The sequence below is a fragment of the Bacteroidales bacterium genome (assembly GCA_031275285.1).
Lineage (GTDB): Bacteria > Bacteroidota > Bacteroidia > Bacteroidales > UBA4181 > JAIRLS01.
In genome coordinates, this window is record JAISOY010000225.1 from 1 (window position 1) to 57671 (window position 57671).

General features: G+C 39.5%; 59 protein-coding genes and 1 riboswitch (1 of these 60 running past the window's edge). Of the genes, 34 read left to right on the plus strand and 25 right to left on the minus strand.

Features of this window, described 5'->3' with window-relative positions; translation table 11 throughout:
• A partial coding sequence (locus tag LBQ60_22150; GenBank protein MDR2040627.1) for a DoxX family protein occupies window positions 1–636 on the minus strand: 636 nt, incomplete at its 3' end.
• 136 nt (window positions 637–772) lie between these two features.
• Between LBQ60_22150 and LBQ60_22155 the strand changes: the two genes are divergently transcribed.
• Both LBQ60_22155 and LBQ60_22160 read left to right on the plus strand, forming a co-directional pair.
• The gene (locus LBQ60_22155) at window positions 773–1786 is read left to right on the plus strand and encodes a branched-chain amino acid aminotransferase (protein MDR2040628.1); all 1014 of its coding nucleotides are present in this window, start codon (window positions 773–775) and stop codon (window positions 1784–1786) included.
• A gap of 20 nt (window positions 1787–1806) precedes the next feature.
• Window positions 1807–3366, plus strand: a complete 1560-nt coding sequence (locus LBQ60_22160; protein ID MDR2040629.1) for a sulfatase — start codon at window positions 1807–1809, stop codon at window positions 3364–3366.
• 61 nt (window positions 3367–3427) lie between these two features.
• Here LBQ60_22160 and LBQ60_22165 read toward each other — a convergent pair whose 3' ends face one another.
• The 5 genes from LBQ60_22165 to LBQ60_22185 form a co-directional block, all read right to left on the minus strand.
• Window positions 3428–3973 (minus strand): 2-oxoacid:acceptor oxidoreductase family protein, encoded by a 546-nt coding sequence (locus LBQ60_22165; GenBank protein MDR2040630.1) that lies wholly within the window; start codon window positions 3971–3973, stop codon window positions 3428–3430.
• A 22-nt stretch (window positions 3974–3995) separates the two neighbouring features.
• Window positions 3996–4775 carry a 2-oxoglutarate oxidoreductase gene (locus LBQ60_22170; protein MDR2040631.1) on the minus strand — a complete coding sequence of 260 codons (780 nt, stop codon included), beginning with the start codon at window positions 4773–4775 and terminating at the stop codon, window positions 3996–3998.
• An 11-nt stretch (window positions 4776–4786) separates the two neighbouring features.
• Window positions 4787–5854: a 3-methyl-2-oxobutanoate dehydrogenase subunit VorB gene (locus LBQ60_22175; protein MDR2040632.1), complete on the minus strand. Its 1068-nt coding sequence runs from the start codon at window positions 5852–5854 to the stop codon at window positions 4787–4789.
• Between the two features lie 62 nt (window positions 5855–5916).
• Window positions 5917–6141 carry a ferredoxin family protein gene (locus LBQ60_22180; GenBank protein MDR2040633.1) on the minus strand — a complete coding sequence of 75 codons (225 nt, stop codon included), beginning with the start codon at window positions 6139–6141 and terminating at the stop codon, window positions 5917–5919.
• 107 nt (window positions 6142–6248) lie between these two features.
• On the minus strand, window positions 6249–6992 hold the full coding sequence (locus tag LBQ60_22185; GenBank protein ID MDR2040634.1) for a hypothetical protein: 744 nt from the start codon (window positions 6990–6992) through the stop codon (window positions 6249–6251).
• Window positions 6993–7180: 188 nt separating this feature from the next.
• Between LBQ60_22185 and LBQ60_22190 the strand changes: the two genes are divergently transcribed.
• Both LBQ60_22190 and ispE read left to right on the plus strand, forming a co-directional pair.
• On the plus strand, window positions 7181–8401 hold the full coding sequence (locus tag LBQ60_22190) for a GDSL-type esterase/lipase family protein (GenBank protein ID MDR2040635.1): 1221 nt from the start codon (window positions 7181–7183) through the stop codon (window positions 8399–8401).
• Window positions 8398–9213: a 4-(cytidine 5'-diphospho)-2-C-methyl-D-erythritol kinase gene (ispE, locus tag LBQ60_22195; GenBank protein ID MDR2040636.1), complete on the plus strand. Its 816-nt coding sequence runs from the start codon at window positions 8398–8400 to the stop codon at window positions 9211–9213. The genes LBQ60_22190 and ispE overlap by 4 nt, the downstream gene beginning before the upstream one ends.
• Window positions 9214–9538: 325 nt before the next feature.
• Here the strand turns inward: ispE and LBQ60_22200 are convergent, their stop codons facing one another.
• Window positions 9539–10792 (minus strand): PepSY-like domain-containing protein, encoded by a 1254-nt coding sequence (locus tag LBQ60_22200; protein ID MDR2040637.1) that lies wholly within the window; start codon window positions 10790–10792, stop codon window positions 9539–9541.
• Between the two features lie 361 nt (window positions 10793–11153).
• On the opposite strand from LBQ60_22200, the gene meaB reads away from it, so the two are divergent.
• Both meaB and LBQ60_22210 read left to right on the plus strand, forming a co-directional pair.
• Window positions 11154–12275 carry a methylmalonyl Co-A mutase-associated GTPase MeaB gene (meaB, locus tag LBQ60_22205; protein ID MDR2040638.1) on the plus strand — a complete coding sequence of 374 codons (1122 nt, stop codon included), beginning with the start codon at window positions 11154–11156 and terminating at the stop codon, window positions 12273–12275.
• A 136-nt stretch (window positions 12276–12411) separates the two neighbouring features.
• Window positions 12412–14253: a sulfatase-like hydrolase/transferase gene (locus LBQ60_22210; GenBank protein ID MDR2040639.1), complete on the plus strand. Its 1842-nt coding sequence runs from the start codon at window positions 12412–12414 to the stop codon at window positions 14251–14253.
• 9 nt (window positions 14254–14262) lie between these two features.
• Here LBQ60_22210 and LBQ60_22215 read toward each other — a convergent pair whose 3' ends face one another.
• The 3 genes from LBQ60_22215 to LBQ60_22225 all read right to left on the minus strand — a co-directional run bounded on the left by LBQ60_22215 (window position 14263) and on the right by LBQ60_22225 (window position 16002).
• Window positions 14263–14748: a histidine phosphatase family protein gene (locus tag LBQ60_22215; protein MDR2040640.1), complete on the minus strand. Its 486-nt coding sequence runs from the start codon at window positions 14746–14748 to the stop codon at window positions 14263–14265.
• A gap of 9 nt (window positions 14749–14757) precedes the next feature.
• Window positions 14758–15483 carry a DUF2807 domain-containing protein gene (locus tag LBQ60_22220; GenBank protein MDR2040641.1) on the minus strand — a complete coding sequence of 242 codons (726 nt, stop codon included), beginning with the start codon at window positions 15481–15483 and terminating at the stop codon, window positions 14758–14760.
• Window positions 15484–15585: 102 nt separating this feature from the next.
• Window positions 15586–16002 carry a nucleoside deaminase gene (locus tag LBQ60_22225; GenBank protein MDR2040642.1) on the minus strand — a complete coding sequence of 139 codons (417 nt, stop codon included), beginning with the start codon at window positions 16000–16002 and terminating at the stop codon, window positions 15586–15588.
• 247 nt (window positions 16003–16249) lie between these two features.
• Between LBQ60_22225 and LBQ60_22230 the strand changes: the two genes are divergently transcribed.
• The 14 genes from LBQ60_22230 to LBQ60_22295 all read left to right on the plus strand — a co-directional run bounded on the left by LBQ60_22230 (window position 16250) and on the right by LBQ60_22295 (window position 29762).
• Entirely contained in the window at window positions 16250–17380 is a 1131-nt protein-coding gene (locus LBQ60_22230) for an ABC transporter substrate-binding protein (GenBank protein ID MDR2040643.1), read from the plus strand.
• 118 nt (window positions 17381–17498) lie between these two features.
• Complete coding sequence (locus LBQ60_22235; protein ID MDR2040644.1) at window positions 17499–18092, plus strand: DUF5063 domain-containing protein; 594 nt, start codon at window positions 17499–17501, stop codon at window positions 18090–18092.
• A 30-nt stretch (window positions 18093–18122) separates the two neighbouring features.
• Window positions 18123–18698 carry a 3'-5' exonuclease domain-containing protein 2 gene (locus tag LBQ60_22240; GenBank protein MDR2040645.1) on the plus strand — a complete coding sequence of 192 codons (576 nt, stop codon included), beginning with the start codon at window positions 18123–18125 and terminating at the stop codon, window positions 18696–18698.
• Window positions 18698–19345, plus strand: a complete 648-nt coding sequence (gene nth, locus LBQ60_22245) for an endonuclease III (protein MDR2040646.1) — start codon at window positions 18698–18700, stop codon at window positions 19343–19345. The genes LBQ60_22240 and nth overlap by 1 nt, the downstream gene beginning before the upstream one ends.
• A gap of 86 nt (window positions 19346–19431) precedes the next feature.
• A complete protein-coding gene (locus tag LBQ60_22250) occupies window positions 19432–20571 on the plus strand; it encodes a glycosyltransferase (GenBank protein ID MDR2040647.1) in 1140 nt (379 codons plus the stop codon).
• Entirely contained in the window at window positions 20562–21164 is a 603-nt protein-coding gene (locus LBQ60_22255; GenBank protein ID MDR2040648.1) for a sigma-70 family RNA polymerase sigma factor, read from the plus strand. The genes LBQ60_22250 and LBQ60_22255 overlap by 10 nt, the downstream gene beginning before the upstream one ends.
• A gap of 44 nt (window positions 21165–21208) precedes the next feature.
• Entirely contained in the window at window positions 21209–21841 is a 633-nt protein-coding gene (gene rsmG / locus LBQ60_22260) for a 16S rRNA (guanine(527)-N(7))-methyltransferase RsmG (protein MDR2040649.1), read from the plus strand.
• Window positions 21842–22028: 187 nt separating this feature from the next.
• Entirely contained in the window at window positions 22029–23159 is a 1131-nt protein-coding gene (gene dnaN, locus LBQ60_22265; protein ID MDR2040650.1) for a DNA polymerase III subunit beta, read from the plus strand.
• 92 nt (window positions 23160–23251) lie between these two features.
• Window positions 23252–24022, plus strand: a complete 771-nt coding sequence (locus LBQ60_22270) for a 3'-5' exonuclease (GenBank protein MDR2040651.1) — start codon at window positions 23252–23254, stop codon at window positions 24020–24022.
• A gap of 71 nt (window positions 24023–24093) precedes the next feature.
• Window positions 24094–24474: a RidA family protein gene (locus tag LBQ60_22275; protein MDR2040652.1), complete on the plus strand. Its 381-nt coding sequence runs from the start codon at window positions 24094–24096 to the stop codon at window positions 24472–24474.
• 20 nt (window positions 24475–24494) lie between these two features.
• Window positions 24495–26480, plus strand: coding sequence for a DUF4954 family protein (locus tag LBQ60_22280; GenBank protein MDR2040653.1), 1986 nt, complete (start codon window positions 24495–24497; stop codon window positions 26478–26480).
• A gap of 137 nt (window positions 26481–26617) precedes the next feature.
• Complete coding sequence (locus LBQ60_22285; protein ID MDR2040654.1) at window positions 26618–27559, plus strand: GNAT family N-acetyltransferase; 942 nt, start codon at window positions 26618–26620, stop codon at window positions 27557–27559.
• A gap of 72 nt (window positions 27560–27631) precedes the next feature.
• A complete protein-coding gene (locus tag LBQ60_22290; protein ID MDR2040655.1) occupies window positions 27632–27844 on the plus strand; it encodes a hypothetical protein in 213 nt (70 codons plus the stop codon).
• 34 nt (window positions 27845–27878) lie between these two features.
• The gene (locus LBQ60_22295; protein ID MDR2040656.1) at window positions 27879–29762 is read left to right on the plus strand and encodes a YfiR/HmsC family protein; all 1884 of its coding nucleotides are present in this window, start codon (window positions 27879–27881) and stop codon (window positions 29760–29762) included.
• Window positions 29763–29887: 125 nt separating this feature from the next.
• On the opposite strand, the gene LBQ60_22300 is transcribed toward LBQ60_22295, so the two are convergent.
• Complete coding sequence (locus tag LBQ60_22300; GenBank protein ID MDR2040657.1) at window positions 29888–30472, minus strand: sugar O-acetyltransferase; 585 nt, start codon at window positions 30470–30472, stop codon at window positions 29888–29890.
• 287 nt (window positions 30473–30759) lie between these two features.
• Between LBQ60_22300 and LBQ60_22305 the strand changes: the two genes are divergently transcribed.
• The 4 genes from LBQ60_22305 (at window position 30760) to hflC (ending at window position 34071) form a co-directional block, all read left to right on the plus strand.
• A complete protein-coding gene (locus LBQ60_22305; protein ID MDR2040658.1) occupies window positions 30760–31077 on the plus strand; it encodes a hypothetical protein in 318 nt (105 codons plus the stop codon).
• 6 nt (window positions 31078–31083) lie between these two features.
• The gene (locus LBQ60_22310) at window positions 31084–32013 is read left to right on the plus strand and encodes a helix-hairpin-helix domain-containing protein (protein MDR2040659.1); all 930 of its coding nucleotides are present in this window, start codon (window positions 31084–31086) and stop codon (window positions 32011–32013) included.
• A gap of 106 nt (window positions 32014–32119) precedes the next feature.
• Entirely contained in the window at window positions 32120–33109 is a 990-nt protein-coding gene (gene hflK / locus LBQ60_22315) for an FtsH protease activity modulator HflK (protein ID MDR2040660.1), read from the plus strand.
• A 20-nt stretch (window positions 33110–33129) separates the two neighbouring features.
• On the plus strand, window positions 33130–34071 hold the full coding sequence (gene hflC / locus LBQ60_22320; GenBank protein ID MDR2040661.1) for a protease modulator HflC: 942 nt from the start codon (window positions 33130–33132) through the stop codon (window positions 34069–34071).
• Between the two features lie 491 nt (window positions 34072–34562).
• Here the strand turns inward: hflC and LBQ60_22325 are convergent, their stop codons facing one another.
• The 7 genes from LBQ60_22325 to lpxD all read right to left on the minus strand — a co-directional run bounded on the left by LBQ60_22325 (window position 34563) and on the right by lpxD (window position 40205).
• A complete protein-coding gene (locus tag LBQ60_22325; GenBank protein MDR2040662.1) occupies window positions 34563–35213 on the minus strand; it encodes a TenA family protein in 651 nt (216 codons plus the stop codon).
• Window positions 35213–36019: a bifunctional hydroxymethylpyrimidine kinase/phosphomethylpyrimidine kinase gene (thiD, locus tag LBQ60_22330; protein ID MDR2040663.1), complete on the minus strand. Its 807-nt coding sequence runs from the start codon at window positions 36017–36019 to the stop codon at window positions 35213–35215. The genes LBQ60_22325 and thiD overlap by 1 nt, the downstream gene beginning before the upstream one ends.
• Window positions 36020–36036: 17 nt before the next feature.
• Entirely contained in the window at window positions 36037–36675 is a 639-nt protein-coding gene (gene thiE / locus LBQ60_22335; protein MDR2040664.1) for a thiamine phosphate synthase, read from the minus strand.
• Window position 36676: 1 nt separating this feature from the next.
• Complete coding sequence (gene thiM / locus LBQ60_22340; GenBank protein MDR2040665.1) at window positions 36677–37468, minus strand: hydroxyethylthiazole kinase; 792 nt, start codon at window positions 37466–37468, stop codon at window positions 36677–36679.
• Between the two features lie 9 nt (window positions 37469–37477).
• Window positions 37478–38176: a class I SAM-dependent methyltransferase gene (locus LBQ60_22345; protein MDR2040666.1), complete on the minus strand. Its 699-nt coding sequence runs from the start codon at window positions 38174–38176 to the stop codon at window positions 37478–37480.
• 68 nt (window positions 38177–38244) lie between these two features.
• Window positions 38245–38340, minus strand: a riboswitch (TPP riboswitch).
• A 39-nt stretch (window positions 38341–38379) separates the two neighbouring features.
• Window positions 38380–39171 (minus strand): SDR family oxidoreductase, encoded by a 792-nt coding sequence (locus LBQ60_22350; protein MDR2040667.1) that lies wholly within the window; start codon window positions 39169–39171, stop codon window positions 38380–38382.
• A gap of 5 nt (window positions 39172–39176) precedes the next feature.
• Window positions 39177–40205: a UDP-3-O-(3-hydroxymyristoyl)glucosamine N-acyltransferase gene (gene lpxD / locus LBQ60_22355; protein MDR2040668.1), complete on the minus strand. Its 1029-nt coding sequence runs from the start codon at window positions 40203–40205 to the stop codon at window positions 39177–39179.
• Window positions 40206–40434: 229 nt separating this feature from the next.
• On the opposite strand from lpxD, the gene LBQ60_22360 reads away from it, so the two are divergent.
• The 10 genes from LBQ60_22360 (at window position 40435) to LBQ60_22405 (ending at window position 52187) form a co-directional block, all read left to right on the plus strand.
• The gene (locus tag LBQ60_22360) at window positions 40435–42549 is read left to right on the plus strand and encodes a carboxy terminal-processing peptidase (protein MDR2040669.1); all 2115 of its coding nucleotides are present in this window, start codon (window positions 40435–40437) and stop codon (window positions 42547–42549) included.
• The gene (locus LBQ60_22365; GenBank protein MDR2040670.1) at window positions 42546–43013 is read left to right on the plus strand and encodes a hypothetical protein; all 468 of its coding nucleotides are present in this window, start codon (window positions 42546–42548) and stop codon (window positions 43011–43013) included. Before LBQ60_22360 ends, LBQ60_22365 begins: the two co-directional genes overlap by 4 nt.
• Window positions 43014–43079: 66 nt before the next feature.
• Window positions 43080–45332 (plus strand): TonB-dependent receptor, encoded by a 2253-nt coding sequence (locus LBQ60_22370; GenBank protein ID MDR2040671.1) that lies wholly within the window; start codon window positions 43080–43082, stop codon window positions 45330–45332.
• A gap of 31 nt (window positions 45333–45363) precedes the next feature.
• The gene (locus LBQ60_22375) at window positions 45364–45693 is read left to right on the plus strand and encodes a cation transporter (GenBank protein ID MDR2040672.1); all 330 of its coding nucleotides are present in this window, start codon (window positions 45364–45366) and stop codon (window positions 45691–45693) included.
• A 96-nt stretch (window positions 45694–45789) separates the two neighbouring features.
• Window positions 45790–46302: a DUF3575 domain-containing protein gene (locus tag LBQ60_22380; protein ID MDR2040673.1), complete on the plus strand. Its 513-nt coding sequence runs from the start codon at window positions 45790–45792 to the stop codon at window positions 46300–46302.
• Window positions 46303–46383: 81 nt separating this feature from the next.
• On the plus strand, window positions 46384–47154 hold the full coding sequence (locus tag LBQ60_22385; GenBank protein ID MDR2040674.1) for a nitrilase family protein: 771 nt from the start codon (window positions 46384–46386) through the stop codon (window positions 47152–47154).
• A gap of 192 nt (window positions 47155–47346) precedes the next feature.
• The gene (locus tag LBQ60_22390) at window positions 47347–47610 is read left to right on the plus strand and encodes an OadG family protein (GenBank protein MDR2040675.1); all 264 of its coding nucleotides are present in this window, start codon (window positions 47347–47349) and stop codon (window positions 47608–47610) included.
• A gap of 116 nt (window positions 47611–47726) precedes the next feature.
• Window positions 47727–49616: an oxaloacetate decarboxylase gene (locus tag LBQ60_22395; GenBank protein ID MDR2040676.1), complete on the plus strand. Its 1890-nt coding sequence runs from the start codon at window positions 47727–47729 to the stop codon at window positions 49614–49616.
• A gap of 5 nt (window positions 49617–49621) precedes the next feature.
• The gene (locus tag LBQ60_22400; protein MDR2040677.1) at window positions 49622–50815 is read left to right on the plus strand and encodes a sodium ion-translocating decarboxylase subunit beta; all 1194 of its coding nucleotides are present in this window, start codon (window positions 49622–49624) and stop codon (window positions 50813–50815) included.
• A gap of 196 nt (window positions 50816–51011) precedes the next feature.
• Entirely contained in the window at window positions 51012–52187 is a 1176-nt protein-coding gene (locus tag LBQ60_22405) for a glycoside hydrolase (protein ID MDR2040678.1), read from the plus strand.
• A 92-nt stretch (window positions 52188–52279) separates the two neighbouring features.
• Here the strand turns inward: LBQ60_22405 and LBQ60_22410 are convergent, their stop codons facing one another.
• The 7 genes from LBQ60_22410 to pth form a co-directional block, all read right to left on the minus strand.
• A complete protein-coding gene (locus LBQ60_22410; protein ID MDR2040679.1) occupies window positions 52280–54337 on the minus strand; it encodes a transketolase in 2058 nt (685 codons plus the stop codon).
• A 150-nt stretch (window positions 54338–54487) separates the two neighbouring features.
• A complete protein-coding gene (locus LBQ60_22415; protein ID MDR2040680.1) occupies window positions 54488–54709 on the minus strand; it encodes a DUF2795 domain-containing protein in 222 nt (73 codons plus the stop codon).
• A 65-nt stretch (window positions 54710–54774) separates the two neighbouring features.
• Entirely contained in the window at window positions 54775–55323 is a 549-nt protein-coding gene (locus LBQ60_22420) for a cob(I)yrinic acid a,c-diamide adenosyltransferase (protein ID MDR2040681.1), read from the minus strand.
• A 68-nt stretch (window positions 55324–55391) separates the two neighbouring features.
• Window positions 55392–56675 carry a hemolysin family protein gene (locus LBQ60_22425; protein MDR2040682.1) on the minus strand — a complete coding sequence of 428 codons (1284 nt, stop codon included), beginning with the start codon at window positions 56673–56675 and terminating at the stop codon, window positions 55392–55394.
• Window positions 56676–56722: 47 nt separating this feature from the next.
• Window positions 56723–57244, minus strand: a complete 522-nt coding sequence (locus LBQ60_22430) for a DUF4924 family protein (GenBank protein MDR2040683.1) — start codon at window positions 57242–57244, stop codon at window positions 56723–56725.
• Window positions 57241–57627: an RNA-binding S4 domain-containing protein gene (locus LBQ60_22435; protein MDR2040684.1), complete on the minus strand. Its 387-nt coding sequence runs from the start codon at window positions 57625–57627 to the stop codon at window positions 57241–57243. The genes LBQ60_22430 and LBQ60_22435 overlap by 4 nt, the downstream gene beginning before the upstream one ends.
• A 2-nt stretch (window positions 57628–57629) precedes the next feature.
• Window positions 57630–57671, minus strand: the final stretch of a protein-coding gene (pth, locus tag LBQ60_22440) for an aminoacyl-tRNA hydrolase (GenBank protein ID MDR2040685.1). 522 nt of this gene lie beyond the right edge of the window; 42 of the gene's 564 nt are visible here — the last part of the coding sequence; the start codon falls outside the window, past its right edge; its stop codon occupies window positions 57630–57632.

Sequence of the window (57671 nt, forward strand, 5' to 3'; positions counted from 1 at the left end):
TTTTACCACTCCATCTTTTTCGTAGTATAATGTTGTTTTAAATTCATCGGTGGGCATGCCGTCCGGAATGGTCATTCCTTGCGGAATATTAGCGCCGACGCTGTAAGGGCGAAAATCCAATAAGGGAAGATGACGATAACAATAAACGGATATACCTATGATGACACCAGCTATCAGTACAACACAAATCCATTCGGTAACCGGTCTGTAAACAGGTTCATATTTCTTACGATATAGAAAAACAATCAATGCCAATGCCATTAACACCAGATTCTTGAAGAAGGTTTCCCAGTTAGTCAGGACAAGGGCATCACCAAAACATCCGCAATCACTGACCGGATTTGTCAGTGCCAGGATAAATGTAAGTACGGTAAAAAAACACATGAATAAAAAAACCGCCCATGCCGATACTTTCATCCGTAATCTTAAGATCAAAGATACTCCGATCAGAAATTCTGCTGCATTCATCAAAATAGCCAGTATGAACGCCAGAGGAGATAAAAACGACAGGTTAAAAGCAGTAAAATAATCGATGAATTTATAGGTGGAACCTAACGGGTCTATGCCTTTAACAAATCCTGAAAAGACAAACACGATCCCTAAAAGGATGCGAGATATGGCAGCGATGTTTTTCATTGGCTACTGTATTATTTTCGACGCCAAAATTACGTATTTTTTCCTAACTGAAAATTTTCATGAACAAAAACAGAGAGGAACAAAATCATAAGATACTTTATATATCTTTGCATTATATCAAATAAATAAGTGCCAAATGGAAAAAATTGACTGGAAAAACCTGCCTTTCGGTTATATGCAGACCGATTATAATGTTCGTTGTTATTATAGGGATGGAAAGTGGGGTGAATTAGAGGTTCATTCGTCCGAGTACATCATGCTGCATATGGCCGCTACTTCATTACATTATGGCCAGGAAGTCTTTGAAGGAATGAAGGCTTTTCGTGGAAAGGATGGAAAAATCCGGTTATTCCGTTGTGCAGATAATGCCCGCCGTATGATCGAATCGGGTACCTATATCCAGATGGCAGCACCTCCGGTTGAGTTATATATAGAGGCAGTGAAAAAAGTAATCGGGTTGAATCAACATTTTGTCCCGCCTTATGAATCCGGAGCTGCTTTATATATACGCCCGCTATTGATCGGCTCCGGTGCTGAAGTCGGTGTAAAGCCATCAAAAGAATATCTTTTTCTTGTATTTGTAACACCGGTAGGTCCTTATTTCAAAACAGGATTTAAACCCGTTGATGTGATGATTACACGTGATAGTGATCGTGCTGCTCCTTTGGGGACAGGGCATATAAAAGTGGGTGGGAATTATGCCGCCAGCCTTCCGGCTGCTGCCGAAGCCCAGCGTTTGGGATACTCTACCAGTTTGTATCTTGATGCAAGGGAAAAGAAGTATATTGATGAATGTGGCCCGGCGAATTTCTTTGGGATCAAAAACAATACCTATGTAACGCCCAGATCGAGGAGTATTCTTCCTTCTATTACCAATGACAGTCTGATGACTATCGCTAAGGATTTAGGTATTAAAGTAGAACGCCGGCAGATTGAAATCAGCGAATTAGGTGCTTTTGAGGAGGTCGGAGAATGTGGAACGGCAGCTGTCATAACTCCGATCGGGAAAATATTCGATCCACAGGAAAATCAAATATATGATTATGGAAAAGATGCCGGACCGGTATGTACGAAATTATACAATCTGTTAAGGGCCATTCAGTATGGTGATGTTCCTGATAAATATCAGTGGGTAACTGTAATTGATTGATCATAAACCAAACTATAGCTGTGAAACCTTATTTCAAATATTGGGGTATATTTCCGGTGCTTGTATCTTGTGTACCTCAGGGAGATAAAGCAACGGAAAATAAATCATTGGAATTATCCGACTTTGCAGGATTCAGTAAGCCTCGGAATGTTATTTTTATCCTGAGTGATGATCATCGGTATGATTTTATGGGTTTTACAGGTCGTATTCCCTGGCTGGAGACGCCGAATATGGATCGCTTGGCGAAGGAAGGAGCATACCTGAAAAATGCCTTTGTTACCACTTCGTTATCTTCACCCAGCAGGGCTTCTATTCTTACCGGAATGTTTTCGCATGAACATACCGTAGTCGATAATTCTGCTCCTGTACCCGAAGGTTTGATATTTTTCCCCCAGTACCTTCAGAAAGCAGGATATAAAACAGCATTTTTCGGAAAATGGCATATGGGCCATGATACAGACGATCCGCGTCCCGGATTTGACCACTGGGAAAGCTTCCGTGGACAAGGACAGTACTACAATCCGAAACTCAATATCAATGGAGAACAAATTGCATACAAAGACAGTACTTATATTACGGACTTATTGACCGAACATGCGATCGACTGGATGAAAGGACAAAAAGAAGGGCAACCATTTTTTGTTTACTTATCGCATAAAGCGGTACATGATAACTTCTTACCTGCAAAAAGGCATGCCGGCTGTTATGCCGGTAAAGAGGTTCCTCTTCCTCCATCATTTGATCATCCGAAATATGGAATAAGATCTTTACCCACGAAGGATACCAAAACAGGTAAGGTAGCCAGGGGAACGGATTATTATGGGGAAGAAATGCACCCGGATTGGGTCAAAGCCCAGCGTGAAAGCTGGCATGGAGTGGATTATGCATATCATGGGAGGCAACCGTGGCAGACCAATGTCATCCGTTATTGTGAAACATTACGTGGAGTAGATGAAAGCATAGGGGCCATTTTGGATTATCTTGAAGAAGTGGGACTGGATGAATCTACATTGGTGATATATATGGGCGATAACGGATTTGCATGGGGAGAGCATGGATTGATAGATAAAAGGCAATTTTATGAAGAATCGGTAAGGGTACCCATGTTGGCTCGTTGTCCCGAAGTATGCAAAGGAGGTATGGTGATCGAACAGATGATCCAAAATATTGACATTGCACCCACTGTACTTGAAATTGCAGGCAAAGAAAAACCGGAACACATGAGTGGTAGTTCCTTTATCCCTTTAATGGAAGGAAAGAATGTTGACTGGCGCGACCGTATTTTTTATGAATATTACTGGGAGTATGATTTTCCTCAAACACCGACCATGCACGGTGTACGTACCGATCAATATAAATTGATCCGTTATCATGGCGTTTGGGATACCAATGAGTTTTTTGATATCCGGAACGATCCTTACGAGACCAAAAATCTGATAGCACACCCTGAATATCAGGATATCATCCACCAGTTAACAGCTGATGTATATGATTGGCTGGAGTCTACAGATGGAATGTCGATCCCGCTAAAAAGGACGGTACGTAAACATAATGACCACAGGAATCAAGGAGTATATTAGTTCTTGCTGAATACGGGACCCGGTTAAAAGGTATAAATTCAGGGCTAAAAATGTAAATAACTTATAGGGTTATTTCCTTAACCAGCGTCATTCCAGTGGTAATGGCCTGTTGGTTGAGCGGAATAAGTTTATGGTGCCGTTCGGGAAGGGATTTTTTCAATCCTTCAATAACATTTTCAACTTTCAGGAAAGGGCGAATGGACAAGTAGCCGCCCAGTACGATCATGTTAAAAATGCGCGGATCGGTTTTCGATGCCTCCACAGCTGCTTCAATACAATATATTTTGATGTCCTTCCGTTCAGGATGACGAATGATCCCATTGCTGTCGTAAAGCAATATGCCGCCCGGTTTCACCATCGGCTCGAACTTATCCATCGACTGTTGATTAAGGATAATAGCCGTATCGAATTGGTTGAGTACCGGAGAGCTTACCGGTTCGTCGCTCAGGATGACCGTAACATTGGCCGTTCCACCTCTCATCTCGGGTCCGTAAGAAGGCATCCAACTAACTTCCATACCCTGCATAATTCCCGAATAAGCCAGGATTTTTCCCATTGATAGTACCCCCTGACCGCCAAATCCGGCTATGATTATTTCTTCTGTCATTTTTCTTTACTTTTTTGTCCGGCTATTTCTTGATTAATTCCCCGTTTGCTTTCAGGTCACCCAACGGATAATAGGGGAACATATTCTCTTCCATCCATTGATTGGCTTGCAACGGGGTCATCTTCCATCCCGAATTGCAGCTGGATACTACTTCCACAAAAGAAGTGCCTTTATTCAATTTCTGATTCTCAAATGCCGTACGGATGGCTCTTTTTGTTTTTCTTACAGCCGCAGCCGTATGTACCGATTGGCGCGTAACATAATATGTCCCTTCAAGCCCGGCCACAAGATCGGTAATACGTAAGGGATATCCCATCGTTTCTACATTCCTTCCCAGGGGAGAAGTGGATGTTTTCATTCCCGGAATGGTGGTTGGCGCCATCTGCCCTCCGGTCATGCCGTAGGTGCCATTGTTGATGTATATAATAGCAATATTCTCACCACGGTTACAGGTATGGATGGTTTCTCCGGTTCCAATGGCAGCCAGATCTCCGTCACCCTGATAGGTGAAAACGAACTTTTCGGGAAGAACCCGTTTGACACCTGTTGCCACTGCAGTCGCCCGTCCGTGTGCTGCTTGTATCACATCGATATTATAAAAATCATACAACAATACCGAGCAGCCTACGGGTGAAATACCGATCGTATCTCCTTGTATGCCCATTTCTTCCACTATCTCCATGATCATCCGGACTACCGTTCCATGCCCACAACCCGGACAAAAATTAAAAGTAGCTCCGGTAAGCAATTCACTGGGCTTGTATACTAAATTTTTTTCGTTGACAATATCTTTAACTTCCATTGGCTTCTTTGTTACTTGTTGTCTTTCAGTTTCTCTAAAGCTTCCAGTATTTCTCCGGGAGCATGTACTACTCCACCATAGCGGCCAAAATGCTGAACGGGGATCCGGCATCCGGTAGCTAGCTTGACGTCTTCAATCATTTGTCCTGCGCTCATTTCAACAGATAGTAATCCTTTTGCATTACGCGCTGCTTCGTTCAGTTCCTTAGACGGAAAAGGAAAAAGTGTGATGGGGCGGAATAAACCCGCTTTAATACCTTTTGCACGGGCCAGTTCAACGGCTTTCCTGCTGATACGGGCACTGGCTCCATAAGCAATGATCAGGTATTCGGCATCTTCACAAAAAGAAGTTTCACACCGGGTGTCTTCTTCTTCCATTTGTTTGTATTTGGCCTGAAGCTTGAAATTATGCTGTTCGTGTTCCAATGCGTCCAGGTTCAGCGAGGTAATAATATTCCGTTCCCTGTCGGGCGTTTTGCCTGTGGTTCCCCAAGGTTCATAATCTGTCTTACGTGGTTGGAATTCCGGTAATTCCACTTTTTCCATCATTTGTCCGATCACTCCATCGGAAAGGATCAGGACAGGATTCCGGTATTTAAAAGCAAGTTCAAATCCGAGCGATACAAAATCGGCCATTTCCTGAACAGAGAATGGTGCCAGCACCAGCATACGGTAGTCACCATGTCCACCTCCCTTGGTACTCTGGAAATAATCGGCCTGCGATGGTTGGATAGTGCCCAGGCCCGGTCCTCCACGTGCCACATTAACGATCAGGCAGGGAAGTTCCGCTCCGGCAAGATAAGAAATACCCTCTGTCATCAGGCTAATGCCGGGACTTGAAGAGGAGGTCATGATACGCTTTCCGGTAGACGCAGCGCCATATACCATATTAATGGCAGCTACCTCACTTTCAGCCTGTAAGATAACCATACCGGTAGTCTCTTCCGGATTTTGTTCGACTAAATATTCTAATATTTCCGATTGCGGAGTGATGGGATAACCGAAATAGGCATCTGCTCCTGCGCGGATAGCTGCTTCAGCTATGGCTTCATTGCCCTTCATCAACCGAAGTTCTTTCATTGGATATCTTTTATGATTTACTGATTAATCGTCTCATTTTGGGAAAGAATAGCTTTAATTGACTATTCTTTTATCCTATATACGGTAATGGCTCCGTCCGGGCATATGATCGCACAATTGGTACACCCTGTACAATCTTCGGGATTTACCATCGCTGCATAATAATAACCTTTGGAGTTGACGTTCTTGCCTAATGTAATTACATGTTGCGGACAATTCACCGTGCATACGCTACAACCTTTACAACGCTCTGCATCAACAACTATTGCCCCTTTTACTTTTGCCATATTTTCTATGTTTGAAAATTAACGGTTGGTACCATTAATGTTAAATCGGCTGCAAAAATACAAAAAATAGTATGAATTTAATCGAGATAAGACAAATAAGTACTTCCTTACCAGAATACATATATCAAATACGACAGGACAATAATTCCGAATCCTGCAAGGTTGACTATGATGATCAGGATAATCGACTGTATCCAGGTCAGGTCTTTTTTTGCAAAAATGATGATCAGTAAAAACTCTATCAGGGCTATGATAAAAAAACGGATAAGATAATTGACCGGGAGAACCCATTCAAAAAAACCACTGAACAGGAATATGCCTGCACTAATCGAGATCAGGCGTTTGGGAAGTTTGGTGAGGAAAATATAAATGCATGCTATCAAAAGCTTTACAATAAAGAATATTAACAGAAAGACAAAATATGACTTTTCATCATCATTTTTTTGCGGATATAGAAAATCTTTCGTCCGGACTTTTATTTTTTCTGCATCAATAAGAACCGAGAAAGTGCTTCTTTGGGGCGAAATTTGAAATGACCTGCTTTCTGCTTCTTTCCCGTCTGAGGTTACAGCGGTTATTTTTATTTCCTGTTTTTGTGAAGCCGTAAAGAATAAACTTGTTTGGAGTTGGCCTTTAAATGCCATTGAATTGAAAATAGTAATCGTGTCACCGGCTTCTTCCATATCCGGTGCGATCACAAAAATGTTTTGATAATGAAGGGAATCTTCATTAAAAGTTACATCCAACTCTATGGTGAACCCGGCAAAAATCTTACAGGATAAAAACAACAACAAGACCATGATGTAGTTACACCTTAATGTTTGTCTGTATTTTAGCTTACCGGAGATCATATTTTTATATCATAAAAGGAATAACAAAAAAAATAAATACAAAAAAACACAATTTCCTTGTGAAATAGAAGCGCTACAGTTACTTTTGTTTGATGCAGATGTTATTTTTCTGATTTTTATCGTTTAATATTGATATGACTTTTCACCTACTTCGTATTCAGGAGTTTCTTAGTAATAAAAATAAGCATATGTTTTTAACTGCAATTTTTCTATTCTGTTTTCTTTGTTATCCAGGGGTGCAAGCTGAAGCTTTTGTGCCACAGGATGATGTTTCCCCGGATAAAACACATATTTATAACCGGGGAACCCTCAATAATTGCCGGATAAAATTTGAAAGAGAAAAGAAAGGTCGTGTTGCATTTATGGGAGGGTCTATCACTGAAATGAAAGGATGGCGTGAAATGATATGTGAAGAATTACAGCGACGGTTTCCTGATACTGAATTCGATTTTATTGCTGCAGGTATCAGTTCTACAGGCACTACCCCCGGAGCTTTTCGTTTTGAAAGGGATGTGTTGAAAAACGGCACTGTTGACCTGTTATTCGAAGAAGCTGCGGTAAATGATGAGACCAATGGGTTTAATGCCATAGAACAGATACGGGGTATGGAAGGGATCATTCGTCAGGCCCGCCTTTCAAATCCTGATATGGATATTATCATGCTTCATTTTATCTGGGATGAAATGCTGGACCCGCTGGCCAGTGGAAAAATTCCTGAAGTCATTCAGAATCACGAAAGGGTGGCAGCATACTATCAGGTTTCTTCCATCGATCTTGCGTCGGAAGTATCTCAACGGATGCAGGATGGGGAGTTTGACTGGAAAATGTTTGGAGGGACACATCCGGCCCCACTTGGACACAAAATATACGCAGCCACTATTAGTCGTTTATTCGATCAGATGTGGCAACAACCTTTACCGGATACAGCAAGGATACATCCTCATCTTCTGCCTCCTGTTCCAATGGATTCATTTAGTTATTACCGGGGAAGGCTGGCGGATATACGTGAAGCAAGACTGAAACACGGTTGGAAATATGAGCCTGAATGGATACCTAAGTTAAAAGCATCAACCCGTAAGGGTTTTGTGAATGTTCCTGCTTTAGAAGCGCTCGATCCGGGTTCAGAACTTTATTTTACCTTTGAAGGGACTGCTATTGGGATCTTTAATGTTGCAGGACCGGATGCCGGTATCATCGAATACAGTGTAGATGGACAACCCTTTCGCCAGAAAGATCTCTATACCAAGTGGAGCCGGAGCCTCTATATTCCCTGGGTTACCATGCTTGAATCCGAATTACCGGATGGCAAACATGAAATAGTGATCAGGACCGGCAAACAAAATCATCCGGAAAGCAAGGGAAATGCCTGCCAAATATTTTATTTTACCATAAATGACCGGAAGCTATGATTGTATACCCCAATGCCAAGATTAATATCGGCCTGATGATTACAGGGAAACGTGTGGACGGATTTCACGACATTGAAACAGCTTTTTACCCGGTTTCATTGTGTGATGTCCTGGAAATAAAATTAGCAAATAGTGAGAAAAAAATATCCCTGGAATGTATGGGAATTGACCTGGGAGATCAGCCGGTGGAAAATAACCTGTGTTACAAAGCATATTGCTTATTGGACACTATTTATGATTTACCGCCGGTGACTATACGTTTGCATAAACGGATACCTATAGGTGCAGGGTTGGGGGGTGGTTCTTCCGATGCGGCATATACCCTGAAAACATTGAACCAGTTATTCCTGTTGGGCATTTCTGATTCCGAATTAGTCGAATATGCCGGCCGGTTAGGAAGTGATTGTTCTTTTTTTATTGGAAACCGTCCTGCCATTGGAAAAGGCAAAGGAGATGTTTTAACACCGGTTCCGCTTTCACTTACCAATTATCATATATTACTGGTAAAACCTCCGGTTTTTGTAAGTACTGCCGAAGCTTATTCGGAGATTACTCCTGCAGAACCTGAAGTATCCCTCTCAGAATTGTTAAAATTACCGCTAGAAAAATGGAAGACTGCCATCAACAATGATTTTGAAAATTCTGTTTTTGGCAGACACCCTGAAATCGGAAAGATCAAAGAGCAACTGTATAATCTGGGGGCTATTTATGCATCTATGTCGGGAAGTGGATCAAGTGTTTATGGTATTTTCAGGGAAATTCCGAAAGATATAAAGGAAATTTTTTCAGGTTGTTTTGTATGGTGCGATTGAAGTAAATAAGTGAATCGAACATCACTGAAAACATATCAGCTCTTTTTTCAATTAAATTACGATATTCAATTGCAGTCATTCTTAACTTCTGAACAGAAGTAATAATATTAAGAAACTTACCCGGGATATATGATTATTAGAAGAAAGATCGGTTATCCGGAAAAGTCAGATTTGGATCGAAACAGATTTTCAAGTATGGGATCATTCTCAAAAGACTTAATCCTACAAACCAATAAATCAGTTTGAATCTCATAAAAAAGAGGTTATCTGGTGGCAATCAGATAACCTCTTTGTGTTTAATTAGTTTTTATTAACAACGAACATTTCAATCGTCTAAACGCAGGAAGTTTCCGTTCATATCAAAATACAATTCGAAATCATTCCTGTCTCTGATTATTTCTACCTTATACGAATTGTTTTCTTTTTCTATTTCCGAAATATATGCATTGGGGTAGTTGGTGTCAATGTAAAGGGAAATACCAGCCGGCAATGTCTGGATGAATGATTCTGGAAGTTCTCTGTCATTCCCGTCTATACTTAACCAGGCCCCATCCTGATTAAAATCGATTTCTACACCATTGACTAATTCCACTTCGTACATTTTTCCATTAGAATCATGCCTGGCTTTTTTTTCTATTTCCCTTATTAGTATATTAGGATAATAAGTAGCGAGAAAATCTTTAATTGATGCCGGTAAACTATTGATGTCAACATTTTGATCGTTATCATCACTTCCGAGAAATTCTCCGTTTGTGTTAAAAAGTAGATCAACATCGTTTGCCAGCTCAATTTTATAACCGGAAATCTTTTTCTTTACTTCGACTACGTATGTTGATGGGTAATTACTTTTGATATACCCGGAGATATTTCCGGGTAACAACTGCATCACCGATTCCGGTACCGGCAAATTAAAGTCATCATCACCTTCTACTTCAATCCAATTTTCCTCGTGATCAAATACGATTTTATAACTTTTAGTATAACCGTTTTTCAGGTAAACTTTTTTATATTCCTGACCATTCTCATTCTTGATGTAAGCTATGGTGTAATCAGGAAAATGAGTATTAATAAATTCTTCAATGGACTTACTTACACTTCCATTGCCTGTTTCAGAGCCCTGTCCGGATTGGGTGTCACTGAGGATGTCTCCGTTTTTATCAAATAGCAATTCCTTGTCATTGATCAATTCTACTTTATATCCGTAAGCTTTTTTCTCTATCTCTTCAATACCTATGCCAGCATAGTTCGTATTGACATATTGCACAATGGCTATCGGAAGCAACTCAAGGACATCTGCCGGAAAAGGAGTGCCATCAACAAGGCTTTCGATATCCCTCCAGTCTCCATTCTTATCGAATTCAATTTCTACACTGGATGTGACAGATCCGGATTTTGTTCCGCTCTTATATAATTTACTTTCATAAATAGCCCCTCTTTCGTTTTCTGTTTTATTTACTTTTACCTCGCTAACAACATACTGGTTGAAATATGTTGAAATAAACTCTTGTGCAGCTACAGGCAATTTGTCTGTTCCCGGGTCATTGTTGTCATCATCATTACAACCTAAAAGTGGCATCATAAAAATAGCCATTAATAAAAATAATGTTTTGTGTTTCATTTTCATTTGTGTTATTTATTAATATTTATGTTACAAAAATGATAACCAATACTGAAAAGAATTTGAAATAATGAAAAAAAGTATGGCAGAATATCAAAATCGTGGAATTCACCATTGAAATTGTAATTACAATGATATCGATTCTGCTGGAGTAGAGAATATTGCTATTTTTATTAGTGGTATGATCCCATAGATTTTAGGGAATATCCCATGTTCTGGATTTTAATGATTCTTTTCCATATTGATAAGCGGAAACCTTTGAATAAGCATTTTGTTTGGCCATGGAAAATATTTACTTTTGTATTGAAATATTTCAATCTGCATGGAACACGACGAACAAGATATATTTGATGAGCATCACAAGGATCATGATAGCGCTTTAACAGTTAATCCGGGTGTGGAGCAACCTCCGGTAGTTAATGCAACTTCCCTGGAACGTTTCCTGAGCCGTTCCCGTAAAATATTAAGCCTTGACGAATATGTCGAAGGGATACTGAATGGTAACCGGACCATATTGAGTAAAGCCATCACCCTGATAGAAAGTTCACTTCCCGAGCATGAAAAAATGGCTCAGGATATTATTGAACGTTGTTTGCCTTATTCCGGAAAATCGGTACGGATCGGTATTACCGGAGTTCCGGGGGCGGGGAAAAGTACTTTTATTGAAGCTATGGGAGGATATCTTACATCCAACGGCAAAAAGCTGGCAGTATTGGCTATTGATCCATCGAGTGAACGGTCGAAGGGAAGTATTTTAGGTGACAAAACAAGGATGGAACAGCTGTCATCCGATCCGAATGCATTTATCCGTCCTTCTCCTTCGTCCGGCTCCTTAGGAGGGGTTGCCCGAAAAACACGGGAAACGGTTTTTCTCTGCGAAGCCGCTGGTTTTGACACTATATTTATTGAAACTGTGGGAGTGGGACAATCGGAAACAGCCGTACATTCTATGACCGATTTTTTCCTGTTGATACAGATTGCCGGTGCTGGTGACGAATTACAAGGTATCAAAAGAGGGATCATGGAAATGGCTGACCTGATAGCCGTCAATAAGGCAGATGGTAATAATATGGAAAAGGCGCAACTGGCGAAGGCACAATATCAAAGTGCCCTTCGGTTATTCCCAAAACCGGTGTCGGGATGGGAACCTAAAGCTACGATCTGTTCATCCATCACCAAATTAGGTATTGATGAAATCTGGGAAATTATTCTTCAATATGAACAATTGACCCGGGATAACGGTTATTTTGAAGATAGACGGCACAATCAGGCCAGGTATTGGATGAATGAAACCATCCGTAACAGCCTGATCAGTCATTTTTATACACATCCTGCTATAGAACAGTTGCTTCCGGAATACGAAAAGAAGGTATTGGAAGATAAGATCAGTTCTTTTGCTGCCGCCAGGATGTTGTTGAATGAATATTATTTAAAATCGAAATAAAATATGTATTTATCATCCATTCTTTGGTTGCTTGTTTGGCCCGCATTGATCATTGTATCCTATTTTGCAGTGAAATTTTTCCTGAAAAAGGCTAATCTGTTGTAACCTCCGTTAATTATATGGTTGGCTTTTGAGTATGAGACAGCGGATTCTGTTTTTTATATATTATTTCCTTTATTGGATCGCCTTCTTTGTCGTTGCGCGCCTGGTTTTCATGTTATATAACCATGATCTGTCATTTTTGATGGATTTTGGTGAGTGGTGTGCTACTTTTGGGCATGGATTACGGATGGATATCTCTATGAGCGGATATATTTCTGCAATTGCTGCTTTGATATTGACATTTACCTCTTTTTCAAAAGGTGTTGTTGTATCCAAAGCATTGTCTGTATATACATTTTTGGCCCTGCTTATTTCCGGTTTTCTGATTATCTCTGATATGGAGTTATACCGGCATTGGGGATTCAGGCTGGACGATACGCCACTGACTTACCTGAAAACACCGAAAGAAGCTTTTGCTTCCGTCAATGTATGGATACTATTGCTTCAACTGGCCATTCTGGCAGTGTTATTATGGATTTCATGGAAAGTATACAGAAAAATAAATGCAGGGCTAAAAAAATCAAGGATATTAGGAATAACAGGCGTTCCGGTATTTCTTTTTGCCTGCGCGCTGATGATCCTACCCATACGCGGAAGCCTGGGTGTTGCTCCGATGAATGTGGGTTTTGTATACCATCACCCAAACAATATTTTTGCCAATCACGCTGCGATTAATGTGGTGTGGAATGCTGCAAAGTCATTGATGGAATCGGATAAGGTATCGGAATATCATTTTATGGATGGGCAAAAGGCCGGGGATCTATTTTCAGATTGCTATCCTCCTGCCGGATATACCCATATACTGTTAAAAGAGGAACAGCCCAATATCCTTGTTATCATACTTGAAAGTTTTTCTAACCGGATGATAGAGTCATTGGGAGGTACTCCAGGCGTTACTCCCAATCTGAACCGTTTATGCAATGAAGGGATTGTCTTTTCAAATATTTATTCTGCCAGTGACCGTACTGATAAGGGACTGCTGGCAGTATTGAGCGGGTATCCTTCCCACCCGGTGGCAAAGGTGATCAATTTTCCTGAAAAGACCCGCCATTTACCATTTCTGAACAAGGATCTTAAAAATGCAGGATATCATACCGAACATGTTTCCGGATTTGATAATAAGTTCTCTAACATTATGTCTTACCTGGGCAATGCAGGATATGATATTATTACCGACCGGGATGCTTTTCCTCCGGAAACCTATCGTGGAACGAAATGGGGGGTGCCGGATCATTGGGTTTTTGAAAAATTGCTGGAACGTTGTAATGATTCCGGATATCCGTTTTTTAAATCAATGATCACACTGAGCAGTCATGAACCTTTTGATGTTCCTATGGAAACAGCTATTAAAGGCGACGATGAGGAAAGCCAGTTTCTCAACTCGGCATTTTATACGGACAAGTCTTTAGGTGCTTTTATCGATGCTGCGAAACAAACCGATTGGTGGGAAAAAACCTTGATTGTGATTACTGCAGACCATGGTTCCCGTTTTCCTGGAAATATTCCATCCTACCAACCTGAAAAATTCCACATTCCGATGATCTGGACAGGTGGTGCCGTGATAAAAGGGGATACCGTCATTACTACTATTGCAGGTCAAACGGATATCGCATATACCGTTCTCCGGCAATTGGGTATTGATAATCACAAGTATAGGTTCAGCAAAGACATTCTGGGAATACCTGTTCGTTCTTTTGCTTTCTACGATTTTAACGATGGCTTCGGATTTGTTACGGATAGCGCCCAGATAGCATACGACAATGTGAGTAATATGCTGATTTTCCAGAAAGGGATAGAGACAGATGGAATAGTTGAAACAGGGAAAGCTTATATGCAGACCTTTTCAGATGACTTCAAAACAAAAAATGAAAAATAGCCGGACCATTTACGGACGGTCTGTTTCATAATTTTTTACGGCAGAGTGTATCTTATTCCATTGATGCGTATCGAAACAGACAGATACGATCCCCGATGTAGGTAACGATTCAATAACCGGTCGGGTAAACATAGAGGCGAGATATGACATATCCGGATTGTGGGCAACCAACATAACATCTTTGATATCATCCGGTAATTCATATAGAATATCCAGTGCCGCATCTTCTCCCTGCATGTACAGGGAATCATTGATTTTAACCCTTTCGGAAGGATATTTCAGGATGCGGGCGAATATGAGAGCCGTGTGAAGTGCCCGTGCAGCGGGACTCGAAATAATTAAGTCCGGGATGCTACATCTGTTTTTTAATCGTTTGGCTACTATTAGGTTATTGAGTATCCCTTTTTCTACCAGTGGGCGGTCTATGTCGGATATCTCCCGATAGTCCTGTAAAGCTTTACCATGCCTGACAATGTGTAATATCTTACCTTCCATCAGATGATGTTAATCTTTTTTAATTCTTCCTACTCCATCTGAGTTGATGGACTTTATATTTGCATCCCCGGAGTAACTGATAGAGCCAACTCCCGAGTTCTTTAATTTTAATTCTTCATTTGCATAAACACTTGCACTGCCCACACCCGAGTTATGGATGTCGACAAATTCAGCAATCAGTCCTTTGGCATTCAGGCTTCCCACACCATCCTTCTTAACATAAAAATGATCGGTTTTTCCACGAAGATTAATGTTTCCTACTCCATCAAAATCAGCATCCAAAGTATTACAATTCAATTCCAGATCCACATTTCCCACGCCGGTTACATTTAATTTGAAATGTTCACTGTTCAATATGTTTTGTGTTTTTACGTTTCCTACTCCATTAGCAGCCAGTTGATTCATTTCTTTGTACGAGATGTAAATATTGTTTTTGGTAGTCTTTTCAAGGTGGACATCTGCAAATTTAATAACCAGTGTATGGCCGTTATTGTATACATGAATGTGTTTCTGTAGGTTATCATCAATTTCCACTTCTACTTTTTCTATGTCAGACTGTAACAGGAAAATGTTGGAAACGCCGTCAAAATCGATTTTGTCAAATGACGATATGCTGCGTTGTTCAATTGTTACCGATCCGTTTCCCTTCTCTCCGGGTTTGGAATTTATAGAAATACTGATGCAGCCGGTTCCAAAAAATAAGATAAAGACAACTGAAATAGATAGATTTTTCATACTTGTTCAAATTAAGTGATACTAATAAAATAATGACATATTTTATAACCGTAATCAATTTGATCAATGCGATTTAAGAAAACAATAAATAGCACTGGGTGCTTATTTCCTTTTTTGTTTAAAAAAAACAGTCAACATCTCGGAGCATTCCTTCTCCAGTATGCCGGGTGTCACAGAAGTGGATGGATGCAACAATGTTTGCGGATAAAAGGAAAATCCCCGTTTCGGATCAGGAGCGCCATACACTATCCGTGAGATTTGCGACCAATAAAGAGCTCCGGCACACATGATACACGGTTCGAGTGTAACATAAAGCGTACAATCTTTAAGGTATTTTCCACCCAGATAAGATGATGATGCAGTTATGGCCTGCATTTCAGCATGGGCAGTAACATCATTTAAGGTCTCGGTCAGGTTATGTGCACGTGCAATAACCCTGTTCCCGGATACAACTACAGCACCTACCGGTACTTCATCTTTTTCCCGTGCTTTTAGCGCTTCTTTTAGCGCTTCCTTCATCCAAAGCTCGTCTGTAAACAAAATTTCAAGTATTAAAATTTATATACTATAAATTAAAGATACGGATAATTATTCATCTATCCAAATAATCGACATAAATTCATCAATAATTTATTGAGCGGAAAAGATAAAAATAAGTGGCTGGTCTGTCCGATTCAAATCATTTTTCTGGTGTTTGGTACATTGTTTGTTGCAGAGTTGTGCATAATTATCTTTTATTATGTCATTGTTCCGCTTTTTGTTCATAGTGATTTGCCTATCAATCGGGGGCTTATCATGCAACGGGAAAAAACAACGAATCGATTCAGGATCGGGAAATAATATGGTTGATTCGGCACTGGTTCAATATGCTCATGGATTTACCATAAAAAAGGATGGAAACGTCACCCTATTGATGGTCTCAAACCCATGGCAGGGAGCACAGGGTGTCAAATATCATTATGTTCTTTGTCCTAAAGGTGAAAGAATTCCTGAAAAGTATGCTCATTATCCTGTTATATATACTCCGGTAGAGCGTGTAATTTGTTTAGCGACTACACATATTGCCATGTTGTCGGCACTTGGAAAAACATCCAGCATCAAAGCATTATCCGGACCGGCATTTGTATCAGACAGTGCTGTCGTCCGGGCCATTTCCGATGGCCGGATCATCGATATCGGCTATGATCAGGCGTTGAATTTTGAAAGAATTATTGCACTCAAACCCGATGTTATCTTTGCTTATGGTGTAGGTCATGAGATATTAGGCTCATTGACCCGTCTTACCGATCTGGGATTGAATGTGGTGCTCAATGCAGAATACTTGGAACGAACAGCACTGGGTAAGGCTGAATGGCTTAAATTTATGGCCGGATTTTATAATTGTGGAGCATTGGCCGATTCTTTGTTTGATTCGATACAAGAAGAATACAATCGTTTACGTGAATTGGCCGGGAGTGTTCAACAAAAACCGACGGTGATGTGCGGATTACCGTGGCAGGGATCCTGGTATATTCCCGGTGGAAGAACAACAACTGCAAATATGATTGCTGATGCTGGAGGGAATTATTTATGGAAACACAATGATTCTCATGAAAGTTATCCGATTAATATCGAGGCTATTATTGAAAAAGGCAGTGTCGCCGACTTGTGGATAGATACTGGCTCGGCGAAGAGCCTGAATGAAATAAAATCGGTTGATGAACGATTGGTGTATACTCAACCATGGAAGACCGGAAAAGTTTATAATAATTATGCCCGTATGAGTGCAGGAGGTGGAAATGATTTTTTTGAATCAGGTGTTGTACAGCCACACTTGATATTAAAAGACCTGATCAAAATTTTCCATCCGGATCTTTTGCCCGGGCATCAACTATATTACTATATCAAATTAAATTGATCATATCGATTTCATGATACGTTGATGATTTGATGCAGATCATCAAAAAAATCAGGAATAGTCATTATTTTTCAAAATAAAATATTAGGTTTGTTTGTTTTTAATAAATGTCTTACCAATGAATAAAATAGAATCACTCATTGCTCCCCAGACGAAAGAGTTTATAAAAACCTGTCGTAAATATTTCGAATATCTGGAAACTTTACCGGATAAAAAAATTACTGATTTTTGGGGAGTACAATTAAACATGCTTTCTGAAATTTACAATGGAGTATTCTCTCTTCCTGAAATTGAGGCTCGATATTCATCGGATGTGGATAAGTTTGTCAATGAAAAAAGTTATAATAAGATATTTACCAGTCTCCTGGCTTATATCGGGGCTTTGGACTCATTTCCGGACTTTTCGGATTTAAGCCATCCGGGAGCACTGAAAGTAATGGATGTCAGCCTGTCTGAAATTTTGACTGATGTCTATCAGGAAATAAAAGATTTTGTATTGCTGTATGAAACAGGAACACTGGAAAATATGAATGATGCTATTGCCGAATGTGCCGAAACTTTTGGGCAATATTGGGGTGTGAAGCTATTAAGTGCACTACGCATTATGCATGTTAACCTTTATCAACATCGATATGCCGAAACAAAAAAGACCCAGCAACTGGAAATTGACATAGATGAGGTGATAGGGGATTATGATGGTGAAGAAGAATAGGTTTGTTTCTCTTCAAAATATTGATGTAAAATGTTTGTTTCCGAGATATCTAAAGAAGACCTTCAAACTTTACCCCTGGTCCGGTTTTCAGGAGCCATTCATGTGGTTGAGAATGAGAAACACGCCGATATCTCAGTCAGGCAATTAGAAAAATTCTCTGTGTTGGGTTTTGATACGGAAACCCGGCCTTCGTTCACCAAAGGAAAAATAAATAAAGTGGCATTGTTGCAATTGGCTACGGAAACGGATGCATACCTGTTTCGATTGTGTAAAATGGGCATGTCACCGAAGTTGATGTCTTTATTATCCAATCCCAATATTTTGAAAGTCGGTGCAGCTATAAAAAATGACATTGACGTATTGCATCGTATCGCAAAAATACGACCATCCGGTTTTGTTGACCTGCAAAATATGGTTAAGGATTTTGGAATTAAAAATACAGGACTGGCAAAAATGGCAGGTATTATTTTAAATGTTCGTATCTCTAAGTCTCAACAACTTTCAAACTGGGAAAATAGCATATTGACCGATGCACAGGAAAAATATGCAGCTACTGATGCATGGATGTGTTATGTGATATACCAAAAACTGAATGAACAAAAATAATGACCCGTCAAGAACTCTATCAACATGTGACTACATGGTTTCAGGAGAATATGCCTGAGCCGGAAACGGAATTGCATTACCGTACTCCTTATGAGTTATTGGTGGCAGTGATACTTTCCGCCCAGTGTACGGATAAAAGGGTCAATATGATTACTCCTGCTTTTTATGAGCGGTACCCGGTTCCGGAGTTGTTGGCCCGGGCTACTCAGGAAGAGGTATTCGAATTAATCAGAAGTTGCTCCTATCCGAACAACAAATCAAAGCATTTAATAGGGATGGCACGTATATTAGTCGAAAAATACGATGGTAAAGTCCCGGAAAACTATGATGACCTGATTGCGCTGCCTGGTGTAGGTAGAAAAACAGCTAATGTCGTTGCTTCTGTTGTTTTTCAGAAACCGGCGCTAGCGGTTGATACCCATGTGTTTCGTGTATCAAACCGGATTGGGCTAACTATGCATGCGAAAACACCATTAGAGTCTGAAAAACAGTTGACTAAATATTTTCCTGAGAATTTGTGGGGAATAGCGCATCACTGGCTGATTCTTCATGGTCGTTATACCTGTACGGCCAGGGCGCCAAAATGCAAACAATGTGGCTTAAGTCAGTGGTGTAAGGACTATAAGAGAACTTATCTGACTAAATAGCAGTCTTTAAAAGAAATAAAAAACAGAATTCCCTTTGAATTCACAAAAAAAATCGTCTATTTTGCAATGTTTTTAAGTTGTAACAAGTGGATTTTATATACCAATTAGATTATTTTTACCGGATTATACTTGTTGTTTTTCTTTTTGCCGTAATCGTTCAACTGGCATATTATCTTTTTATATATATTCGTCCGTTGCTTAGAAAAGAAAAGAAATCAAAAGCAACCATTGAAATACCTCCGGTATCTGTTATTATATGTGCACGTAACGAACAGGAAAACCTTTCACAGAATTTAGTGTCGATCCTGACGCAGGATTACCCGTCATATGAAGTGATTGTAGTGAATGATTGTTCAGAAGATGATACGGAAGAGTTATTGGCCCGGCTTAAAGGAGAATATCCGCGATTACGCAGTACTATTATTAAAAAAGATGCTTCATTCGTCAACGGTAAAAAATTTGCTGCAACATTAGGGGTAAAAGCAGCTAAATACGAATGGTTGTTATTTACCGATGCGGATTGTAAACCGGCAGGTCCCCAATGGATAAGTTCCATGAGCAAATATTTTGTTGATAAGAAAAGTATTGTTTTAGGATATGGCGGATACATCAATGAAAAAGGTTTTCTAAATAGATGGATTAAATATGACACCTGTTTCATTGCACTTCAATATTTTGGATTTGCTATGTCAGGAATGCCGTATATGGGTGTGGGCCGTAATATGGCTTATCGGAAATCTTTATTTTATGAACACAATGGTTTTGCCGCACATGCACATATTTTATCAGGTGATGACGATCTTTTTGTTAATCAGGCAGCAACAAAGAAAAATGTAGCTGTTAATCTTTCACCGGATTCATATACTTATTCTGTCCCTAAAAAGACTTTCCGCGAATGGGTCTGGCAGAAAAGCAGGCATATCAGCACCAGTAAATATTATAAGCCAAAACATTCTTTTTTTCTGGGACTTGAACCAATTTCAAGGGTACTGTTTTGGGGTGTTTTTGCCATATTGATGTTTCAACCATTACTTTGGCAATATGTTCTGGCAATATTTTTATTGCGGGTAATTATTTTTTTGATTATCTTTGGCATAGCAACCAGAAAATTTAACGTAAAAGGCATCATGCCTTTCGTCGTGTTTTTTGATTTAGCCATGCCCTTTGTATATGTTTACGTATTTCTATTGAATCGTATATCTTCAAAGCAAAACAAATGGAAATAAACCCGGATGCTTTATCCAGTAAGGCAAAATTAGATGCTGAATTGGTACAACAGGCTATTGATGGAGATCAAAAAGCTTATGCGGAATTAATGGAACGTTACCGTGATGCCATCTATTTTATGCTGCTCAAGATGGTCAATAATACTGCCGATGCGGAAGATCTGACAATTGAGGCGTTTGGAAAGGCATTCAAAAGCATTATTCAATATACTCCTAATTTTGCTTTCAGTACATGGTTGTTTAAAATTGCGTCTAACAATGCAATTGATTTTATGAGGAAAAAGAAACTGAACAATGTATCTATCGATGAAACATTACGTGAAACGGATGTAGCACCTATTAGCATACGTTCTGAACAACCGACGCCTGAGGAAAGTATGATCACCGAACAAAAGATTCTCTTACTTCGTTCTGTTGTCTCCAAGCTTAAACCTCGTTACCGGAAATTGGTGGAATTGCGGTACTTTTATGAATATTCATATGAAGAGATCAGCGAAGAAATGGGACTACCTATCGGGACGGTGAAAGCACAATTATTCCGCGCCCGGGAATTGTTGCAGAATATACTGAAAAACAATCAGGTACGGCCATAAATTTTATTGCGGTTTTATGGGTTTGATTAACAGATATTAAATACATGTTACAGGCAGACCTTATCTTACAATATTTTCCACATCTTTCATCGCGGCAAATTGAACAGTTCTCCATGCTCGATCCTTTGTATCGGGAATGGAACCAACGTATCAATGTTATTTCGCGTAAAGATATAGACGCAATATTTGAGCATCATATTCTCCATTCTCTGGCAATAGCCAAAGTGATCGATTTTGCACCATCGGCGAAAATCCTTGACATAGGTACCGGAGGAGGCTTTCCCGGAATTCCAATGGCTATTTTTTTCCCGGAAACAAAATTTCACCTGATTGATTCTATTGCAAAGAAACTTAAAGTGGTGGATGCTATTGTCGAAAGTTTACAACTGGAAAATGTGACATCGCAGCATATACGTGCAGAACAGCTACATGCGCAGTATGATTTTATCGTAAGTCGGGCTGTAACCAACTTCCATTCCTTTTTACCATGGATTCAGGGGAAAATGCTCAATCGTCGTTTGCATAAAACTCCCAATGGCGCTTTTTTCCTTAAAGGGGGTGATGTAGATGATGAATTAGGGATGTATGCGAAAAAAGCAACTATATTTCCTATCAGTGATTTTTTCCCTGATCCGTTTTATGAAGGGAAAAAAGTTATTTATCTGCCGGCATCGTAAACCTACGCATTATCCATCCAATTCTTTTGTGTCCATATTATTGCCAATGTTTTCAAAAGTATTATTTTTTCTTTTGATTTGTTCGGTCCACGTGATGAGTTTTCGATGATTTTTTGTAATATTGCCATTCGATTTTCCGAGAAACTTAATTGAAGCAAAATATTTCTTTATCATCAACTGAAAAAGCATGAAATTTGTCGTATCAAGCACTGAATTATTGAGTCATTTACAGGCGATTAGTAAAGTGATCAACAGTAAAAACACTCTTCCTATTTTGGATAATTTCCTGTTCAAATTGGATGGAAACACGTTGGAGATCACAGCATCAGATCTGGAAACGACCCTAATCACCAGGATGACTTTAACCAACGCATCTGATCCGGGAGCTATTGCTGTTCCTGCGAAATTTCTTACCGAATATTTGGGTAAGTTTTCTGAACAGCCGTTGACTTTTAACATCAATACCGAAACTTATTCTATCCATATCAATTCCGAAACGGGAGAATCAAACATCATGGGGTATGATGCGGAAGATTTTCCACAGCTTCCGGAGCTGAAAAAAGATATGGTTTCACCATTGAGTATGCCTGCTGATGTCGTATTGCAAGGTGTTAGTAAAACCATCTTTGCTACTGGTGATGATGAATTACGTCCTGTAATGAATGGTATATTTGTGGAAATGACTACCGACAATATCACTTTTGTGGCTTCTGATTCACATATGTTGGTACGTTACCGTCGTGACGATGTGAAAGCGGAAAAGAACGGTTCATTTATCCTTCCCAAAAAACCGGCCTCTCTTTTAAGGACAGTGCTGGCAAAAGAACAGGAAAATGTTGAAATCTCATTCGATGATAAAAATGCTTTATTCAAACTTTCGGATTATACGATGGTATGTCGTTTGGTAGAAGGAATGTACCCAGCTTATAATTCTGTAATTCCTACAGACAACCCGAATAAAATGGTCATCGACAGGGTGGAATTCCTTAGTTCATTACGTCGGGTACAAATGTTCGCAAATCAAGCAACAAATCTGGTGAAGATGGAGTTGAAAGGTAATCAGGTAACTATCTTTGCCCAGGATATCGATTTCTCTATTGCTTCCCATGATACCTTGAAATGTCAATACGACGGTGATAATATGAATATCGGATTCAAGGCAAATTTCCTGTCGGAATTAGTTGCCAACCTATCCTCTACAGATATCAGTATGGAAATGTCCGATCCGTCAAGAGCCATCCTTGTTCTTCCTGTCCAGGTGGAAATTGAAGGCGAAGATATATTGATGCTCATCATGCCGATGACCATCGCTGAATAATCATGAAAAATCTCATTTACGGATATGGCACATCTTTGAAACGAGTGTTCCATATCCGTTTCATTTAATTACATATTATCATACGCTGAATTATGAAGCTTAATCTTAAAAATCCGTTGGTATTTTTCGATTTGGAAACAACAGGAATGAATATCGCTTCCGACCGTATTGTTGAGATATCCTACCTGAAGGTATATCCAGATCAGCGTGAAGAAATTAAGACATACCGCGTAAATCCTACTATTCCGATACCAAAGGAAACGACAGCCATTCATGGAATCTGCGATGATGATGTAAAAGAAGCACCTACTTTCAATGAAATTGCCAAGACTTTAGTGAATTGCTTTGAAGGTTGTGATTTTGCCGGTTATAATTCCAATAAATTCGATCTGCCGTTGCTGGCAGAAGAATTTTTACGGGCCAATCTGGATTTTGACCTGAAAAAACGGAAATTTATTGATGTCCAGGTTATTTTTTATAAAAAAGAGCAACGCACATTAAGCGCAGCTTATCAGTTTTATTGCAATAAAGATCTTACCAATGCCCACAGTGCCGAAGCAGATACCCGTGCAACTTATGAAGTATTGCAATCGCAGCTCGACATGTATCAGGACCTGGCCAATGATGTGGACTTACTGTCTGAATTTTCCGCTCATACAAAAACAGCGGATTTCGTCGGGCGTATCATCTACAATGAAAATAAGGAAGAAGTATTTAATTTCGGGAAATATAAGGGTCAGACCGTAACATCGGTCTTGGCAAAAGATCCTGCATATTATGGGTGGATGATGAACGGGGATTTTCCCCAATACACCAAAAATGTCCTTACAGCTATTAAGTTACGGGGATTTAACAGTAAATAATACTGTGCTTGTCCTTTACAGGATACGCAGTTTCTTATAAATTTATTCACTATTTATATACTGAAGTCAGTATGCAAAAAATAATTATTTCCACAGGAAACGCTCCCAAGGCAATTGGGCCATACAGCCAAGCTATTGAAAGTAATGGTATGTTGTTCATATCGGGACAAATACCTATTGATCCCAAAACAGGTAAAATCGTTGAAGGAGGAATTGTAGAACAGACAGAACAGGTATTAAAAAATATTGGTGCAATATTATATGCTGCCGGATGTTCGTATAAAAATGTTGTCAAGTCAACCTGCCTGTTAGCAGAAATGGCTTTTTTTAAAGACATGAATGAAGTATATGCACGTTATTTCCCTGTAGATCCTCCGGCACGTGCTGCTTTTGCCGTGAAAGAATTACCCATGCAGGTATTGGTGGAAATTGAAGTGATTGCTGTTAAATAACATTATCTTTATAAAAATACATGCCATATCGCAAGTTAACCATTCAGGAAGTAGAGGTATTGGAAAATCAGGCTTGCCGTTGTGAAAACTGGGAAAGCCTTGAAGTAGCAGATCAATTTGATCCCAGTTACGTCCGTAATAGTAATTTTTCAGGAAATGTCCGTATCGGCAAATTTGAAGATGAAGTTACTTTTTTTGGAGGGGTAAAAAAACATACCGGGATTTTCAATGCTACCATACATAACTGCCGGATCGGTGATAACGTGTATATCGGTCAAATCCGTAATTATATCGCTAATTACGAAATCAAAGATCATGTGGTCATTGAAAATGTAGACCTATTGGCGGTTGATGGAACCAGCAATTTTGGTAATGGAACATTGGTAAGTGTGCTGAATGAGACCGGTGGAAGAGAAGTCCCCATTTATGATCATCTTTCGGCTCATCTCGCCTATATCCTTGCTTTATACCGACATCGGCCATTAGTGATTGAGAAGGTGAGTGGTATGATCGACCGTTATGCTGATGCTGTTTCTTCTGATATGGGAACCATCGAGAAGCATGCACGTATTACCAATTGCCGGACATTACGGAATCTGCGTATCGGGGCATATAGTATCCTGGACGGGACTTATCGTATTTCCAATGGTACAATCAATAGTAATGTTGATGCTCCTACTCTTTTCGGCCCGGGAGTAATTGCTGAAAATTTTATTGCTAGTACGGGTTCTATCGTTACCGAAGGTACGGTTGTGTTTAATTCGTTCATAGGGCAGGGATGCTTGTTAGGGAAGCAGTATTCGGCCGAAAATTCGTTGTTCTTTGCTAATTGTCAGGGATTACACGGTGAAGCCTGTGCAGTTTTTGCCGGTCCTTACACGGTAACCCATCATAAATCCACTTTACTGATAGCCGGATATTTTTCCTTTTTGAATGCAGGTAGTGGTTCTAACCAGAGTAACCATATGTACAAACTCGGTCCCATACATCAGGGTGTTGTGGAAAGAGGATCAAAAACAACCAGTGACTCTTATATCCTTTGGCCGGCAAAGATAGGTCCGTTTACATTGGTTATGGGGCGACATTATAAACATCCTGATACTTCGGATCTTCCCTATTCATACCTGATCGAAAGTGGCGATGACAGCGTATTGATCCCTGGAGCTAACCTGCGAAGTGTAGGAACCATAAGGGATGCGCAGAAGTGGCCTAAGCGTGATAAAAGAACCGATCCGAACAAACTGGATTGTATCAATTTCAACTTATTAAGTCCGTTTTCTATTCGCCGTATGATGAAGGCGTTAGATATTCTGGAAATGTTGAAGAAAATTTCCGGAGAAACTTCAGATTTTTATTCATACCAAAGTGCCAAAATCAAACCCAGTTCCCTGAAAAAAGGGCTAAAGCTTTATCACATGGGGATTCACAAATTCCTGGGAAATTCATTGATTAAAAGATTAGAGGGGACCGATTTCAAAAATAATGAAGCTATTCGGGAACGCTTATATCCGGACACACCTGTAGGTACAGGTGAATGGCTGGATCTGGCGGGATTGATTGTGCCTAAAAGCGAAATAGAACGGCTTATGACAGAAATTGAAACCGGTAAAGTCACCTCCCTTGAGCAGATATCAAAAGCGTTTACAGGGATGCACTCGAATTACTATACTTATGAATGGACATGGGCTATAGATAAAATACAGGAATACTATGGAAAATCCATCGAGGAATTTACTGCATCTGATGTGGTTGATATCGTTGAAACATGGAGAGAATGTGTGGTTGAGTTGGATCATATGCTATACAACGATGCAAAAAAAGAATTTACCTTAACCTCAAAAACCGGATTTGGCGTTGATGGAGAAGAACAAGATAAACATCTGGACTTTGATCAGGTCCGCGGTGAATTTGAAAAAAATGCATTTGTGAAAGAAGTACTGGACCATATCAGAAGGAAAACCGAGTTGGGAGAAGAACTCATCAATCGGATGAAAAAAGTTCCTTGAGAAACCCGGAAAATGTGAGAAAAAGAGCTATCTGGTAATCATTCTTTATTTATTGCCCTATAAATTTATTTGAATCGGATATACTGGTTTATTAACCAATTTTTCTATATTTGCTTTATCAATATAGAAAAACTGATATGAAAGACATCATAGCACCTGTTGATAAGAGGTCAATATTAAGGGAATTAACCCCGGATAAGTTTTTGAGAAGAACCAATCGGTTAAATAATCATTTATATGTAGTTACAGCCCTTGATTCTCCTAATATCATGCGTGAAATAGGACGGTTAAGGGAATTGTCCTTTCGTTATGCCGGCGGAGGAACAGGAGAAGAAGTGGATATCGATCATTATGATACCGCTGAAAATCCATACAAACAATTGATCGTATGGGATACTGAACATGAAGAGATACTTGGGGGATACAGGTACCATATTTGTGATAAGTCGTACGTGGATAAAGAGAGGAATATCAATCTGGCAACTGCCGAATTATTTACTTTTTCCGATAAATTTATTAAAGAATATTTACCATACACAATTGAATTGGGGCGGTCTTTTGTCCAACCAGCTTTCCAGTCGACTAATCGTTTTGGAAGAGGCATCTATTCATTAGATAACTTATGGGATGGTTTGGGAGCATTAGTCGTGAAAAATCCGGATAAGAAATATTTTTTAGGAAAGGTAACTATGTATACCTCATATAATATTGAGGCGCGTAATATGATCCTTTATTTTCTGGATAAACATTTTGGAGACAAGGAAAAACTGATATATCCCCGTGAAAACTTGGCCTTGAATCCTGTAATTGATCCCAATGAGATGGCTCGGATTTTCGTAGGGAAATCATATGAAGATGATTATAAGACGTTATTCCAAAAAGTTCGTTGTTATGGGGAGAATATACCTCCTTTGATCAACTCATATATGAATCTGTCCCCGTCTATGCGTACTTTTGGCACTGCTATTAATCCTTATTTTGGAGATGTGGAAGAAACCGGACTGATGATCACTATCAGCGATCTTTACGGCGATAAGGTAAAAAGATATGTAACTTCTTTTGAGTCGCAGGAGGAATAAAAAATTAAAAATTATGTTAAAAAAACAAAAAAAGTATTTTACATTTGTAAATATAAAGTATCAATCATTAAAATGAAAAAGGCGGGGAATTTTCTTTCACTAAGTAGGATTTTAAGTTATGCTAGTATTGTCGTATTATTGGTTGTTATGGGGTTAAGTTATGCCTGTTCCGACGATAAAGATGACACATGTAAAACTTGCACCAACGAGAAGGGGGAAAAAGAAGAGTTTTGTGGAAGTGAGTTAGAAGATATTGAAAAACTTCCGGGGAGTAATTGCAAATAATTGACTGAAAGTAAATAACTAAGATTTTAGTAACATGAGGCAAAAATTGGTTTTGTGTTTATTTTTTGCCTTATTATATAATAATGTTGGTTTATTTTCACAAACACTTGTAAGTAATAAAGAGCGGGCAGGGTATATCTATGAGTTTATCAGACAAATTAATTGGCCTAATGAGTCCTCGTTAGGATCAATAAAGATGGGGGTTTTAGATAATTCCGGAAATCTGACACAAGAGATCCGGGATAAAGTAGCTGAAGCCGGAAAGATCCGTAATAAGTCGATAAATGTATTGCAACTAGAGAATTTAGAGAACCTGCCCGTTTTTCAGATCATTTATCTTAATAAAGAATGGACACCCAATGTAAATGTGGATAGTCTGATGAAACAATTACAGGGTAAAAGTACTTTATTGATGACAGAAGCGGGACAATTCCGGGCATCAATGATTAATTTTTTGATTGCTCAGGATGGGAAAATGCGCTATGAGTTAAATGAAGATCTTTTGAAAAAGGAAGGATTTACTTATTCGCGTATACTTCCTTTTGTTGCCATTAAAACAAAGGAAGATTGGGAAAGCCTGTTCAAAGAAACAAAGGAAGAGTTGGATCATGAGAAAGAGATTACTTCACGTCAGAAAAAAGAAATTGAAGAACAGGAACTTGAAATACAAAGGCAACAGGAAGAAATTCAGGAACAAACATTAAAAATCAGCCGGCAACAGGAGGAAATTGAAATCCAGCAGACACGATTGACCGGTTTATCGAAAGACATATCTGCTAAGCAGGAAGAAATCAGGAAGCAGGATGTTGCTATTGAACAGCAACAACAATTATTGACTCAAAAGCAACTTGAGCTGGAGGAACAAAACCGTATTAACAATGAAGAAATTACCGCAAAGAAATCAGAGATTGACAGTTTAAGTAAACAAATTAGTATACAACTGGAAAAATTGCATATGCAGAATGTGATTATCCTTTTAGGAGGATTGTTGGTACTATTCCTATCTGCATTCGGGATTTATATTTTCATAAATTTCAGGCAAAAACAACGGATCAACCGGATTCTTCAGGCTAAAAATGAAGAAATCCAGAAACAAAATGAAGAAATCAAACGGCAACACCAGATCGTATCGGAACAACGGGATAAAATAGCACATCAGAATAAGGAAATCACAGACAGTATTATTTATGCACGACGAATTCAGAGTGCTGTGCTTCCTGCGAAGAATATGATGCGCCAGTATTTTGATATGTTCATCTTTTACAGGCCCCGGGATATTGTAAGTGGTGATTTTTACTGGATGTCACAGAAAGAAGATAAACTAATCATTGTTGCAGCAGATTGTACCGGACATGGTGTACCGGGAGCATTCATGAGTATGTTAGGCATCGCATTCCTGAATGAGATTGTCAGTAATGAAGTAGATGTGTATGCTAACAATATACTAAATCGTTTGAGGGAAAATATCATAAAATCTTTGAATCAAACCGGGAAATCCGAGTTTGAATCAAAAGACGGGATGGATATAGCCTTGTGTGTGCTAGATTACCCAAGCATGACACTTCAGTATGCCGGTGCATATAATCCGCTGATCATGATCCGGAATAACGAATTGATAGAGATAAAGGCAGATAAGATGCCTGTCGCCTATTTTGATCATGGGAAGGAAACATTCACCAATCATTTGGTTCCACTTATACCGGGTGATTGTTTATACATGTTTTCGGATGGTTACGCCGATCAATTCGGTGGCCCTAATGAGAAAAAATTTTCATCGAGGAGGCTAAAAAACTCTTTATTGGAAATACAGGATAAGACCATCAAAGAACAGGAAGAGTACATGGCAAAAGAATATGATAAATGGAAGGGTGACAATGAGCAAATAGATGATGTGCTATTGATAGGCATCAAGATATGATGTTTTACCAAATAAAAGCCAATTTCCCGGAAGACCGGTTTCCTGAATGGGAAGTATATATTGCTGGAACGGCCTGATCCGGTTTTATTAATTTTTACAACGAATAAGTTACTTACAATATATGATTATTCCATGTATTTGACCACCTTGCAGGGATTTCCTACAGCCAGGCAATGAGCGGGGATAGATCGCGTTACTACACTCCCTGCGCCGATCGTACTATAATCACCAATTGTTACTCCCGGTAAGATCACACTTCCTCCCCCTATCCACACATTTTTTCCAATCGTTACAGGACTGGAAAATGTTTTCCAGAAAGGAAAAGAGCCATCATCATTCCATGAAAGCCGTTCGTTTGGATTCAAAGGATGGGTAACTGCATAGATTTGGACATTGGGGCCTATTCCGGAATGGTCGCCGATCGTTATTTTATTGCAATCAAGAAAAACGCAATTCATATTGATTTCACAATTGTTCCCGATATGGATATTTTCACCGTAATCCACAAAAAAAGGAGCTGCAATCCACACGTTTTCACCTCTGGATCCCAGTAATTGATCAAGGATATTATTCAATAATTTGCTATTTGTAGTGTCTGTCTGATTATACTGTTGCATTAATTTCTTTGCTAAATGCCATCTGGTAATAAGTTCTTTATCACCCGGATCATATATCTCTCCTGCCAACATTTTTTCTTTTTCGCTTTTCATATTCTTTATTTATTATAAGAGATAGTATATATTTCTTCTTTATTTTCCAATCAATCGATTTTCATGTATCAAAATTACAGATTTATTCTCTTAAGAAAATCTTTATATAAGGATTTTTTGTGAAGCGGCTTTTAAAAAATTTTGGTTATCAAAAAGATAGATTTTTCTTTCAAAACATTTCTTAAACAAGTTGTAATTTTTTATTTGGTCACTTTGAAATCTGCAAAATTTGTATTTACATTGTCGAAAATTTTAATCAGAATATATTAGTCAATTTGGTGAAAAAAATGGAACAAAAAAAACGACTGGTTATAAGTTATAAAAATTGTCCTCCGGAAGTATTAAAGGCTATCAAGGAAAAATATCCTGCCGGTTATGGCGATGCGATTATTAAAGTGCAAAAACCTAATGGGGAATTTTTTCATGCAATCACTGTCGATCTTAATGATATAAGCTATCTGGTAAAAGTTGACGTAAAAATAGACAATCTTACAGAGGAAGAATTCGATAAACAATTCGGTTCCAATAATGATGTAGGTTCCGATGTGGAAAAAGACGATGAAAATCCTGACAATATTGCTTCGTCAGATAGTTTCGACGAATAGGTCAGGATGTCTTGGAAGGACGATCTGAAAAAATACCTGGGGTTTTCCCGTTCCGAACGTTATGGGATTATAACGTTATGCAGTTTGATATTGGCAGCACTTATCATAAAAATATGTTTGCCTTTATGGATAAAAGATCGTCCCTACGACAGTAGTGCTTATGAAGAGGAGTTGGGGTTGTACAGAAAGCGTGTAGATTCTGTACAAAGAAATCATTTGCCGGATGAAACTCCGCTTCCATTAGTTGAAGTAACTTATTTTTATTTTGATCCTAATACAATAACGGATCACGAATGGAAAAAGTTGGGGTTTAATGACCGGCAGATACGGAATATACGGAACTACCAATCTAAAGGAGGAAGTTTTAAAAAGAAAGAAGACCTCAAGAAATTATACACTGTTCCTGCTGTTTTGTATGCATCTGTAGAGCCATATATCCAAATCACCAGAGATAAGGCGGAATATCTTGAGGCGTCCCACACTACTTCGGTTTCCGAGGTGAAAAATGATGGATTCTCTTTAAAAACGGCTAACAAAGATGTCAAAATAGAACTGAATTCTGCCGATAGTGCTCTGTTAACAGCTTTGCCCGGTATAGGGCCGGTATTTGCCTCCCGGATCATTAAATACAGGAATTTAATCGGAGGTTTTGAAAATGTTGAACAATTGAACGAGGTATATGGTATTTCTCCGGATTTATTCACCAGGATATCCCCACTATTGTCCATCGATCGTTCAATGATAAGGAAAATAGATATTAACAGGGCTTCATACAGGGAATTGATAGGTCATCCTTATTTGAATGACGAGCAGGTCCGGGGAATTCTTCACTACCGGAAATTACAGGATTCCATCGGTACACTGGATGAATTGGTCAGGAATCATATTATTAAACAGGATCTTTCAGATAGGATCAGGCCATATATTTCGTATTGAGATCGGCATAATAAATCTTACTTATAACAGTCTTTGTATTGAATGACTGTAGGAATATGAAAAAAATATTTATATTTATGTCGTCAATCATTTTAATTGTTTCAATATGTATTATCAACAGCAGTTCGACAATTTTTCACTTCCTCCTTTTGTCAGGAAACTTTTAAGCAGAATAAAAACAATTATCCTGGTTGTTATTCTTCTGATACTAGTCTGGAGCGGATTTTTTCAAGTCGGGACGGAAGAGGTCGGCGTGATCACCCGTTTCGGAAAGTTTACCAGACTGGTACAACCTGGTTTGAATTTTAAAATTCCTTTTTTTGAATCGGTAACTAAGGTCGCTGTTGAACGGCAGCAAAAACTGGAATTCGGATTTAGGACAGTTCCCGGGAATTCCCGTTCCGATTATACCAAGAGAGGTACTTCTGATGAGTCGTTGATGTTGACTGGGGATCTGAATCTGGCTGATGTGGAATGGGTAGTACAATTCAGGATCGATGATCCTTACCAGTATCTTTTTATGGTGAGAAATCCGGAGGGTACCTTACGTGATATTTCTGAGGCAGTGGTCCGGCAGGTAGTAGGTGACAGGACTGTGAATGAGGTACTGACAGTTGGCCGTACCGATATATCCCAGACAGTGAAGGAACTGGTTCAGAATCTGTGTAAGGAATATTCACTGGGTATCAAGATTGAACAGGTGGTACTGCAGGATGTAAATCCACCTGATCCTGTAAAAGCAGCGTTTAATGCGGTAAATGAGGCCCAACAGGAAAAAGAGACCATGATCAACAAGGCAAAATCGGAATATAACCGTGTAATTCCCCATGCCCGTGGAGAAGCTCAGGAAACAGTGCAAAAGGCAGAGGGATATGCGACTGCAAGGGTCAACAATGCACTTGGTGAGGCTACCCGCTTCAATCTGCTTTATCAAGAATACATCAAAGCGCCTGATGTGACCAAACGTCGTATATATCTTGAAACCATGCAAAAAGTATTGCCGAACATGAACAATAAGATCATTACCGATCAGGATGGCAATAATGTGTTGCCCTTATTACAGATGCAGTTGTCGAAAAAAACATCCGGCCAATAAATATTTTCAAACCAGAGAAAATGAAAAAATCCCTTCTCATAAAATTAGTTGTTCTGTTTGTTGCATTGATATTGGTCATCCAGAGCACATTTATAGTCAATGAAACAGAACAGGTAGTGATCACCCAGTTTGGAAAACCTGTCGGTGAGGCTATCACTACCCCAGGACTAAAATTCAAGGTGCCGTTTATCCAGGCCACTAATTTCTTTGAAAAACGTTTTTTGGAATGGCGGGGCGATCCTAACCAGATCCCGACCAAAGATAAAAAATACATTTTTGTGGATACCTATGCCCGTTGGCAAATTACCGATCCCTTGAAATTTTATATCCGGTTGAAAAACGAACGTGGGGCACAATCCCGGATTGATGATATTTTAGATGGAGAGACACGTGATTTTATCGCTAACTATAATCTGGAAGAATTGGTGCGCAGCAGTAACCGGACACCGATTCCTTCAGGTGTGGTGGGCGAACTTATCGGAGATTCACTCATTAATATAGAGGTCGGCCGGGAAAAGATCCAGCGTATGATCCGTGAATCAGCCAATAAGCAGGCTGAAGATTTAGGTGTAGTGATCCTTGACCTTCGTGTGAAACGCCTTAATTATGTTCCTGAAGTACGTGAGCAAGTGTACCAGCGGATGCAAAGTGAGCGTTTCCGGATTGCTGAAATGTTTCGTTCGGAAGGACAAGGTGAAGCCGCAAAGATCAACGGAGAAAAAGAACGCGACTTACAGGTTATCCGCTCGGAGGCATTCCGGCAGGCCGAAGAGATCATGGGTAAAGCTGATGCTCAGGCTGCTTCCATTTATGCCGGCGCTTATGATAAAACACCCGCTTCAAGGGAATTGTACGCTTTTATGAAATCGATGGAAACATTTGAGAAAAGCCTGAATGATGATACCCAGATCATTTTGTCGACTAAGAGCGAATTGTTTAAATATCTGAAGGGTGTCAAATGAGTATAAGATAGATTGAGTCGTATTATTACGACTCAATCTATCTTATACTCATTTGATCAGCTTTGCTGAAATCTTCTGTATACCGTTTGAAATACAAATAATACATCTGTCCGAAGACAATTGTCTGATTATGCAAAACAAGTGTTTTTCCACTGTTTTAACCATATGTGATCGAACATAACATTCTTTTCCGGAGAATCAAATATCTCAGTACTAACCATTTTTCATCTGGGGATAAAACTCTACATGGGTGTGATCGATAGAGGGGTTTGGATCATTTCGAATGATCTCTAGCGTATCTATTTCATTTGGCCTTATTCCTGTAAAGTAACCTGTGGTTCCACCAGTACCTGTTCTTTTTCGTTTGATAATGAAAACTCCGAAGCTAGGAGGGTATATGTATGAATACACTTGTGTTGATAAATCATCAGATTCAGAAACTATATTCAATAATGTTTAAAAATAAACAAGGCAGAAGATAAAATGTGCGTTTAACCTGTTCCTGATTCTTCAAAAATGGATAATTCAAATTGAGCGGATTGAATAAAGGCATCAGTCATCATTTTTTGTTCAGGGAGAGACACTCCCTTTCCGATATCTTCAACCATTTCAATAAATTGTTCGGTAAGTATGGTATATGTTCCTTCTGCGTAAGTAAGGATAAATTTTTGGTATGGGTTGTCAGGAGTCTGCTTTTCCAATAACAGTTGTCCGGAACAGGAGTATATCCAGAAACAGGGAAGCAGAGCCGCAGCAGCCGTTTCAAAGGAAGAATGATGAACTTGGTACAAAAGAAAATCACAATAAGCTTTGAATGCTGGCGATAATTCTTTTGCTTCCGGGACATTATAAAAACCCAGGTATTCATCATGCAGGATTTTTTCGTTTCCGATGGCATCATCTGCCAGGGTCTGTAGAAGTGTGGCGGATGTAGTATCCGGAGCTTTATCGGACAGGATTTCCAATGCTTCATAGTCTTTATGCAGATATAGTATATCCTGGGATAAGTAGTGGGCAAAAGCTGTTTTGCTTAATTTTCCGTTGGCCAGTTGAACAAAGAATATGCTATGGGTGATCTGTTGGTATATTCCATCGATGCTCTGCCACAGGTTTGAGGTAAATGTTCCTTTAGGATGCATCATTATTTCCAAAAATGATAGAAATGGTGAACCGGACCATGACCTTTTCCAATCTCATACAGGGTGCCATGAATGATGGCCTGGTTGATGTAATCTTTGGCATGCCTGATCGCATCGTTTAACGGAAGACCGTGCGCAATAAATGATGCCACTGCAGAAGAAAATGTACATCCTGTGCCATGTGTATTATTTGTATGAATCCGCTTGGAGCGAAGTTCTATTATTTTGTCTTCTTCTGCATTGTAGAAGACATCTATTAACTCTTCATCGGTTGAATGTCCGGCTTTCAGCAATACGGACACTTTTCCGTTCAAAGACAGTTCTTTAGCGGCACTTATGAAGTCATCCTGTCCATTTATTTTATTCCCTAAAAGAATTTCTGCTTCAGGAATATTAGGGGTAATGACCCGCATATTCGGCATCATTTCATTTTTTAGTGTGTCGATGGCCTCATCCTGTAATAATTTGTCTCCTGAAGTCGCAACCATCACAGGATCTAATACAATGTTACGGATTGGATAACTCTTTAAGGTATCGTTTACAGTCCTGATGAGTTCTGAGGAATGCAGCATTCCTATTTTTATCGCGTCTGCACCGATATCATCCAATACAGACTTTATTTGTCCACGGACGAATGATACAGGTACCGGATGAACATCAGTAACGCCTAGTGTGTTTTCATCTACTACAGCAGTTATTGCTGAAGTACCGAAACAACCACATGCCGACATGGTTTTCAGGTCAGCCTGGATTCCGGCTCCACCGCTCGGGTCACTTCCGGCAATGGTTAGAACGCGCTTATAATGCATTTTCTCTTCCAAGGATACTATTGTTTTAAGTGTTCAGATACAATTGATTTCAATTTTTTTGCAGCACTTTCAGGATCCGGGGATGAAACAATGGCTGAGACAACTGCGATTCCATTGGCTCCGGCATCTATGATATGGGCAGCATTCGACGGTCCTATTCCACCAATGGCAACAGCCGGATGGTTGGTGAATGACATCACTTGCCGTATTCCTTCCAGTTCAAATGGAACATGGGTATCGGTTTTGGTATCTGTACTGTACACAGGAGAAATACCAATATAGTCAACATCCATTGAATTTGCCTGGTGAGCCTGTTCCATATTTTCTACCGATAATCCGATAATTTTTCCATAACCTAAGATCCGGCGGGCAATGTTATAGGGCATATCGCCCTGTCCTATGTGCAGTCCATCGGCATCTGATGCCAAGACAATATCCAGCCGGTCATTAATGATTAATGGTACATTGACGTGCTGCAGCTTCTTTTTCAATCGGATAGCCAAGTTGACAAATTCACGTGTAGTGCATGATTTTTCACGTAATTGCACCATAGTCACTCCACCTTTTACAGCCTGTTCCACAATCCATTCGATTTCTCTTCCTTTTGACAGGGAACGGTCTGTAACCAGATATAAACTCAGATCGAATGACATAATTCTAATATTTCAGATGCCTGGAAAGTGTTTCTCCGGTTAAATGATACAATTCATCCAAAAAATGAACCTGCATGCTTCCCGGTCCTTCCGATTTCTTTGCAGCCAGTTCTCCCGCAATTCCCATTACTGCCATGGCATGTGTTGCGGCTGATAAAAAGTCATGATTTACTGCGGCAAAGGCCCCTGTTACAGCCGATGCTGTACATCCCAGTCCGGTAACTTTGGTCATCAGCGGAGAACCGTTTTTCACAATCTTCACATCCTTACCGTTGGTGATAAAATCTTCTTCACCACTGATCACAATAACTGCTCCAGTCTGTTCGGCCAGTTTTTTTGATGCATCCAGGGCAGAGTCTGATGTTGCAGTGCTGTCAACACCTTTGGTGACGGTATTCTCTTTTGCCAGCGACATAATTTCAGACGCATTTCCCCGGATAATTGATGGCTTACACTGATCGATAATTGTTCCGGCTACTTCGGAACGATAAGGTGTAGCGCCTACTCCTACCGGGTCAAAAACGACAGGAACTCCTTTGTCCCGGGCTGTTTTCCCGGCAAGAAGCATGGCTTCAACCCATTTTTTACTCAATGTACCCATATTAATCACTAAAGCCGATGCTATGATTACCATGTCTTCCATTTCTTCCAGGGCATGTGCCATTACCGGAGAAGCGCCAAGTGCCAGAAGGCCATTGGCCGTATTATTCATTACTACGAAATTTGTAATGTTATGAATCAGAGGTGATCTCTCACGTATTTGATTCAAATCCGATGTGAGTTTATTTATATCTATCATTTTATATTATTTAACAGCGTATATAGCCACATAATCTCCACGGTCATACCCTTCACTGGGTTCTTCAACAGCATGATCCGAATATATCGGATGCCGGGTCAGGGTTTGTGCAAATTGGAAATTGCTGAAGCCTGTATCCTGAAGGATTTCAATTTTTTCGGATGTTGTTCTCCAATTAGCGATCTGGACGAATTCAATAGGATAAGGATCATTCGGATGGGTTCCTTTTAGTAAGGGATGGTCCCAGCTGCCGACAGCCTTTGCCAGGTTATAAAGCAATCCGTATGAACTTTCCTTGGGAACATCAATCGCAATAATTTTCCCTCCCGGGCATAATGCCTGATATGCCTTATTAAAGGCTTTTTCCAGGTCGTTAATATAGCTGGGGGTACCGTTAAATAGCACTACATCATACAAGGAAATTCCAAAATCCGCATCTTCTGCCGTTCCTATTATAACGTTCATTCCTCTTTTTTCTGCAATAGCAGCCATGCCTTTGGATGGTTCGATCCCATTTTTTATGGTAATACCATATTCTTTCTGTAAAAGCATTTCGAACAGGCCGCTTCCGCAGCCCACCGAAAGAATACGATCCGTCTTATTTAAAAAATGGGCCACTAATTTTAATTCCGAATACAATACATGTTTATTTTTAATGAACCATGCATCATATTGCTCTGCATATTGATCAAAACTTTTTTTCATAAAAAAATATTAAATAAAAAACCGCTTCACATAGTGAAACGGTTGATATTTGGTATTTGAATCAATACAAAAATATTTGACCGTTTCCCTACGCTGTTATTAAACATCTCAGGTTCAAGGGTGTTATCTCAGCCTGAAAAAATCAAGCACCCCTAACAGTACGGCTGCAAATGTAGAAAAAATATCAATAAGTTCAATCGATACTAAACATTTATCGGACTTTGTATCTTTCTGACGAATGCAGTTATCGATTTCCGTGGTAAAAAACGGATAAAAAATAACATACAGCGGTTTTTCCACCCATAGACAGCAACAACTTTGCCTTTCATCATACAATGCCACCCATATTCGGCTACTTGTTTGCCTGTAGGTAATTTTCCAAATCTTTTGAATAGATTTGAGTTTTGGGCCATAGCAGTTGTTTCAAAATTTGTTGAAGTGGGTCCGGGACACAATACAGTGATGTTGATATTACTATTTTTTGCTTCATTGGCAAGGGCTTCGGAAAATGAAAGGACATAGGCCTTTGTCGCATAGTATACAGCCATTAAAGGTCCGGGGATAAATCCTGCAATAGATGAAACATTCAATATGCGGCCCTGGTTTCTTTCTCTCATTTTTTTGTAAATAATCTTGGTCAATTCCGTAAGTGTCACCATGTTCACCTGCATCATATCTGCTTCGGTTTCGTGATCGGTATATTCAAACGGGCCATATAGTCCGAAACCGGCATTATTGATCAAAACGTCCGGTACAATATTTCGTTGTTTCAATAATGCGACTATTTTTTCGGAAGCGTCGGGTTGAGAAAGGTCACATCCAACAGCCAATACCTTAATTGAATGCGTTTTTTCCAGTTCTTCTCTTAATCGCATTAGCTTTTCAGCACTGCGGGCTATCAGAATTAAATTCATTCCCTGAGATGCAGCAATGTTGGCAAATTCCAACCCAATACCGCCGGAAGCTCCCGTTATTAATGCATATTGAGATTCCATGCCGGTTATTTATCTGTTAGCTTTCTTTCCAGCTCATCTATTTTTTTCTTGATTGACGGCAGGTTTCTGACCAGTACATATGATTTCAGGCAATCCTGATAATCCGTGGCCGGGGTACCCAGTAATGTCTGGTCTGCTTTTTTTATGCTTGCATTCAGTCCCGATTGTGCTCCGATTTTAGTGCCGTCGGCAATAGAGATATGGCCTGCTAATCCTACTTGTCCTCCAAACATGCAGTTCTTACCTATTTTACAGGATCCGGATATTCCTACCTGGGAAGCAATTACTGTATTTTCACCAATCTCCACGTTATGGGCGATTTGGACAAGATTATCCAGTTTTACACCCCTGCGTATAATAGTTGATCCCATTGTGGCACGGTCCACACAGGTGTTGGCTCCGATTTCAACCCGGTCTTCTATGATAACATTGCCTATTTGAGGTATTTTTTTGTAATCCGATTCGGATTGTGGTGCAAATCCGAAGCCGTCGGCTCCGATAACAACACCTGCATGGAACACGCAATCACTACCGATCACACAATCATGATATATCTTCACTCCCGGATATAGGACGGTATTATTACCAATACGTACATTATCACCAATAAAAACATGTTGGTGGATTTTTACATGATCACCTATTTGCGCATTGTCTGAAATATATGAGAAAGCACCAACGAACAGGTTTTCTCCCAGTTGTGCGGTAGGCGATATAAAGACAGGGTCTTCTTTTCCTGTCTTTTCTTCCTTTGTTGATGCATAGAGATCCAGCAGCACAGCAAATGATTTATAGGCATCATCCACCTTTATCAGGGTGGCTTTTACAGGCTGCGCAATTGCTTGTGATTTGTTGATGATCACAATGCTGGACTCTGTTTGATAAAGGTATTTTTCATATTTTGGATTGGCAAGGAAACTCAATGCTCCGGAATGCCCTTCTTCGATTTTTGCAAAAGTGGAAACGATTGTCTCCGGATTTCCGACTATTTCACCCTGGAGATAGTCTGCAATTATTTGTGCTGTAAATTTCATCTTTGATATCATATGGTTTAATATGACAAAAATAACGGTTTTTTCTGTAAAAGCTATATCAACATTATAATCCACAAATAAGGTGGTGGATTAACTTTAACCTTTAGGATAATAATATATCAAATCCCTTATGGTATAAGATTTGCAGGTTATTATAATTTATACTTTCTTTGTATATTGTAATTATATCTATATCACTTATTGTATGACATCATCTAAAAAGTATTCTTTGAAAAATACTAAGACCGGAATATTTATCCCTATTGCTATCATTGCACTTATTTCCATCTCGTTCCTTTATTCTTTCTGTAAGCGTTCGGAAAAAGATGAAGTTTTGATGCAAATGAATCTGCAGCTACTGAAAATGCAGCATTTTAATCCGCCGGAGATCAATGACCAATTTTCTGAAAAAGCATTTATTGCCTATTTGAAAAAGATGGATCCGGCTAAATTATACCTGACACAGGAAGATATCCAGGAAATGTCGGAATATAAATTCCAGATCGATGATCAACTGAATAGAGGAACTTATGAATTATATGATCTGTCTATTAAGATTCTGGATAAGCGGTATACTGAAACAAAAGGTTATTATCATGAATTATTGTCTGGTCCATTTGATTTTTCACAGAATGAGAATTATGAAACCAATCCTGATAAGACTGATTGGCCTTCTAATAGTATTGAATTAAAAGATGCCTGGAGAAAAGAATTAAAGTACCGTACTTTGGCAAATCTGTCTAATGCCTTGAAAGCACAGGATAATGCAACTGATTCCATCAAAGGGAAAAGTTATGAGGAATTAGAATCCGATGCGCGGAAAAGAATACTAAAGTCATATGATGATATGTTTACATATCGAAGCAAATTAAGGGATGAAGATCGTTTCTCCTTGTATATAAACGCCATTACATCTGTTTTTGACCCGCATACACAATACCAGACTCCATCTGATAAGGAATCATTTGATATACAGATATCCGGACAATTTGAAGGTATCGGGGCACAATTGAGTCCTTCAGACGGTTATGCGAAAGTTATTATGCTGATTCCCGGTAGCCCCTCATGGAAACAAGGGGAATTGAAAGTAAATGATCTCATTACAAAAGTAAAGCAAGAGAATGAGGAAGAAGCGGTAGATATTTTTGGAATGCTTTTGGATGATGCAGTAAAGCTTATCCGTGGAAAAAAAGGAACTAAGGTCACACTTACTGTTAAACGGGCTGACGGTTCTGTTCATGATATCACGATTACACGTGATGTCGTGATTGATGAAGAGACTTATGCCAAATCGGCAGTGTTGACAGATTCTAAAAATAAAATAAAGGTAGGTTATATCTATCTTCCCAGTTTTTATGTCGATTTTAAGCAAACAGCTACCGGACGTTCCTCTTCTGATGATGTAGCTAAAGAGATTGAAAAACTGAAAAAAGAAAATGTACAGGGAATTATGCTCGACTTGCGGTCGAATGGCGGAGGCTCGCTCTCCGATGCTATCAGGATGTCCGGATTGTTTGTAGATCAGGGGCCGGTAGTGCAGACCAAATATAATATTGGCTTACCGCGTGTATTAACTTCAGATGCTTCATTTTCGTCATCCTATGATGGGCCATTAGTAATTCTGGTGAATACCTTAAGCGCCTCGGCATCTGAAATCTTGGCTGCCGCTATGCAGGATTATCAAAGGGCTATTATTATTGGAGGACCCAGCACTTTTGGTAAAGGAACAGTACAGGCAATTGCAGACCTTGATGAGTTAGTTGCCAATAATCCGGCATTAAGCAAACTCAAGCCCTTAGGATCCTTGAAAATGACTATTCAGAAGTTTTACCGGGTTAATGGCGGGTCGACACAGTTAAAAGGAGTAACCCCTGATATTATTCTGCCGGATCTATATAGTGAATTGGGTATCGGCGAACGTTTCGAAGATAATTGTCTGCCATGGACTTCCATACAACCTGCCCAATACAAGGTATGGAAAAATCCGGTAGCCGTAAAAAAAGTACAGAAAAAGAGTTATGATCGGACTTCTAAAAATAAAGCCTTTAAACTTTTATCGGAACAGGTGGATATTTTGAAACAGATGAGAGAGGAGAGTAGTGTTCCTTTGAATATTGATGAGTTTAGGAAAATAGAATCCAAACGAAGTGAAGAGAGTAAACGTTTTGATGAGCTAAGTAAAAACCAGACAAGTTTGAATATTGCTATTTTGAATGAGGATCAAGCTGCAATAGTAGGAGATACGGCCAAAATTTCCCGGTATGAAAAATGGATTGAAGATTTGAATAAAGACATTTTTCTGGAAGAAGCAGTATCGGTAATCGGTGATATGAAAAATAAATGATATTCAGAAGGACCATAGCCGGATTATGTATTTTGTTGTACCTCACTGCAACTATGGGGTTTTCTATCCATAAGTGTAGTCGTTGTGGCAATAGTGATGTTGGCTTTTGGTGTTTTTTCGAAAGTGGATCAACATGTTGCCGGTCCAATTTTTCATCTTGTGGTCATGAAAGATCGGATTTTTCCGGTTCTACATTCTATGGGATAAAAAAAGATATATCTGAAAATATTTGGAGTAAACAATGTTGTATTACTGAGTCCCTGTTGTTTGATGAGGATGTTGAATGTATGGTGAATAATATAACCCAGAAAACAGAACAGGATGTTTTTATTTATGATCATGAATTACCTGTACAATTTGACTTTCCTCCGGTTCTGGTAAGTGCAGCATTTGAGAAAACCCACCCACCGGATAATTTTGCCAAAGTACCTTTAATCTATCAGGTTTGCCAACTAAGATTGTGATTGATTTATCTCCTGGAGTTTTTCAGAAGATGATTTTTCAATGATATATTTTAATCAGGCATTCTTATGGTACAATTCAAAATAAACAGTATATTTTTATTCGTTATTCTCTTATGGGGAACGGGCCTCGTGAAATCGCAGGTCATCAGAGGGCATGTGTTCATGTCGGATGAAAATGGAGTAAAAACCCCTCTTCCCGGAGCAAACATATATTTTTCGGGAAGTAAAGGCGGAACCACCACTAATCCTGATGGCGAGTTTTCCCTGAAAAAAGAAGCAAATACCTATCTTATCGCGTCTTTTATCGGCTATATTCCGGATAGTATCCTGATATCCGATAATGAACCTGAGGATATCGAATTCATTCTTTCGGAAGGTGTGCAGCTTTCAGAAGCCCTTGTTTCAGCCAACCAGCTGGGAACGAATATATCCCGGATAACGCCGTTGAAGACAGAGCTCATCAATAAAGCCGGTTTAATGAAGATGGCATGTTGTAATTTATCCGAAAGCTTTGAAAATAGTGCTACGGTAACTGTCGGGTTTACAGATGCAATATCTGGGGCCAAACAGGTACAGTTGCTGGGTTTGTCAGGTATATACAGTCAGATGTTGGATGAGAATATACCGACTTTACGGGGATTATCTTCTACTTTCGGATGGAGTTATGTTCCGGGAACATGGTTGGAGTCGATCCAGATTTCAAAAGGAGCTTCTTCAGTGGTTAATGGTTATGAATCTGTTGTCGGACAGATAAATCTGGAATTTAAAAAACCGAACAATACCGAGACGTTTTTTGTCAATCTTTTTATGGATGATGCCAATCGTTACGAGGGGAATATTACTGGAGCCGCTCAGGTTGGAAAATATCTCTGGAGTGGATTGATGTTGCACGGTTCTATCGAATCAAAGGAGCATGATGGCAATGATGACGGATTTTTGGATATGCCTAAATCAAAAATGATAAATCTCTATAATAGATGGTTTTATCTCAATCCGGAGAAGCGAATTGAATCAAGGACAGGAATAAAACTCCTGTATGAGAAACGGGAAGGGGGACAACTTTCAGATTTTTCTGACAGGTTTCAGACTAATATAGAAAATAAACATTTCTCAATATATAATAAAACAGGATTTTATGTAGGTAGCAAAGAGGGGCAAAGTATAGGTATTATCAATAGTTTTACCCGTCATGAGCTGGACTCGGAATTTGGAATGAAAGATTTTAAGGGTACTCAGAACACCTTTTATAGCAATATCTTATTTACTTCGTTCATTAATAACACTTCTCATCAGTACACTACAGGAATTAGTTTTACCTACGATCAGTATGAGAAAGCATACCAGGATCGTTTATCCTACAATAATATCCCATATACACAATTAAATAGGGATGAGATTGTTCCGGGTGCATTTGTGCAATATACTTATTCATACCTCGAGAAATTTGTATTCATTTTGGGAATGAGGACTGATTATAACAGTAAATACGGGTGGTTATTCACTCCCAGAACCAATATCAAGTATAATATAACCGATGATATCATATTAAGGGGATCAGCAGGACGAGGATATCGTTCACCCAATGTTATTGCGGACAATATTGGATTGATGGCGTCTTCACGTAGATTTGAACTTGATGGTATTAGGGAAATAGATATAGAACAGGCATGGAATTATGGCGGTAACATCACTTTTTATATTCCTATATGGAGCGACCGGAAGTTGACTTTAAGTATGGATTATTTTCATACTCGCTTTCAAAATCAAGCTGTTGTTGATATCGAAAGAGACCGTAACCGTGTTTTCTTTTATAATCTGCAAGGTAGTTCTTATGCCAATGTATGGCAGACAGACATGTCATTTACCTTACTCAGGGGATTGGATTTGTTTGCCGCGTTTAGGTACAATCGGACATGGATGACATTGACTCAAAATGATCTTCATTATAAAGTCGAAAAACCGCTTACTTCGCGTTACCGTGGATTATTGAACCTTTCCTATGCTACCAACTTTAAGAAGTGGGTTTTTGATGTTACCGCACAGATCAATGGGCCTTCACGCTTACCAAGTTTGTCCGGTTATGATACTCCGGCAGATGAATCTCCATGGTTCCCGGTATATTTTGCCCAGATCACCAAAAATACCAAACGGTTTGATATATATCTGGGTATAGAGAACATATTTAATTACAAACAGGATGACCCTATTATTGATCACCAGAATCCTTTTGGTCCGGATTTTGACTCTTCAATGATATGGGGGCCTTTGATGGGACGAAAAATATATGCCGGGATCAGGCTTCGAATAGGTAAATTTTAGTTATCTTTATACAAATTTAAAACGTACGAATATGAAGTTGATACGATGGATACCCCTCTTTTTCTTTCTTTTAACAGGTTTAGTCACTCTGAATGCACAGGAAAGTAAGAAACAACAAAAAACCAAAAAGACGGAGGAAGTGACATTTGCTGTAAATATGAATTGTCATAATTGTCAGGCTAAGATTGAAAAAAATCTTCCATGGGAAAAAGGCGTAAAGGACATTAAAGTCGATTTAAAGAAAAAAACAGTGAAGGTAGATTATGATCCGAGTAAAACTACAGAAGATAAATTAAAAGAAAGCATTGAAAAATTGAGTTTCACTGTAGAAAAAATTGACACAAAAGAAGAGAAGAAGTAGTTTTCTCTATTTATGTATGCATCACTCTTTTTATTAGAAAAGGATTATATTTGCATGGTAATAAACACACAAACTAATTATTTTAACATTTTTACCATGAAAAAAGTCGTTTTTCTAGTATTATTTACTGTATTATCAGTAGGGACAATTTGCGCCCAACTTCCGTTAAGCAAAGGTGATTTTTATGTAAATGCAAATGTAAGTAACCTTGACCTGTCGTTTAGTGACGGGACAACCGATTTCACTGTTGGTGCTTACGGTGGATATTTTTTGATAGATAAACTGGCACTGGTTGCCGGGTTAAATGTCGGAGCTTCTTCGCATAAGGTTGCCGGGGAGAAAATCAAAACCAATCATTTTGGGATAGATGTCGGAGTACGTTATTACTTTTTGGAACAGTCAAAAGGTAGTTTCTTTGTTGGTGATGTGCTCAATATTTATAAGGAAAAGGATGTAGATGCCACCTTTGGTATGACCCTGAGTGGTGGTTATGCTTTTTTCCTGAACCAAAATGTATCACTAGAACCGATGCTTTCCATATGGTTTCCCTTTTCCAGTGATTATGACATAACATTCACGATTGGGGGCGGTATCAGTGTATATTTTTAAGAACGCCTGATCTTTTTGAATATTCCCTGTTATTCAGATAGCGGGGAATTTTTATTTTTGTGAAAAATGTAACACTAAAAAATGAATATAAGTTTGATTCAATACGATCCTCGATGGGAGGATGTACCATATAACCTGTCTTATTTAAGCAGGATGATGGAGCCACTTATTGGAAAAACCGATATGATCATATTACCGGAAATGTTTTCTACAGGTTTTAGTATGAGTGTCGGACAGGTTGTTGGTCAAAACAAAGGAACCTTATCTTGGATGCAACAACAAGCAAAGAAGACAGGAGCTTTGGTGATGGGTAGCATCCCGGTTGTTGACAGATATTATTATAATCGTTTTTATTGGGTGTCTCCCGAAGGAAAGAATGGATATTATGACAAACATCATTTATTTAGTATGTCGGAAGAGTCCAACCTTTTTACCCCGGGCAACAAAAAACAGCAATTCAACTATACGGGGTGGGAGGTCATGCCGATAATATGCTATGATTTGCGTTTTCCTGCATGGTGCCGTAATAATTTAAACCTTCCGTATGATTTACTGGTTTGTTCTGCCAGTTGGCCATCAGTACGAAATGATGTCTGGATGACATTATTAAAAGCGCGTGCTTTGGAAAATCAGTGTTTTGTCGCCGGAGTGAACAGGATAGGTAAAGATGTAAATGGATTGGAACATAACGGCAATTCCGTTGTATTTGGCCCTAAGGGAAACATGATCGGAATCCTTCCGGAAAATCAAGAAGGAATAGCAACGTTTCAGCTGTCAATAAGTGAATTGCTCGATTTTCGAAAAAAATTCCCGGTACTGAATGATATGGATCAATTTTCTTTTGAGCAGTAAAATCTGCTTAAAATTTATCTTATGATCACAACTTCTCCCCCAATTTAGCACAAAAATAGAATGATTTTTTGATATAAAAAAGAAGAAGTCCGCCCTAAAAATTGAAAATACTGTTATTATGCACCCTGTAGGATTTTATTTTTTCATATTTTTTTTTAATTTTGTGCCGTATAACATAAAAAAACAAAATCAATGACTGATTTTCAAACCGGATTATTATTGTTTCTTGTTGGATTTCCGACAGTTTTTCTAATTCTTTGCCTGGTAATTGCCCTTGGAAAAGGACTTATCTTGTTTGTGAATAAATATATCCCGGCAGAACTTCCCAGGAAAGCGGTTCAGGCAGTCCAATCTGATCAGTCTCAAATCTCACCAAATATCATTTCCGCAATTGTTACAGCGATCAGTACTGTTACAGGAGGAAAAGGAAAGGTGACGAAAATCGAAAAAATGTAGTTATGCCATGCTCGAGATGGTTTCCCGCTATTATTTTGAAATTGAGATAAGTTAAAATGAAAACTGTGTGCGAACACAGTATGGGTGTTCTTGTATAGAAAATAAATTAAGTGTGTATGAAAGAGATAAAGTTTAGTTTGATGTACCGGGATATGTGGCAGTCTGCCGGAAAATATGTTCCACGGGTTGATCAATTGGTTCGGGTTGCACCGGCTATTGTGAAAATGGGGTGTTTCTCACGTGTTGAAACAAATGGAGGAGGATTTGAGCAGGTAAATCTTCTTTTCGGAGAAAATCCGAATAAAGCGGTCCGCGAGTGGACAAAGCCATTCCATGAGGCCGGAATACAGACCCATATGCTTGACCGTGGTTTGAATGGTTTGAGGATGAGCCCTGTTCCTGATGATGTACGTCAGCTGTTCTATAAAGTAAAAAAGGCTCAGGGAACAGATATAGCCCGGACTTTTTGTGGATTGAACGATGTTCGTAATATTGCACCTTCTATTAAATATGCTAAAGCTGCAGGAATGATTTCCCAGGCTGCATTGAGTATTACAGTTTCTCCTATCCATACGGTAGAATATTATACAAATATGGCGCTTGAACTGATCCGGCTTGGAGCAGACGAAATCTGTATCAAAGATATGGCAGGTATTGGCCGTCCGGAATCCTTAGGGAAAATCGTAGCCAATATCAAAGCTGCTCATCCTGAAATTCCGGTGTCTTATCACAGTCATGCAGGTCCAGGCTTCAGTGTTGCCAGTGTTTTGGAAGTATGTAAAGCCGGATGTGATTATATTGATGCCGGTATGGAGCCTTTATCATGGGGTACCGGACATGCCGATATACTTACATTACAGGCTATGTTGAAGGATGCCGGATTTAAAGTCCCGGAAATCAATATGGAAGCATATATGGAGGTTCGTTCATTGACTCAGGAGTTTATGGATGACTTCCTCGGGTTATACATCAGTCCTAAAAACCGCCTGATGAACTCACTTCTGATCGGTCCTGGTTTACCGGGAGGTATGATGGGAAGCCTGATGGCAGACCTTGAAAGTAACCTTGACAGTATTAACAAATCCCGGGCTAAAAAAGGCCAGCAACCCATGACTCAGGATCAGTTACTGATCAAGTTATTTGATGAAGTATCTTATGTATGGCCTAAAATAGGTTATCCACCGTTGGTTACTCCTTTTAGCCAATATGTAAAAAACCTGGCATTGATGAACGTGATCCAGATGGAAAAAGGTAAAGAACGCTGGAGCATGATTGCTGATGATATCTGGGACATGATCTTAGGAAAGGCCGGACGCCTTCCCGGTGAACTGGATCCTGTGATCATTGAAAAGGCAAAAGCTGAAGGCCGTGAATTCTTTACCGGGGATCCCCAGACTAATTATCCGGATGCCTTGGATAAGTTCAGGACACAAATGAATGAAAAGGCCTGGGAATTTGGACAGGATGATGAAGAATTGTTCGAATATGCCATGCACCCCGCCCAATACGAGGCTTATAAGTCGGGTAAAGCCAAAGTCGATTTTAAAATCGATGTAGCTAAGCGGAAAGCAGAAAAAGAACAAAAGGAGAATCCTGTAGTTACAGCGGAATTGCCTGCAAGCCCGCAAAATATGATGGTGGATGTGAACGGTGAAAAGTTCAGGGTGACAGTTTCGTTCGGAGAAAATGCAGATGCTTCTGTAATGCCTGCTACGCCCCTTGCCTCGGCTTCTGTTGCACCATCTCCGTCTCCGGCTGCAGCCGCTCCTTCAGATGCAAAAGAATTGTTGTCCCCGCTTGAAGGTAAATTTTTCCTGACAAAAGATACGTCTGAAACGCCTCTTAAGGTAGGTGATATGGTGAAGAAAGGACAAGTGATCTGTTATATAGAGGCCATGAAAACTTATAATGCTATTCAGGCCGAATGGGATGGAAAGATTGTAGAAATCCCTGTCGCTAACGGTAGTTCAGTGATGGAAGATGATGTACTCATGAAATTTATCTGATACTGATGGATAATATTTTTGATAAATTATATGACATGACTGCGATCAGCAACATCATTGCTGAGCCACAGTTCCTTATTATGTATGTATTGGCTTTTGTGCTCCTGTACCTTGGGATAAAAAAAGAATACGAACCAATGCTTTTGGTTCCAATAGCCTTCGGGGTATTGTTGGCAAATTTTCCCGGAGGACAAATGGGAGTGACACAAGGGTTGGAAAGCAAGGAAATTTTGCAGATTGCCAAAGAAGACGGTTTGATGAATTTTCTGTATTATCTGTTGATAAAAACTGGATTTCTCCCTCCGATCATATTCATGGGAGTAGGGGCGTTGACAGATTTTGGTCCGTTATTGAAAAACCTGCGTCTCTCTATTTTTGGTGGAGCAGCACAATTGGGGATATTTGCCGTATTATTGATTTCTATTTTGTTGGGCTTCACACCAAAAGAAGCAGCTTCTTTGGGGATTATCGGCGGGGCTGATGGACCGACGGCGATTTACACCACCATCAAATTAGCTCCTCACCTCTTAGGTCCCATAGCTATAGCTGCATACTCTTATATGGCCTTGGTGCCGGTGATTATTCCACTGGTTGTCAGGTTAACATGTAGCAAGAAGGAGTTATCCATCAACATGAAAGAGCAGGATAAGCTATATCCGAATAAGACAGAGATCAAAAATATGCGTGTGCTGAAGATTATTTTTCCAATAGCAATTACCACTTTAGTCGCGATATTCGTTCCATCTGCAGTTGCATTGGTGGGAATGTTGATGTTCGGTAACCTTGTAAAGGAAATCGGAGCCAATACCAGTCGCTTATTCGATGCAGCTTCAAATAGTATTATGAATGCGGCAACCATCTTTTTAGGCCTGTGTGTGGGGGCAACTATGACAGTAGAATCATTCCTTGATCTGAAAACAATCGGTATCATTGTCGGCGGGTTTCTCGCTTTTGCATTGTCCATCTTTGGCGGGATTATGTTTGTGAAGTTGTTCAATCTGTTCAGTAAGAAGAAAATTAACCCGTTGGTCGGGGCTACCGGATTGAGCGCAGTACCTATGGCGTCGCGTGTGGCTAATGAAATTGCATTAAAATATGATCCGAAAAACCATGTATTGCAATATTGTATGTCAAGTAACATATCAGGGGTGATCGGTTCGGCTGTTGCTGCAGGTGTACTGATTTCTTTCCTGGGTTAAAAAGAAAGTAAACAAATTATATTGAGGAGGCAGGAATTCATTTTCCTGCCTTTTTGTTTTGTCTGGATCCACAATTGGAAATTATTAATCATGATGAGAGATGATGTTAATAGATCATCGAAAGGCTTTTCATATGTGTTTTTTCTTAAAATTACTTATCTTTCGTCTTTTTAGTCTTAAAAACCTATAAGTGCTTATGGAACAAAATCTTATTAGAAAGCTATTAGTAATAAGCATATTTATCATTTGGGGTGGTATATCTAATGATGTGATAACACAGGAAATAAGTGATGTAAAGAAGGTGAAAGATATAATTATTTATGCCGACTCTATGTTTTATTCGGCTTTCCCTTCCGTCATAAAACGTCCTGATGGGGAGCTTTTTGTCGCATTTCGCCGTGCTCCGGATCGTAAAGTATTTGGTGAGAGGTATACCAATCATCTAGATCCGAATAGTTATCTGGTAATGGTTCGTTCGGATGATGGAGAAAACTGGACAAAAGAGCCTGAACTGATCTATGCCCATCCGTTTGGTGGATCACAGGACCCTTGTCTGTTACAGATGCGTGATGGTTCGATCCTTTGTACAAGTTATGCTTGGGCCTTTCTCAATCCGGATAGAGTATCTGATACGGGAAAGTCTTATATCAGTCTTGCAAATGCAACTTTTTTAGGCGGTTATGTTATCCGGACCGAAGATGGTAAAAAATGGGACGGCCCTTTTTATCCATTACATATAGATACAAAGAATTATACGCCTATGGGAGTGCATTTACCAGCCTATAACAGGGGAGCATTATATGAGGCTGAGGACGGTCGTATATTGTGGGCGGTTGCAGCCGCTGCTGAAAAAACCACGAAAGTCCATCTGATTACTTCAGAGGATAAAGGTATCACATGGAAATATGAGTCATTAATTGCTGAAGATGACAAAGTCGCATTCAATGAAACATCTATATATGAGACACCTAAAGGTGACATTGTGGCTTTCCTTAGGACAGAAAATTATGACGGATATGCAACTATTGCACGCTCTGTAGATGGAGGGAAAACTTTTGGAAAATGGGAAAGTATGAACTTTAAAGGTCATCCGATAAATGCCTTAAGACTACCAGACAATAGGGTTCTGTTGACATATGGTTATCGTCATCCTCCTTATGGTATTCGGGCGCGGATATTGAATCCGGAATGTACGGATTATAAAACCGCTCAGGAAATAATCCTGCGTGAAGATGGTGCAAATGGGGATTTAGGCTATACCTGGCCTGTTTTGTTGAATGACGGCAAGGTATTGATTGTTTATTATTTTAATAAAAATAATGGGATACGACACATTGCCGGAACAATTATAGCATTGGAAGGCCATAAGTAATGACTTGAAATCATCACTTAAGAATTGGGATGGACCGAAAAAACCCTCCATATGTATGTATATGGAGGGTTTTCTTTTTTAGAGGGATATTATCATTTACATGAAGCCTTGTAAGATGATAGATATTCTAATGCGTTACGGAATACATTTTCTCCGGTATATCCTAATTTTTCGTCAAGGATTTTGTATGGTGCAGAGAAGCCAAAACTTTCCATGCCAATTACTTTTCCGAAAGGACCTACTAATCCTTTTAATGTTACCGGAAGCCCGGCTGTTAGTCCGAGTACAGGTATGCCGCAGGGAACAACGGATTTCTGATATTCATCTGTCTGCAGTCGGAATAATCCTTCGGATATGGCATCAACGACCCACACTTTGAGCCCCTTTTCTGCAGCCAGTTTTTCTGCCCCTTCAATACATGTCGCAACTTCCGAACCATTAGCTAGCAGGATCAATTCAGGTTGATCTGTATTTTTCCAGGCTACATAAGCACCTTTTTCTGCCTGTAAGGCATCAGTATAACGGTCTGAACCTTTGCGTGCCGGAACATCTTTGATGTTCTGGCGTGAAAGGATCAATGCGGTTGGAGTGGATAAATTCTCCATTGCCATTTTCCACGCGACATTGGTTTCCAGTGTATCGGCAGGACGAAGTACCAACGCAGAGGGCTGTCCTGAATGATTCTTTAGTTGTTCCATCAAACGAATCTGCGCTTCTTGTTCGACCGGTTGGTGGGTTGGTCCGTCCTCGCCAACGCGGAAAGCGTCATGTGTCCAGATGTACTTGACAGGTAATTCCATTAAAGCGGATAAACGGAAAGCAGGTTTGATGTAATCCGAAAATACGAAAAATGTTCCACAGGCTACAAATACCCCGCCATGAAGTGCAATGCCGTTGGCTACTGCTGCCATGGTCAATTCACAAACTCCTGCTTGCAGGAAGGCTCCTGAGAAGTCTCCCTTTTTTAACGCTTTGGTGTTTTTCAGGAATCCATCTGTTTTGTCGCTGTTCGATAAGTCGGCAGAAGCGACGATCATATTTTCAATATTCTTGGCAAAGTGAGCTAAAACAGTGGATGAAGCCGCTCTTGTTGCTGAGTTTTCTTTTTGTTCGATCGATGCATAATCAATTGAAGGCGCTTTCCCGGAAAAGAAAGCTTTGAATTTGGCTGCTAATATGGGGTTGGAAGCTTCCCACTCGGCTTGTGTTTTTTTCTTCTGGGCGGCAGCCTGTATCTTTTGTTCGCGTATTTTAGCATAATGCTCTTTGACATCATCAAAAATAACAAACGGGTCATTCGGATTTCCTCCCAGATTGGTAATAGTTTTGGCAAAAGAGGCACCAGCTTCGCCTAATGGCATTCCATGTGTGGCACATTTACATTCAAAGGATTCCCCGTTTTCTGTAATAGCACCTTTTCCCATGATAGTTTTACCAATGATCAGTACCGGTTTGTCTTTTATGGTTTGGGCTTTTGTCAAAGCCTGCCGTATCTGGTCGGCATCGTTACCTTTAATGGTCATTACTTCCCATCCCCAGGCTTCATACTTCTTAGCTGTATCTTCACTGGTTACTTCATGGGTTTCAGTAGACAATTGTATATCGTTTGAATCATAGAACATGATCAGGTTATCCAAACCTAAATGTCCGGCAATACGTCCTGCACCCTGGGAAATTTCTTCCTGTACGCCTCCGTCGGAAATGAATGCGTAAATTTTATGTGACATCCACTCTCCGAAACGCGCCTGTAAAAATTTTTCTGTAATAGCGGCACCAACAGCCATTGCATGTCCCTGTCCAAGAGGTCCGGAGGTGTTTTCTACCCCTCGTTTTACATCGACTTCAGGATGTCCCGGAGTCGGGCTTCCCCATTGGCGGAAATTTTTAATATCTTCTATGGTATAGTTTCCTGTAAGGGTAAGTATGGAGTACAACATAGGCGACATGTGTCCAGGATCCAGGAAAAAACGGTCGCGATTGACCCACGTCATGTCAGAAGGGTCATAATTCAGGAATTCGGTATACAGGATATTGATGAAATCAGCACCACCCATGGCGCCACCCGGGTGTCCCGATTTTGCTTTTTCAACCATTGCCGCTGCCAATATGCGGATATTGTCGGCCGATTTGTTAACGATCTTATTGTCCATCTTGAATCTAAATTGTTTTAGTTATTATAGTGTACTATTTACCACAGCGCGTATATGAAATACACAACTTGTATTTACAAGCTTCAAAGATAGTGATTGTTTTTTGTTTGGTGAATAAAAAAGAGGGAAAACGTCCCTCATTTAGTTGATCTAATATTCGTCTTCGTTGAAAAAGAAATCATCCTTACTGGGATAATCCGGCCAAATATCCTCAATACTTTCATATATTTCGCCCTCATCTTCTATTTCCTGTAAATTTTCGATCACTTCTAAAGGGGCTCCTGACCTTATTGCAAAATCAATCAATTCATCTTTAGTAGCGGGCCAAGGTGCATCTTCCAATTTCGAAGCTAATTCTATTGTCCAATACATATCTTAACTATTTAATTATTAATCGAATACTTATTTTTTGGATTGCGAAGATAAAAAAAATATTACTAATCGACAATAGGAGTCCAGTTTTTTGGCATAATGTTCAATTCTTTTGCGATTTTTCGGGATAGAACGAAAAAATAATCCGATAATCTGTTAATATATTCATTTACAGGATCAGGGACTGAATATTCAGATTCTAGTGCTACAATAACGCGTTCGGTACGGCGACATACTGTACGCACAATATGGCATTGAGATATAACAGGATGTCCTCCCGGAAGGATGAAACTATGAAGTGGTTCTAAAGCTGCCTCCATTTCATCAATTTTTTTCTCTATCAGGACAACATTTTCAGGCTTCAGTTCCGGAATTTTTTTTATGATGTCACCTTCTGCAGCTAAAATAGAAGATATAGTCATTAGCCGTTCCAGTATCCATGATAAAAACTCCTGGTCATTTTTATTATTCAGCAGATCCATCAACAACGCAACATGGGCCATCAATTCATCAACCGTTCCGTAAGCTTCTATTCTCGGATGATCCTTTTTTACTCTTTTACCCCCGATCAATGCGGTTTTTCCCTTATCTCCGGTTTTTGTATATACTTTCATGAACTTATGAGATATTTAATTCAATAACATACAATGAAGTATTTTGGTTCGATAATAGGCTTGCTGATTTAATCGTCTTCAGGTACCACCGGATTAAGCGTAACCAGCACTTTATCTATACGTTGGCCGTCCATATCTGCAATTTCAAAGGTAAACGCCTTCCATTCCAATTTTTCACCAAGTTTAGGGATGTGTTCCAACTCATTGAGGATAAATCCGGCAAGGGTATCAAACCTTGTTGGAATATTATCATAACCAAAATAATCCAGAAAATCATAAAAATGTATTTGGGCATCCACCCAGTACGAATTTTCGTCCCGGGCTATAATTTCCTGTTGCCCGGATGTACTTTCTATATCATGCATGTCACCGACAATGGCCTCAAACATATCATTGAGTGTTACCATTCCCTGTAACGACCCGTATTCATCCACTACAAAACAAACGTGTATACCTGTTTTCTTGAACAATTCCATCACTGAATAGGCTGAATTGCTTTCAGGTACAAATAATGCAATACGGCAAAGATCTTTTAGTGTTTTTTTCTCGGATAAGGAAAATAGATCACGGTTCCGTACAAATCCGATGACATGATCCAATTCATCTTCACATACCGGATATACCGAAAAAGGGTGCTCCCGGACATAATCCATGACATCTGAAATTTGGTCGTAATTGGTATTCAACCAGAAGATATTCTTTCGGTGTGTCATTAGAGAACTGATATTCCGGTCGTCCAGATGGAATACCCGCTCGATCATTTCCTGTTCGGCAACTTCTATTCCACCCTGTTCGGCGCTTTCTTCTATCATGGCCCTGATTTCCTCTTCCGTAACCAATGTGTCCCGTTTTTTTATCCGTAATAATTTGACCAGTAATTTTGTTGAAACAGATAGTAGCCAGATGAACGGGAACATAATTTTGCTGAGTACATTCATGACCGGTGCCATATTTTTTGCAATGCCTTCAGCCTGTGTTAATCCGATACGCTTGGGAACCAGTTCTCCCAGTACCAGTGTAAAATATGTGACAATGATCACAATGACCGTAGTCGATAAAACCCCGCTTATGGGTTTAAGTGTATCGAAACGCTGGAAGAAGTCATTTAATCCGGCCTGTATACTTTCTCCTGAGAAAATACCCGTAAGGATACCAATTACAGTAATCCATATCTGTATTGTGGATAGAAAATTGTCCGGATGTTCCATAATTTTCAGAACATCTTTTGCTTTTTTGCTACCTTTCTCTGCCTGTACCTCCAGCTTTACTTTCCGGGCAGATACCATGGCCATTTCTGTCATGGAGAAAATACCGTTCAACAATATCAGTCCAAGAATGATAAATATTTCCATATATCGATTATATTATAATAGCTTCTTTGTAAGGTAGGTATGAATAATCATTTTCGTTGCCTATATTTAAGGTTCAATAGGGATAACATGTTACTAAAAGTGCTGACTGCTGCTGTTGTTTCATCGGATGGCACTGTTTTATTTATACGCATCATCATCAACATGTACAAGGCATTCAGGCAGACTTCAATTTCTGTTGTGCCGGGATTGGACTTTTTTTTCAGTTCGGCGATGTAAGGTTGCGCCAGATGATATGCCTGATTATATTGCGGTTCATTCAGATCGTTGATCAGGTTCAGGTGGAAATCATTCAATTGATGCGTTAGCTCCACCAGATCAGAGAGATGTCCGCCCTTCCGTATCTCTTCATTTTCCATCTGTCCGATCAGTTTCTGATACCAATCCTCCATCTGACGAATGACTTCGGAAGGTTGTTCGAATCGTGAAATTACATGTTTCCTGATTTTATCCATATCGAAATCATTGGCACGTATCAGATCTTCGATGTGCCACATATATAATATGTATTCGATAATATTTTCTTTTCTTTTTTGCTGCGCAATGATCATATGGACGTTAATTTATCAATGGTACGGCGTTCTTTTTTTGTTGGACGTCCGGCACCACGATCCCGTTGAACAAAAGCCGTCATTTTTGCTATATCGGCCTTGTCGAGTTCTTCTTGAGCGGTAGTTTCTATAATGTAATCTTTCACCAGTGATGCTGATTGCCGTTTGTCTACCAGTTTGACTATTTCATAGGTATGTACTACCGGTGGTTTTTTGATCATCAAAAGATCTCCTGTTTTAACATTCCGGGAAGGTTTTACTTCCATATTATTAAGTAATACGCGGTGTTTTTCGCATGCTTCCGCAGCTAGGTTTCTTGTTTTGAATAGCCTGACCGACCATAGAAATTTATCGATACGTACTGTTTGTATTTCTGTAGCCATTATCATTTATTGTTAAAAAAATTCATGGTTCGTTCTACCCCGAT

Excerpts from the sequence above, each read along its gene's own strand:
- LBQ60_22255 (MDR2040648.1), top strand. The coding sequence starts at position 20,562 with ATGGAAATAAACCCGGATGCTTTATCCAGTAAGGCAAAATTAGATGCT.
- LBQ60_22390 (MDR2040675.1), top strand. The coding sequence starts at position 47,347 with ATGACTGATTTTCAAACCGGATTATTATTGTTTCTTGTTGGATTTCCG.
- LBQ60_22375 (MDR2040672.1), top strand. The coding sequence starts at position 45,364 with ATGAAGTTGATACGATGGATACCCCTCTTTTTCTTTCTTTTAACAGGT.
- LBQ60_22180 (MDR2040633.1), bottom strand. The coding sequence starts at position 6,141 with ATGGCAAAAGTAAAAGGGGCAATAGTTGTTGATGCAGAGCGTTGTAAA.
- LBQ60_22430 (MDR2040683.1), bottom strand. The coding sequence starts at position 57,244 with ATGATCATTGCGCAGCAAAAAAGAAAAGAAAATATTATCGAATACATA.
- thiD (MDR2040663.1), bottom strand. The coding sequence starts at position 36,019 with ATGCATTATAAGCGCGTTCTAACCATTGCCGGAAGTGACCCGAGCGGT.
- LBQ60_22210 (MDR2040639.1), top strand. The coding sequence starts at position 12,412 with ATGAGACAGCGGATTCTGTTTTTTATATATTATTTCCTTTATTGGATC.
- LBQ60_22175 (MDR2040632.1), bottom strand. The coding sequence starts at position 5,854 with ATGAAAGAACTTCGGTTGATGAAGGGCAATGAAGCCATAGCTGAAGCA.
- LBQ60_22225 (MDR2040642.1), bottom strand. The coding sequence starts at position 16,002 with ATGAAGGAAGCGCTAAAAGAAGCGCTAAAAGCACGGGAAAAAGATGAA.
- LBQ60_22405 (MDR2040678.1), top strand. The coding sequence starts at position 51,012 with ATGGAACAAAATCTTATTAGAAAGCTATTAGTAATAAGCATATTTATC.
- LBQ60_22165 (MDR2040630.1), bottom strand. The coding sequence starts at position 3,973 with ATGACAGAAGAAATAATCATAGCCGGATTTGGCGGTCAGGGGGTACTA.
- LBQ60_22190 (MDR2040635.1), top strand. The coding sequence starts at position 7,181 with ATGTTTTTAACTGCAATTTTTCTATTCTGTTTTCTTTGTTATCCAGGG.
- LBQ60_22425 (MDR2040682.1), bottom strand. The coding sequence starts at position 56,675 with ATGGAAATATTTATCATTCTTGGACTGATATTGTTGAACGGTATTTTC.
- hflK (MDR2040660.1), top strand. The coding sequence starts at position 32,120 with ATGTATTATCAACAGCAGTTCGACAATTTTTCACTTCCTCCTTTTGTC.
- LBQ60_22310 (MDR2040659.1), top strand. The coding sequence starts at position 31,084 with ATGTCTTGGAAGGACGATCTGAAAAAATACCTGGGGTTTTCCCGTTCC.
- LBQ60_22200 (MDR2040637.1), bottom strand. The coding sequence starts at position 10,792 with ATGATGCCACTTTTAGGTTGTAATGATGATGACAACAATGACCCGGGA.
- LBQ60_22385 (MDR2040674.1), top strand. The coding sequence starts at position 46,384 with ATGAATATAAGTTTGATTCAATACGATCCTCGATGGGAGGATGTACCA.
- LBQ60_22295 (MDR2040656.1), top strand. The coding sequence starts at position 27,879 with ATGAGGCAAAAATTGGTTTTGTGTTTATTTTTTGCCTTATTATATAAT.
- LBQ60_22300 (MDR2040657.1), bottom strand. The coding sequence starts at position 30,472 with ATGAAAAGCGAAAAAGAAAAAATGTTGGCAGGAGAGATATATGATCCG.
- LBQ60_22420 (MDR2040681.1), bottom strand. The coding sequence starts at position 55,323 with ATGAAAGTATATACAAAAACCGGAGATAAGGGAAAAACCGCATTGATC.
- LBQ60_22370 (MDR2040671.1), top strand. The coding sequence starts at position 43,080 with ATGGTACAATTCAAAATAAACAGTATATTTTTATTCGTTATTCTCTTA.
- LBQ60_22280 (MDR2040653.1), top strand. The coding sequence starts at position 24,495 with ATGCCATATCGCAAGTTAACCATTCAGGAAGTAGAGGTATTGGAAAAT.
- ispE (MDR2040636.1), top strand. The coding sequence starts at position 8,398 with ATGATTGTATACCCCAATGCCAAGATTAATATCGGCCTGATGATTACA.
- LBQ60_22290 (MDR2040655.1), top strand. The coding sequence starts at position 27,632 with ATGAAAAAGGCGGGGAATTTTCTTTCACTAAGTAGGATTTTAAGTTAT.
- dnaN (MDR2040650.1), top strand. The coding sequence starts at position 22,029 with ATGAAATTTGTCGTATCAAGCACTGAATTATTGAGTCATTTACAGGCG.
- lpxD (MDR2040668.1), bottom strand. The coding sequence starts at position 40,205 with ATGAAATTTACAGCACAAATAATTGCAGACTATCTCCAGGGTGAAATA.
- LBQ60_22400 (MDR2040677.1), top strand. The coding sequence starts at position 49,622 with ATGGATAATATTTTTGATAAATTATATGACATGACTGCGATCAGCAAC.
- LBQ60_22410 (MDR2040679.1), bottom strand. The coding sequence starts at position 54,337 with ATGGACAATAAGATCGTTAACAAATCGGCCGACAATATCCGCATATTG.
- LBQ60_22215 (MDR2040640.1), bottom strand. The coding sequence starts at position 14,748 with ATGGAAGGTAAGATATTACACATTGTCAGGCATGGTAAAGCTTTACAG.
- LBQ60_22185 (MDR2040634.1), bottom strand. The coding sequence starts at position 6,992 with ATGATCTCCGGTAAGCTAAAATACAGACAAACATTAAGGTGTAACTAC.
- LBQ60_22275 (MDR2040652.1), top strand. The coding sequence starts at position 24,094 with ATGCAAAAAATAATTATTTCCACAGGAAACGCTCCCAAGGCAATTGGG.
- hflC (MDR2040661.1), top strand. The coding sequence starts at position 33,130 with ATGAAAAAATCCCTTCTCATAAAATTAGTTGTTCTGTTTGTTGCATTG.
- LBQ60_22235 (MDR2040644.1), top strand. The coding sequence starts at position 17,499 with ATGAATAAAATAGAATCACTCATTGCTCCCCAGACGAAAGAGTTTATA.
- LBQ60_22395 (MDR2040676.1), top strand. The coding sequence starts at position 47,727 with ATGAAAGAGATAAAGTTTAGTTTGATGTACCGGGATATGTGGCAGTCT.
- LBQ60_22380 (MDR2040673.1), top strand. The coding sequence starts at position 45,790 with ATGAAAAAAGTCGTTTTTCTAGTATTATTTACTGTATTATCAGTAGGG.
- nth (MDR2040646.1), top strand. The coding sequence starts at position 18,698 with ATGACCCGTCAAGAACTCTATCAACATGTGACTACATGGTTTCAGGAG.
- LBQ60_22170 (MDR2040631.1), bottom strand. The coding sequence starts at position 4,775 with ATGGAAGTTAAAGATATTGTCAACGAAAAAAATTTAGTATACAAGCCC.
- LBQ60_22155 (MDR2040628.1), top strand. The coding sequence starts at position 773 with ATGGAAAAAATTGACTGGAAAAACCTGCCTTTCGGTTATATGCAGACC.
- LBQ60_22270 (MDR2040651.1), top strand. The coding sequence starts at position 23,252 with ATGAAGCTTAATCTTAAAAATCCGTTGGTATTTTTCGATTTGGAAACA.
- LBQ60_22435 (MDR2040684.1), bottom strand. The coding sequence starts at position 57,627 with ATGGCTACAGAAATACAAACAGTACGTATCGATAAATTTCTATGGTCG.
- LBQ60_22350 (MDR2040667.1), bottom strand. The coding sequence starts at position 39,171 with ATGGAATCTCAATATGCATTAATAACGGGAGCTTCCGGCGGTATTGGG.
- LBQ60_22415 (MDR2040680.1), bottom strand. The coding sequence starts at position 54,709 with ATGTATTGGACAATAGAATTAGCTTCGAAATTGGAAGATGCACCTTGG.
- rsmG (MDR2040649.1), top strand. The coding sequence starts at position 21,209 with ATGTTACAGGCAGACCTTATCTTACAATATTTTCCACATCTTTCATCG.
- LBQ60_22325 (MDR2040662.1), bottom strand. The coding sequence starts at position 35,213 with ATGATGCATCCTAAAGGAACATTTACCTCAAACCTGTGGCAGAGCATC.
- LBQ60_22220 (MDR2040641.1), bottom strand. The coding sequence starts at position 15,483 with ATGAAAAATCTATCTATTTCAGTTGTCTTTATCTTATTTTTTGGAACC.
- LBQ60_22305 (MDR2040658.1), top strand. The coding sequence starts at position 30,760 with ATGGAACAAAAAAAACGACTGGTTATAAGTTATAAAAATTGTCCTCCG.
- LBQ60_22365 (MDR2040670.1), top strand. The coding sequence starts at position 42,546 with ATGATATTCAGAAGGACCATAGCCGGATTATGTATTTTGTTGTACCTC.
- meaB (MDR2040638.1), top strand. The coding sequence starts at position 11,154 with ATGGAACACGACGAACAAGATATATTTGATGAGCATCACAAGGATCAT.
- LBQ60_22345 (MDR2040666.1), bottom strand. The coding sequence starts at position 38,176 with ATGAAAAAAAGTTTTGATCAATATGCAGAGCAATATGATGCATGGTTC.
- LBQ60_22240 (MDR2040645.1), top strand. The coding sequence starts at position 18,123 with ATGTTTGTTTCCGAGATATCTAAAGAAGACCTTCAAACTTTACCCCTG.
- LBQ60_22285 (MDR2040654.1), top strand. The coding sequence starts at position 26,618 with ATGAAAGACATCATAGCACCTGTTGATAAGAGGTCAATATTAAGGGAA.